This window comes from Streptomyces sp. NPDC020742 (assembly GCF_040641675.1).
GTDB lineage: Bacteria > Actinomycetota > Actinomycetes > Streptomycetales > Streptomycetaceae > Streptomyces.
This window is the reverse complement of sequence record NZ_JBFAEA010000009.1, coordinates 228,851-276,654: the sequence shown is the minus strand read 5'-3', so window position 1 is coordinate 276,654 and position 47,804 is coordinate 228,851. Positions and strand designations below refer to the sequence as shown.

Here is a 47,804-nt window from a genome sequence, read left to right as displayed (position 1 = left end):
TACCATAAAGACTACTTAAAACTGTGGTTTTTTGTTTTAGTGCGGTTGGGGGGGCGGGGGGGGGGGGGGGGCCGCCCCCCCCCCCCGCGCCCCGGCCCCCCCCACCACCGACCTTACCCGCCGGTCATTTATGGGGTCACCACCTGCTCGCCGGCCGGCGTGAGGTGTGCGTCACGCCGTACCAGCGCCGCATAGCGGCCGTCGGCGGCCAGCAGCTCGTCGTGGGTACCGCGTTCGGCGATCCGGCCGCCGTCCAGGACGACGATCTGGTCGGCGTCGCGGACGGTGGAGAGGCGGTGAGCGATGGTGAGGGTGGTGCGCCCCTCGGAGAGCGCGTCGATGGCCTGCTGCACGGCGTGCTCGGTACGGGTGTCCAGGGCACTGGTGGCCTCGTCCAGGACGAGCACCGGCGGGTCGCGCAGGATGGTGCGGGCGATGGCCAGGCGCTGCTTCTCGCCGCCGGAGAAGCGGTAGCCGCGCTCGCCGACGAGGGTGTCGTAGCCGTCCGGGAGGGCGGCGATGTGGTCGTGGATCTGGGCGGCCTTGGCGGCCCGTTCGATCTCGTCGTCGGTGGCGTCCGGCTTGGCGAAGCGGAGGTTGTCGGCGACCGAGGCGTGGAAGAGGTAGGTCTCCTGGGAGACCACCCCGACCGCCCGCGCCAGGGTGTCGAAGTCCAGGTCGCGGACGTCGGTGCCGTCGAGGGTGACCCGGCCCTCGGTCACGTCGTAGAGCCGCGGTACGAGGTAGCTCAGGGTGCTCTTGCCGCTGCCGGTCGGGCCGACGACGGCCAGACTGCTGCCCGCGGGGACGGTCAGGTCGACGCCGTGGAGGGTGGGCGCGGCCTCGGGGTCGTAGGCGAACGTGACGCCCTCGAAGCGGACGGCGCCGCGCGGGGAGGTCAGGTGGACCGGTTCGGCGGGCTCGGTGATGGCGACCGGCAGGTCGAGGTACTCGAAGATGCGCTGGAAGAGCGCGAGCGAGGTCTGCATCTGCACGCCGGTGGTCAGCAGCGAGACGGTGGGGCGCAGCAGGCCCTGCTGGAGCGAGACGAAGGCGACGAGGGTGCCGAGGGAGAAGGCCGGGCCGCCCAGTTCGAGGACCAGTCCGGCGGCCCAGTAGATCAGGGCGGGCATGGCGGCCATGACGATGCCGATGGTGGCCATCCGCCAGCGGCCGGCCATGTTGGCGCGCACCTCCAGGCCGACCAGCCGCTCGGACTCCCCGGCGAACCGCTCGGTCAGGGAGTCGGCGCGGCCCATCGTCCGGCCGAGCAGGATGCCGCTGACCGACAGCGATTCGGTGACCATCGCGGACATCGCGGCCATCTGCTTCTGCCGCTGCGAGGTGATCTTCTTGCGTTCGTTGCCGACCCGGCGGCTGATCCAGACGAAGAGCGGGAGCAGGAGGAGGGAGACGACGGTCAGCCGCCAGTCGAGCGCGACCATGGCGCAGACGGTGGCGGTCACCGAGGTGAGGTTGGAGACCAGGGAGGTGGCGGTGGAGGTGACCGTGGCCTGCATCCCGCCGATGTCGTTGGCGATCCGGGACTGGACCTCGCCGGTGCGGGTGCGGGTGAAGAAGGCCAGCGGCATCCGCTGGAGCTTGGCGTAGACCGCGGTGCGCAGGTCGTGCATCACCCGCTGGCCGACCGTGGTGGACACCAGGGTCTGCAACACGCCGAAGACGCTGGTGGTGACGGCGGTGGCGATCATGCCGAGCGCGAGCAGGGTGAGCAGTCCGGTGCGCCGGCCGGGGATCGCCACGTCGAGGATCTCGCGGAGCAGGAACGGCGAGGCGACCGAGACCAGCGAGGAGGCGCCGACGAGCAGGCCGACGAGGGCCAGCCGGCCACGGTAGGGGCGGAAGAGGGCGAGGATCCGCCGCAAGGGGACCGGGGCTTCCGGGTCCTTGGGCGGTGGGGTCCAGTCGATGTCGGTGCTGCGCATGGGCTCCTTCGGGAGTGCGGAAGAGTGCGGAAGAGCACGATCTTACGGAGCTTAGCTCACTGTTACCTATACTCACAATGAACCAGGTCTTGATACCCTTCGGGCATGCCCACCCCCGAGCCGACGGTCAGCACCTCCCACGTCGCCGAACAGCTGGTTCGGCTGACCCGGCGGATGCACCGTGCGCAGAAGCACCACCTGGCGCACCTGGACATCGCCTTCACCCCGGCACAGTCCCAGCTGCTGCGGATCGTCGCCCACTACCGCGGCACCCCGCCCCGGATGGCCGACCTCGCCGAGCGGCTGGAGGTCGTGCCGCGGGCGGTGACGACGCTGGTGGACGGGCTGGAGGCACACGGCGCGGTGCGCCGGGTGCCGGACCCGGCCAACCGCCGGGTGGTGCGGATCGAGCTGACCGACACCGGACGTTCCGCACTGCGCGCGTTGCGCAGCGCCCGACGGGCCGCGGCGGAGGAGATCCTGGCCCCCCTGACCGCGGAGCAGCGCGAGGTGCTGGGCGGTCTGCTGTCCACCCTGGTCGACGGGCCGGGTGAACGGCACTGACCTGACACCCGGTCGACCGGAGGAGTGCCGCCATGCCCCTGCTGGAGCCGAACCCGCAGTCCCTGCGGCCCACCGACGCCGGGCCCGCCGCACCCGACCGGGTGGCCGACGCGCGGGCGTCCGGCACCCCCGGACCGCTGCGCCGCGACCTGGTCGCGCTGCTCGGCCCGGACAAGGTGCTCCACCGGCTCTCCGACCTGGTCGCCTACGCCTCCGACGCCAGCCCCTACCGCTTCGTGCCACAGGTCGTGGTGGTCGCCGAGGACCTCGACGACCTCTCCGCGGTCCTCTCCTACGCCCACGGCAACGGCCGCAGCGTGGTCTTCCGGGCCGCCGGGACCTCGCTCAACGGCCAGGCGCAGGGCGAGGACATCCTCGTCGACGTCCGCCGGCACTGGACCGGGATCGAGGTCCTCGACGGCGGTGCCCGGGCCCGGATCCGGCCGGGCACGACCGTGCTGCGCGCCAATGCCGCGCTCGCCCGGTACGGCCGGGTGCTGGGCCCCGACCCGGCCAGCGCCCTGGCCTGCACGCTGGGCGGAGTGGTCGCCAACAACGCCTCCGGGATGACCGCCGGCACCACCCGCAACTCCTACCGGACGCTGGCCTCGGCCACCGTCGTACTGCCGTCCGGCACGGTCGTCGACACCGCCGGCCCGGCCGCCGACGAGGAGCTGGCACGGGCCGAACCGGCGCTCTGTGCGGGGCTGCTCGCGCTCAAGGCGGAGATCGAGGCGGATCCGGAGTTGGTCGCCAGGATCCGCGCCAAGTACGAGATCAAGAACACCAACGGCTACCGCCTGGACGCCTTCCTCGACGCGGCGACACCGGTGGGGATCCTGCGCGGCCTGATGGTCGGCTCCGAGGGCACCCTCGGCTTCCTCGCCGAGACCGTCTTCGACACCCTGCCGCTGGACCGGCACGCCGTGGGCGCGCTGCTGTTCTTCCCGTCGCTGAGCGCCGCGGCGGCGGCCGTACCGCGGTTCACCGCGGCGGGCGCGCGGGCCGTGGAACTGATGGACGGCCATACGCTGCGCGCCTCGGTGCGCGTGGCCGGGGTGCCGGCGGACTGGGCGGCGCTGCCGCCGGGGACCGCCGCGCTGCTGGTGGAGTTCCGGGCCCCCGACGAAGCCGGCCGGCAGGCCCACGAGCGGGCCGCGGCACGGCTGCTGCCGGAGCTGGAACTGGTCGCGCCGGTGGCGTCGGTCAGCAACGCCTTCACTCGTGACCCGGCGGTGCTCGACGGCTACTGGCGGGCCCGCAAGGCCTTCGTCACCGCGGTCGGCGGCTCCCGCCCGTCCGGTACGACGCTGATCACCGAGGACTTCGCGGTGCCGCCGGCCCGGCTGGCCGAGGCGTGTACGGCCCTGCTGGAGCTCCAGGCCCGGCACGGCTTCGACGCCGCGGTCGCCGGGCACGCCGCCCACGGCAACCTGCACTTCCTGCTCGCCTTCGACGCGGCGAAGCCGGGCGACGTGGCGCGCTACGCCGCCTTCATGGACGCCTTCTGCCGGATGACCGTCGAACGGTTCGACGGCTCTCTGAAGGCCGAGCACGCCACCGGCCGGAACATCGCGCCGTTCCTGGAGCTCGAATGGGGGCCGCGGGCCACGGAGTTGATGTGGCGGATCAAGGAACTGATCGATCCGCACGGGATCCTGGCCCCGGGCGTCCTGCTGGACCGTGACCCCGAGGCGCACCTGCGCGGACTGAAGACCCTCCCCGCGGTCGAGCCGGTCGCCGACCCCTGCATCGAGTGCGGCTTCTGCGAACCGGCCTGCCCCAGCCAGGACCTGACCACCACACCCCGTCAGCGGATCGTGCTGCGCCGCGAGATGATCCGCCAGCCGCCGGGCTCCCCAGTCACCGCCGCACTGCTGGACGCGTACGGCCATGACGCGGTGGACACCTGCGCCGGCGACTCGCTGTGCCGGCTGGCCTGCCCGGTGGGGATCGACACCGGTGCGCTGATGCGGGACTTCCGGCACCGGCGGCACTCCCCGCGCGAGGAGCGGCTCGCGGAGTGGTCGGCGCGGCACTTCGGGCTGGTGGAGCGATCGGCGCGGTTGGCGGTGGCCGCCGCGGACCGGATCCGCAACCGGGCCGGGGACCGGCCCCTGACCGTGCTGACCCGGGCCGCACGGCGATCCGTACGCCCCGACCTGGTGCCGGAGTGGCTGCCGCAGCTGCCCGGACCGGCGCCCCGGACACTGCCGCCGACGGACCAGGCGGGCGCGGCCGCGGTCTACTACCCGGCGTGTGTGAACCGGATCTTCGGCCCGCCCGCCGGGCAGCGGGGACCCTCGCTGCCGGAGGCGGTCGTCGCGGTGTCGCAGCGGGCGGGGCGCCCGGTGTGGATCCCGCCGGAGGTGACTGGCACCTGCTGCGCCACGATCTGGCACTCCAAGGGCTATCCGGGCGGCAACCGGGTGATGGCCCACCGCATCGTCGAGGCCGCCTGGCGCTGGACGGACGGCGGTCGCCTCCCCCTGGTCGTGGACGCCTCCTCCTGCACGCTGGGCCTGGCCCACGAGGTCGTGCCGTATCTGACGCCCGGCCAGCGGGCCCGGCACGCCCGCATGACCCTCGTCGACTCCCCCGTCTGGGCCGCCGGGGAGCTCCTGCCGCGGCTCACCGTGCGGCGTACGCTCGACTCGGCCGTGCTCCATCCCACCTGTTCCATGCGGCACTTGGGCGAGGAGGAGGGCTTGCGGAGGGTCGCGGCGGCCTGCGCACGGGAGGTGGTGGTCCCGGACGACGCGGGCTGCTGCGCCTTCGCCGGTGACCGCGGGATGCTGCACCGGGAGCTGACGGAGTCGGCGACCGCGAAGGAGGCGGCGGAGGTGACCGCGCGGCACTTCGACGCGTATCTGTCGGCGAACCGGATGTGCGAGATCGGCATGGACCACGCGACGGAGGGCCGCGGGTACCGCTCGGCCCTCCTGGCGCTGGAGTGGGCGACCCGGCCGGAGTGAACGGCCGGAGCGCCCGGCAGGTGCGGGCGCCCGGCAGGTGCGGGCGGCCGGACGGTGCGGGCGGCGGCGCCGCCCCGTGGGTGTGGGGTCCTCCGGCGGCGCGCGCCGGACCGCCCGCAGCGGGGCTCAGCGGGTGAGGTGCAGGGCCACCGCGCTCTTGGCCGGGACGCTCATCCGGGCCGTGCCGTCGTCGCCGACGGTGACGGTGTCGCCGGCGCAGTCCTTGGGGGCGGCCTTGACCACATTGCAGTAGGTCCCGGCCGGCAGCGGGGTGGTGAACGTCCGGTCCAGCGCGCCGTCACCGTTGTTGATCACGACGAAGCCGGCCTTGCCCCGCCCGAAGGCCAGCGCGTTCCCGCCGTTGTCCCACCAGTCGGTCAGCTCCGCGGAGCCCACGGCGTTCCGGAAGCCGACCATCCCGGTGATCTCCGGCTTGGCGTGCTCGTTCGTCCAGCCGTCGCCGCCGCTCGGCGGCCCGGCGTCCTTGTCGGTCCACTCGTAGCCGGAGTAGACGTTCGGCGAGCCGTACGGCGAGGCCAGCATGAAGACGTTGGCGAGGGTGTAGGCCGCGCCGTCCTTGTACGTGAGGGTCGAGCCATTGCGCTCGGTGTCCCAGTTGTCGACGAAGGTACGGGCCCGGTCGCCACCGAGCTTGCCGTCCGCGACGGACTTGAGCTGGGCGAGGGCGCCGCCCTGGAAGGCGCTCTTGAGGTGGCTGCCGTAGCGGAACTCGTCGACGTCGCCGATACCGGTGTACTCGTCGGGCCGGACCGCCTCGCCGGCGCCGTAGATGACCTCCTGCACCCAGTAACCGGGGTCCTTCATCTTGGCCTTGATGGCGGCGACGTCGGTGGCGGAGACGTGCTTGGCGGCGTCGATCCGGAAGCCGTCCACGCCCAGCGCGCGCAGGTCGTCGAGGTAGCCGGCGATGGTGCTGCGGACGTGGTCGCTGCCGGTGTCGAGGTCGGCGAGGTTGACGAGTTCGCAGTTCTGGACGTCGTCGCGGTTGGTGTAGTCGGAGATGCTCTTGCGGCAGCCGTGGAAGTCGCGGTCCTGATAGGTGCCGGGGTAGCCGTACTTGGTGTACTGGGTGCCGCCGGTGCCGGTGCCGGATCCGGCGGCCATGTGGTTGATGACGGCGTCCGCGATGACCTTGACGCCCGCACCGTGGCAGGCCCGGATCATCGAGGCGAAGGCGTCCCGGTCCCCCAGCCGCCCGGCGATCTTGTAGCTGACGGGCTGGTACGAGGTCCACCACTGGTCGCCCTGGATGTGCTCGGACGCCGGTGAGACCTCCACATAGCCGTAGCCGGCCGGGCCCAGCTGATCGGTGCAGGCCTGGGCGACATCGGTGTACTTCCGCTCGAACATCGTGGCCGTGACGGTCTTCTCACCCGGCGGGGTGGCCTCGGAGGGCCACGGCGCGAAGGTGGCGAGGCCGACCGCGGCCAGCACTCCGGCCACCGCCCCGCCGAGCACACGGGAACGTTGCTGCATCTTGCGGCTCCTTCGTCAACAGGCGCGGTGGTACCGCACCGCGCCCACGGGAGCAGCCACGCGCCAGGCCGCCGTGGGGGGATTCCGTACGGAGCCTGCCGTTCACCTCGTGGACACGTCAACCCTTTCCGCAAGTCTTTTCAGTGACTTGCGAAAGATGCTGCCGGATGCGCGAGCGATGTTGCAGCAACACATTGCCGGTACCGGCAGTTATGACGGCAAAGAGTCCAAGTCCGCCGGTACGGGGATCCATCGGCCCTCTTGTGCCGCCGGCCGCCGCCCGACAGGGTCCTGACCGAGGTTCACCCATGCCCCGGCGCACCACTGCTCCTGGAGGATCGATGAACGAGGCACCATCGCAGAACCACGACCACAACGAGCCTGGGCCCAGCCGCCGTTCGGTGCTGTGGACCGCCGGCGCCGCGGGTGCCGGCCTGTCCCTCGGCGGCCTGACGGCGCATCAGGCCGCAGCGGCCGGCACCGGAACCGGCACCGGAACCGGCACCGGCGCGGCAGACTCCGCCCCGGCCGCCGCCTCGGCCCCCGAGGCCCGGGGCAAGACCATGATCGGGGTGCCCTTCGAGTCGCGCTCCACCGTGCGGGTGGGCATCGTCGGCCTGGGCAACCGCGGTGGCACCATGATCGACCTCTTTCTCGCGGTCCCGGGCGTACGCGTGGTCGCGCTCTGCGACCCGGTCAAGGAGAAGACCGCCAAGGCCGCCAAGAAGGTCACCACCGCCGGGCAGCCCGCGCCCGCCGTCTACACCAACGGCGAGCAGGACTTCGAGAACCTCTGCAAGCGCGGCGATGTCGACTTCGTCTATGTGGCCACGCCCTGGGACCGGCACTTCGAGATGGCCAGGGCGGCGATGCTGAACGGCAAGCATGTGGGCGTGGAATGCCCGATCGCACTGCGCCTGGACCAGCTGTGGGAGCTGGTCGACCTCTCCGAGCGGACCCGCAGACACTGCATGCAGCTGGAGAACTGCTGTTACGGCAGGAATGAGATGCGGGTGCTGCGGATGGCGCACGCCGGGCTGTTCGGCGAGCTGTTGCACGGCGCCGGCGCGTACCTCCACGACCTGCGCGGGCTGATGTTCGACCCCACGTACTACGAGGGGCCGTGGCGCCGGCTGTGGCACACCCGGCTCCGCGGCGACCTCTACCCCAACCACGGGTTCGGCCCGGTCGCCAACTACATGGACATCAACCGCGGCGACCGCGCCGTACGCATCTCCAGCTTCGGCACCCAGGCGTTGGGGCTGGCCGCCTACCGCAAGGAGCACATGCCGGCCGGCGACCCCAGCTGGAAGGAGTCGTACATCGAGAGCGACCGGACGGTCAGCCTGGTGCAGACCGCCAAGGGCCGGGTGATCCGGCTGGAGCACGACGTCTCCACCCCGCACCCCTACAGCCGGATCAACAGCCTCGGCGGCACCAAGGGCGTCTTCGAGGACTACCCCGAGCGGATCTACATCGAGCCGGACCAGAGCAACGACGAGTGGGGCGACTTCAGCAGGTACGCGGAGTGGGACCACTGGCTGTGGAAGGAGCACGCCAACCCGCCCGGCGGGCACGGCGGAATGGACTACATGCTGGTCTTCCGGCTGATGCAGTGCATGCGACTGGGCCTGGTACCAGACTTCGACGTCTACGACGCGGCGACGTGGACCGCGCCGGTGCCGCTGAGCGACCGCTCCATCAAGGCGGGGGGCACCCCGCAGGAGATCCCCGACTTCACCCGCGGACTGTGGAAGAAGACCCGCCCCGGGATGGACTCGCCGAAGCCGCAGGGGTAGGTCGACAGGGCCGGTGGGGTGTAGTGCACGTGCTGGTCACAGCTACGCGTTGAAGACTGTGACCAGCACGGTCGCCTCTGGGGCGGCAAGCGGCCGGTCAGTGCACCAGCAGGTCGATCACGCCCGTCAAGTCTTCCTCTCCGCTGCCCTCGGCCAGGCGGCGGCGCACCAGCTCGAAGTACGGGCTGAGCAATTCCGGGCTGGCACCCTGCTGCTCGGCGGTGCTCAGGAAGGTCGGCGTGCCGGCCATGCCGATTAGGCTGGTCACGGGCCCAGAGGTGATCAAGTACGCACTTACGAGTGGGTGGTTACCCCGGGGTGAGCGAGCACGTCAGAAGGGTGGGGCATGACGACGCCGAACCGGCCGAGCGCACCAGACGGACACGCTTGTGGGATCGACACCGCGATGGAGGTGATCGGCGGCAAGTGGAAGGGGCTGATCCGCTGGGCGCTGTACGAGCCTCCCTGCCGCCGCTTCGGTGAGCTGCGTCGACTGCTTCCGGGGATCACCGAGAAGGTGCTGGCCTCTCACCTACGTGAGAGGCCAGCGGACGGCGTCGTACACCGCGTCTCCTACGACGAGGTGCCCCCCCGCGTCGAGTACTCACTGACCGAGGACGGCATGCGCCTCAACGACGCACTCCAGCCGCTGGCCGCCTGGGGACGTGAGCGGCCGGTTGCTCGAGGGCGTCGAGGTCAACGAGCAGCGCGGTGGCGAAGGAGGCCAAGCCGCACTGCTCGTCGACGCAGACATCAGCGATCCATCCGTTCAGCCGCTCCCCTCACGGTTGCTCGTGAGGGTCGGAACGGATCCGATCCGAACGGAACGTTGCGCACGGCGGGAAAGCGGAGGGCCGTGCGCTACCGCCGGGCGGAGCAGGTCACCGGCTGGCCCGCTGCGCCCTTCTTCTGGTCCAGAACGCGGTTGTTGCCCTCCATCAGGAGGCAGTGCGCCACGCCCTTGCCCGTAGGCACGGCCTTGAGGCGAGGAGCGTGCCCGCCGTCCTCCCGTGCGCTCCATTTGGCTCCGCTCACCTTGGCCGGCATGCTTACCGCCCCGTCAAGGCCATCGGTGTAGTCGTGCCTGACGGATTGCAGGTTGCCCCCTTCAGTCCAGGCCTTGTACGTAACGTCGGAACTCTCGGTAGCGCAGCCCGACAGGAGTCCACCGGTAACAACCAGCCCCGCCATCATGGTGATGAGCTTCGTGGCTGCTGGTATGGGAAATGAAGGCATGACTTGGCCTCTCGCTCGGTGATTTCACTTGGGGGTGGGGTCGGGGAAGGATCTGTCGCCGAAGAGGACTCGGCTTGCCGCGGCCCGGCCGAATGGTGTGCGTAGCAGGGTGAATGCCGCTGCTGCTGTGGTAGGCGTCCGCACGTGGGCCAATGCCCGGCGCAGCATGAGTCGTCCGCGGAAGTGGGGGCGGAGTGCGGCTCCGTCGTAGTTGGTCATCGTGTCCGGTTTTCCGGTGCGCAGTGCGTCGTTGAGGACCTCGGCTGCGAGTTTCGACTGCCGTAGACACGGGTCCAGGCCACCGGCGGTGAGTGGGGAGACCGCGCCTGCTGCATCCCCCACGAGAAGCCCGTCGGCGCAGCTGATCCGGCGCAGCAGGCCGCCGACGGGTATGGGGCCTGCGCGCCGCTCCACTTTTTCGGGACGTTCGATGCCGGTCAGTCCGGGCGCTGAGGCGCTGAACTGCTCCATCGCACGGCGAAGCCCGTCTGGATAGCGGTCGGCATAGCCTGCGACTCCGACGTGGGCGTGTTGCCCGTCGTTGATTACCCAGGCCAGGTAGCCGGGGGCGAGTGAGGGGTCGAGTACGCAGTGGAATGTCGGCGGCTGGTCGCTTCCGGGTAGTTCGAAGACCTCTTCGGCGCCGACGATCAGGTGGTGGTTACGGTCGAGAGCGAGGTCGCGGGCGACTCTTGAGCGGGCCCCGTCGGCGCCGACGATGAAGCGGGCCCGGACTGCGGTCGGTCCGTCGCGACCGGCCAGGTGGAAGATGTTGCCCTGTCGGCCCACGTAGCGCGTGCCCAGTGCCATGCGTACGCCGGCGTCAACCGCGGTGGCGGCCGATGCTTCGTAGAGCGGTGCCATGTCGCCCACCCGGTACTCGTCGCGGTGGCTGGTGAGGCTGACCGGGCGGCGCAGGTCAGGGGGGTAGAGGACCACGCGTCGGATCGGTGGTCCGAGGCAGTCTGGGGGCAGCGGGAAGTCGTCGAGTGTCTTCCGTACGAAGATTCCTGTGGTGCGGATCGCGCCGGCAAGACTGGTTCGGCGTTCGACCAGAAGCACGTCGTGGCCTTGTCGGGCGAGGAGTGTGGCGGTGTTCAGTCCGGCCAGTCCGGCCCCGACCACCAGCACGTCGGTACTTTCTGTGGCCCCGAGACGGCAAGAGAGGCGTGCTGTCGTCATGGTCTCGTCTGTTCCTTGTGGAGTCCGTCATTGGTGCGTTCGGCGCGCGGCAGGCGCCGACCGGCGGCGGGCGGTACGGGCGGCCTGCGCCGCGAGGGTGAGGTGTGCGGACGTCGCGGTCAGGTCGTCACCTGGGAGCTTGCCGAAGATCAGGCGGAGCGGGTCGCGCCGCAGGGATGATCGAGGGCGCCATGCCTGGTGATCGTGTGCAGGAGGCCAGCCAGCGCGGCTGCGGGCGTCACGGCGAGGAACTGGCCGGGACGGATGCGCCAGACTCGTGCGCAGCGCTGTCCTCGTCCCCGGGGTCATCGGACTCCCAGTGCAGCAGGTCTCCGGGCTGGCACTCGAGCACCTCGCACAGCGCGGCGAGCGTGGTGAAGCGCACCGCCTTGGCGCGGCCGTTCTTGAGCACCGCCAGGTTGGCGGGTGTGATCCCCACCCGGTCCGCCAGTTCGCCCACGGACATCTTCCGCCTGGCCAGCATCACGTCGATGTCGACGACGATCGGCATCAGATCACCTCGGCCAACTCGGCCCCCAGCTGCGACGCCTCGACGTCGCGTGCGACGGCCTGGGCGAGCAGCATCCGCAGCACGAGCACGATGAGCGCGACACCGAAGACCGCCAGGCAAACCCCGCCCAGCAGGGCCACAACGCCCGGGGGCACGACCTCGCTCGACGCCAGGACCGCTCCGAGCGCGAACACCAGGAGCGCGGCCGCCACGAACGCACCGATCACGAGATGGACGTAGCGGAATGCGGCGTGGGAGAACACGGTTCCGCGTTGCGCCATCGTCACCAGCCGCCACACGCAGACCAGGACGACCTGGACCGTCACGACGCCCAGGACTGTGATCACGAGGACCGGAGTGCCGCGGTCCGCAAAGAGGTTCTCCTCCATAGCGCCCGTCAGCATCGCCACCATCACCGCCTGGGCGAGCACCGCCCCGGCGTGCAGCGCCACCATCACGGCGCGCAGCGCGAGCACTGTCAGCTTTCCCACTGCCACTCCCCTGATCGAATCGCGATGGAAATCTATCGAATATCGATAGGGATGACAAATGGGCCCCCCTGTGGGACGGCCTGCGTGACGCCGACCTGTCCGGCGTCGAGTGACTCACCGAGAAGATCGGCCGCCGCCTTCACGCGGTGGCCGCGGTTGGTGCGGACAGCACATCTCGCGGCCCCGCCCGAAGACCGCGGCCGGCAGCTGCAGCGGGTCCACGTCGGGGATCAGGGAAGCCATCGCGCGGGGGCCGGCGACGGGCGGGATGCGGGTGCAGACCCTGGGCGCCAGGGAGGCCCGAACTCCGCGGTGTCCGGCGGGCGATGCCGTCCGCCGGGCCCCGCGGCCGCTGCGTGCGTCAGCTCTCGGAGGTCGTCATCGGCGCGGCGTCCGGCGTCCTCGGCCGCTCCTCGGCCGGCGCCGTCCGCTCCGCCGGCCCCGGCGCCGGCCCACCGCCGAGGACCCGCTTCGCGGTGACCCGGTCGAGGGCGCCCTCCCAGCGGGAGACCGCGAAGACCGCCACGCAGTTGCCGAGCAGATTGGTCGCCACCCGCATCGAGTCCATGATCCGGTCCACGCCCAGCAGCAGGGCCACCGCCGCGGCGGGGATCACGCCCAGGGCGGACGCGGTCGCGGACAGCGCCAGGAACGCCGAACCCGGCACCCCGGCCATGCCCTTGCTGGTCAGCATCAGCACCAGGACGACGGTGATCTGCTGGCCCAGCGAGAGATCGACGCCGATGGCCTGGGCGATGAAGAGCGTCCCGATGGAGAGGTAGATCGAGGCACCGTCGAGGTTGAACGAGTAGCCGGTCGGCAGCACCAGGCCCACCGCGTCGTCCCGGCAGCCGGCGGCCCGCAACTTCTGCATCATCCGGGGCAGCACGGTCTCGCTGGAGCCGGTGCCCAGCGCCAGCAGCAGCTCCTCGCGGGTGTAGCGGACGAACTTCCACAGGCTCAGCCCGGTGACGGCCTTGAGGGCGACGCCGAGCAGGGCCAGGAAGACCAGGGCGACGCCGTAACAGACCGCGATCAGCTTGCCGTACGTCGACATCGCGCCCAGTCCGTACTCCCCGACGAGGTGCGCGGTGGCGCCCAGGACCGCGAGCGGGGCGAGCTTCATGAGGTAGCCGACCACGGTGAACACCACCTGCTGGGCCTGCTCGATCAGCGGCAGGAGCTGTGGCACCTTCTCCTGGCCGAGGTGCAGCAGCGCCGCGCCCACCAGACAGGCCAGCACCAGGACCTGCAGCAGCGCGTTCTCGGCGAACGCGCCGACGGCGCTGTCCGGCAGCGCCTCAAGGACGAACTGGGCGGCTGAGGGGAGGTGCGCGCCACCGGTCTTCGCGTCGACGGCGCCCTTGTCCAGCGAGGCCGGATCGATGTGCATCCCGGCACCGGGGGCGAAGACATTGGCGGCCACCAGGCCGATGACCAGCGCGAGGCCGCTCGCCACCTCGAACCACACCAGGGCCTTGAGCCCGATGCGCCCGAAGGCCTTGAGGTCGCCCGCCTTGCTGATACCGGCGACCACGACACAGAACACGAGCGGGGCGATCACCGCCTTGATCAGACGGACGAAGCCGTCGCCGAGCGGCTGCAGCGACGATCCCGCCTGCGGCCACAGGCGTCCGACGAGGACACCGAGGACCAGCGCGAGCAGTACCTGGGCGAACAGGCTGGTGCGCAGGACATGTCCCGCGCGGCGAATGAGCGTTCCGGTGGCGTGCGGCACGGACACCCCTCCATGGACGGAATTCTGTGATGCGGAAGTGGACTTCCGAGATCCGTCACTATGGCCGCTTGGTATTCACCACGAAAGAGCCAGGACAACCCCCGGGAAAACCTTGGAGCTTGATCCAAGGCGAACTGCGCGGAACCTGCGGATGTGCCCGCAGAAGACCGCAAGGCCCCGCTTCCTCCCCTCGTACCACCCCGCCCCGGAGGCCCGTCAGGCCGAGAGGTGCGCCCGGTCCCCCATCACCACGACGGGGTGCCGCGCCGGATCGAGGGCGCGCAGCAGCGTTTGCATCGCGGACCTGGAGACGCTCACACAGGCCGAGGTCCCGCTGCCGTGATCCATGTGCAGCCAGACGCCGCCGCCCTTGGACTGACCCTGCGGACGCGTCGGGTCGAGCGGCGAAGTCCCGGCGACCCGGTTGTAGTTGATCGCCACGACATAGTCGAAGTCATGCCGGGTGTTCCGGGACCAGTACGACGGCGGGGTGAACGCCGAGGAGTGCGCATAGGGCAGCTTGGCGCCGGGGTCCGCGAGCACGCCGCCCGCGTCGGTCAGCGGGAAGACCCCCACGGGGCTGCGCTTGTCGCCCTCGTGATGGTCCGGCGTCCAGCCCCGGCGGCCGTTGTGCGCCGGCCAACTCCCCTTGCGGTCCCAGCCCTTGGCGTTCTTCTCATAGAGGACGACGGTGGCGTCCGGGGAGTCCACGCCCTTGCCGTAGACCGCCACGACCTGGCGGGACCCGGCGGGGATGCGCGACCGCAGGGCCGTACCGACCTCGGGGATGTTCTTCAGGTGGGTGGTCGCCGACGCCCCGCGGGCCGGGCCGCCGGGGCGCTCCCCCTTGCCCGCACCGTCGTCCTTGCCCGCGCCCCGGCCACCGGTGCCGCCGCCGCAGCCCGCCAGGAGGACCAGTCCCGCCGCGGCCACCGCCGCCATCCGCACGCCCGCTGTTCGCATGCCCCCCATGGTCGCACCACGGGCCTGACGGCGGTTCAGCACCCGTCCGCTGCCCACCGCTCCGCGCCCGGTTGTCCGAAACCTACGGGCGCAGCGGAAAAACCGTTTGAAATCAGGTCACTCCGCGGGCCAGGCTTCCAGCACCTCCGCCACCGACGAGACCGGGCGAGAGGGCATTCCGCCTGCCGGGACGGCGCGCCGCCGACCGCCCACCACGACTCCGCATGGGACATCATGCACATTCGCGATCTTCCGTACCCCGACCCCGGCGTCCCGGACGTCCGCTCCGGAGGTGCCTTCCTGCGGTGGCTCTGCCGAAGCCAGCTCGGCGGGCAGCTCAAGGCCCTGTTCTGGGGGCTGGTCAACTTCGGTGCCATCGCCTCCTTCCCGCTGCCGATGGGCCTCGCCGTGCAGGCCGTGGTGGACCGCGACGGCGGGCGGCTCGCGCTCGCCGGCGGCCTGGTGCTGATGCTGGGCGCGCTGATCGCGCTCGGCGGCACGATGCTGCACCGCACCGCCGTCACCAACTGGATCACCGCCGTCGCCCGGATGCAGCAACTGCTCGCCCGCAAGACCACCGAGCTGGGCTCGGCCATGACCCGACGGGTGGCGGCCGGAGAACTGGTGACCGTGAGCACCGGCGACCTGGAGAAGATCGGCTGGTTCGTGGAGGCGGTCTCCCGGTTCGGTGCGGCGGCGGTCGCCGCGGTCGCCGTCTCCCTCGTCCTGGTCGTCCGCCAGCCGCAGCTCGGTGTCCTGGTCACCCTCGGTGTGCCCGTCCTGGCGCTGGCCGTGCTGCCGCTGCTGCCGCCGGCCATCCGGCGCGCCGACGCCCAGCGCGAGAAGGCCGGCCGAGCCACCGAGCTGGCGTCCGACACCGTGGCCGGACTGCGCGTACTGCGCGGGATCGGTGGCGAGGAGCTCTTCCTCGGCCGCTACCGCAGCGCCTCCCAGGAGGTGCGCAGGGCCGCGGTCCGCAGCGCACGGATGTGGTCGTTGATCTCGGCCGTCCAGGTCGTGCTGCCGGGCCTGCTGCTCATCGCGGTGGTCTGGTACGGCACCGAGCTCGCCCTCGCCGGCCAGGTGACGGTCGGTGAACTGGTCGCCATCTACAGCGCGGTCACCTTCCTGCTCTTCCCGCTCCGCCACTTCGAAGAGATCGCCCAGGCCTTCTCCTTCGCCCGGCCGTCGGCCACCCGCACGGCCCGGGTCCTGGCGCAGCACCGGCCGGCCGGTGGCCTCGGCAGCGCCCCGGAGGCGGACCCGTCCGGTGCTCTGCACGACCCGCTCAGCGGCCTGACCGCTTCGGCCGGTCGGCTGACCGCGGTGGTCTGTGGTGACCCCGACGCCGCCGGCCGGCTCGCCGAACGCCTCGGCGGCCACCCGCCGCGCGGCGACGAGGACGGCGGCGCGGCGGGCCCGCTGCCGGTCACCCTCGGCGGCACGTCGCTGGACGACCTGCCCCGCGACACCGCCCGGCGGGCCGTACTGGTGCAGGACAAGGACCCCATGCTGCTCTCCGGAACCCTCGGCGAGCTGTTGGACATCCCGTCCTCCGGGCGGGTACCGGCCACCGAGGCGCTCTCCGCGGCGCAGTGCGCCGATGTCCTCACCGCACTCGCCCAGGCGTCCGTGGACGACTCCGGCGACCCGATGCGCACCCACATCACCGAACGCGGCCGGTCGCTCTCCGGCGGCCAGCGCCAACGGCTGGCGCTGGCCCGGTCCCTGGTCACCGACCCGGAGGTGCTGGTCCTCGACGAACCGACCAGCGCCGTCGACGCACACACCGAAACCCGGATCGCCGCCGGACTCCGCCGGATCAGGACGGGTCGTACGACGGTGGTGCTCACCTCCAGCCCGCTACTGCTGGAAGTGGCGGACCAGGTGGCCTTCCTGCACGAGGGCAAGGTCGTCGCCGAGGCTCCGCACCGGGAACTGCTGGACCGCCAGCCCGCCTACCGGGCCGTGGTCACCCGGGCCTCGGAGGGGGAGACGGAACCGCCCCGCCTCCCGGCCGACGGGGCGGAGCTCATCGACGCCGCCCAGCAGGCCGGTTGGGCGGACACGGGCCAGGAGCGGCGGGCGGGGCGTGCGGCAGGGACGGCTTCGGTGGACCGGAAGCTCCTCACGAGCGAGCAGGACCAGCGGAAGCAGAAGCAGCAGGGCCAGCAGAACGAAGAGGATCAGATCGAGGAGAGCGCATGATCGGCCTGGCGCCACCGGAGCACGATCCGGACGCCCCCCAGACCCGCACCACCCTGCCCGTCGGCTCACCGGCCACCGTACGCCGCTACGTCGCCGGACTGATCCGCCGCCACCGCACCGCCTTCACGGTGCTCATCACCGTCAACGCGGCCGCGGTCATCGCCTCCATGGTCGGTCCGTACCTGCTCGGCGGCGTGGTGGAGGACCTGGCCGCGGGTGCGCGCACCCTCCACCTCGGGCGCACCCTCGCGCTGTTCACCCTGGCTCTGGCCCTCCAGACGGTCTTCGTCCGGATGGTGCGGCTCCGTGGTGCGATGCTCGGCGAGCGCATGCTGGCGGACCTCCGCGAGGACTTCCTCGTACGGTCCGTCGCCCTGCCGCCCGGTGTCCTGGAGCGGGCCGGCACGGGTGATCTGCTGTCCCGGATCACCACGGACATCGACCGACTCTCCAACGCGATGCGCGAGGCCGTACCACAGCTGTCCATCGGAGTGGTGTGGGTGGCCCTGCTGCTCGGCGGGCTCACGGCCACCGCGCCCCCGCTCGCGCTCTCGGTCCTGGTCGCGCTGCCGTTGTTGGTCGTCGGCTGTCGCTGGTACTTCAAGCGGGCACCGAGCGCCTACCGTTCGGAGGCCGCCGGATACGCGGCGGTGTCCGCCGTACTCGCCGAATCGGTCGACGCCGGGCGCGCCATCGAGGCCCACCGGCTCGGCGCCCGCCGGATCGCGCTCTCCGAACAGCGCATCCGCGCCTGGACCCAGTGGGAGCGCTACACGCTCTACCTGCGCTCGGTCCTCTTCCCCGTCGTCGATCTGACGCATGTGGTGCTGCTCGGTGCCGTCCTGATGCTGGGCGGAGCGTTCGTCATCCAGGGCTGGATCACGCCGGGACAGCTGACGACGGGTGCGCTGCTCGCGCACATGATGGTCGAGCCGGTCGGCATGATCCTGCGCTGGTACGACGAGCTACAGGTGGCGCAGGTGTCCATCGCCCGGCTCGTCGGCGTCCGGGAGATCGAACCGGAGCCCGCCGGTCCGGCGCAGTCGCCCCAGGGTCGTGCCGTCCACGCCGAGGAGGTGACCTTCGGCTACCACGCCGACGTCGATGTACTGCGCGAGGTCTCGCTGCGGATCCGGCCGGGCAGCCGGCTGGCACTCGTGGGGCCGTCCGGTGCCGGCAAGTCCACCCTGGGCCGGCTGCTGGCCGGCGTCTACGGCCCCCGCACGGGCACCGTCACCCTGGGCGGCGCCGAGCTCGCGGCGATGTCGGCCGAGCGGGTGCGCGAGCAGGTGGCGCTGGTCAACCAGGAGCACCACGTCTTCGTGGGATCGCTCCGCGACAACCTCCGGCTCGCCCGGCAGGGCGCCACGGACGGCGAACTGTGGGCGGCGCTGGGCTCGGTGGACGCCGACGAGTGGGCCCGGGCGCTGGACGCCGGCCTGGACACCGAGGTCGGCTCGGGCGGCCACCCGCTGACTCCGGCCCAGGCCCAGCAGATCGCCCTGGCACGCCTGGTACTCGCCGATCCCCACACCCTGGTCCTGGACGAGGCGACGTCCCTGCTCGACCCGCGCGCGGCCCGTCACCTGGAGCGCTCCCTGGGCAAGGTCCTGGACGGCCGCACGGTGGTGGCCATCGCCCACCGTCTGCACACCGCCCATGACGCCGATGTCATCGCGGTCGTCGAGGGCGGCCGCATCACGGAACTGGGCAGCCACGACGAACTCGTGGCGGCGGACGGTCCGTATGCGGCGCTGTGGAATTCATGGCACGGGTGAGGACAACCGGGCGAGCGGGGCCGCTGGGCCGCTGGGCGGCTGGGCGGCCGGGCGGCTGCCCGCTGGATGCTCATGCAGCGGGGCCACGGGGCGGCAGTGCCCCGTGGCCCCGATCTCGTGCTCCGATCCCGTGCCCCGGTCCTGTCGATGGCGCGGAACCTGGGCGACGGACACGCTGCGCACGCGCCATGGGGCTTCCGCCCCGTCGCCGGGCGGTGGCGGCGTGGCCGGTTTCAGAGGTGGCCGAGCGCGCCCAGGCCCCCCAGACCGCCCAGCAACATGAACACCGGCATCAGCACCTTCATCTCCACCCAGCTGCCGGCCTTGAAGCGCATGCCCTTGGGCGGACCGACCGGGTACCAGCGCTTACGGCCGATCGGGATGGGCCACAGGATGGGGCAGCCGGAGACCGTCAGCGCATCACCGATGTCATGGACCAGCGCGCCGAGCACTATGGGCAGGCCCAGCCAGAGGTACTGCTGCCCCGGATCGCCGAACAGCCAGCTCGCGCCGTTGCCCGGCTGGTCGAGGACGCCGGCCAGGATCCAGGCCGAGGCCGCGCCCAGCAGCCAGACCAGCACATCGCTGGAGACCCGGGCCGCCCTCCAGAGCAGGCCCTCGATGGCGAGCACCATGTGCACGAAGAGGATGCCCAGCACCGCCCAACGACCGCCCTGCATCGCCACCCAGGACGCCCCGCCGCCGACCAGCACCGCCCACACCCAGGTGTGGGTGAGCGTGCGGTGGCCCCCGGAACGGTTGCTGTCACCGCGCATTTTGGTCGCCTTGTAGACCGCGTGCGAGATGTTGTCGACCACTTCGCACAGCCCGCGTGAGAGCGGCCCGAACGCCCTCGAAATGGTGGCGGACTTGTGGTCGAGGTCCGGGGCGAGTGCCGCCCCGGCACAGATCAGGGCACCGGAGACGAGCACCGGCCAGGGCATGGGGTACCCGGCGGCAGCGGCCGCCGCGCCCACCCCCAGCCAAGCCGCGGCCCCGGACAGCGAGTGCGCCGGTCCCATCATGGTCGTTCCCACCCCTTGCTCTTGTGCTTCGCTCGCTCACCGCCGCGCCTCTGACGCCCGGTCGGCGACACAGCGTACGTCAGATGATCTCCACACGAGCAGCGGGCAGCAGCGGGCAAGGGGTGCGGGTGGGGCCTTGGCACCGATCACGGCGACGAGTTCGGCCCTGCGGTGTGCAGCGGCTCCGTTGAAAGTCCTTGCGGTCTCCTGGCGGCCTGCTTGCGGTCTTCGTTCGCTCTTCTTGCGGCGTCTTTGCGGTGCGTGGCGGTCGGCACCCGTACGGCACCTTCGCCTGGTCCGGATCCCTGCGAAGGCACCGGACGGGTTGCCGCCTGGGCCCTACAACGATCTTCGTGGCCCCGAACTCCCTAGTCAATCCTGGGAATTGCTCGCCCAACCCAAGGTATAGCTTGGGTCCTGTGACTCTGGATGATCTACGGGTGTTCGTGGCCGTGTGCCGGGCCGGGAGCCTCAGTGCCGTGGCCCGGGATCTGGCCTGTACGCAGTCGGCGGTGAGCCAGCATGTGAAGCGGCTGGAGCGGGAGACCGGTATGAGCCTGCTGGAGCGACAGCCTCGCGGGGTCGCGCCCACGGCCGCCGGGCACATCCTGTGCGACGCCGCCGCCGATGGGATAGCAGGGCTCGATCGTGCGTTGCACCGCCTCGGGGACCTGGCGAACGGGGAGAGCGGCACCGTGCGGATCACGACCGGAGGAACGACCGTGCGGCACTTCATGGCCGAGGCGGTCGTCTCCTTCCGCCGGCGCTACCCCAAGGTGAACCTGGAGTTCCGGACCGAGACCTCCAGTCGTAGCTGCTTCGACGCGCTCCTGGCCAGCAACCTGGACCTGGCGTGGATCACTATCGGCGGCCCGGTCCGCGGCATCGAGCAGCGGCCGGTGGTCGACCTGCCCTGGGTGCTCGCGGTACGGGCCGACGACCGGCTCGCGGCCCACTCGCACATCGACTCCTCGGACCTCGACCGCATTCGCCTCGTACGGCTTCCGCCGAACTCCACCTCAGGCACCCAACTGGATGCGGCCTTCGCCGAGTTGGGCATCCGAAGCGGCTCGGACACCAGCGTGGCCGACTGGGACACGGCTCTGCTGCTGGCCGAACTCGGCCTGGGGCACGCCGTCGTCCCCGCCGTACCGGGGCTTCCGGTACCGAGCGACGGCGACGGGCTGCGCCTCGTCCCCATCCCGGCGTTGCCGCCGCTTTCCGTCGGCTGGGCCGTACGCCGCTGGGACGCGCTCCCCCCGCTCGCCCGCACGTTCGCCGACACCGTCGCCGATAGCTGCGCGAGGCCCCCTCTTCGAGCCCCCGGGCCGGACATAGCCCCCTGACCATCGGCAGCGAACACCCACCCTTCCCCTCCCCTCCCCTCCCCTCCCCCCGCACCCGCACCCGCACCCGCACCCGCACCCGCACCCGCACCCGCACCCGGGGAGGCTCCTCCGGCTGTCCCGCCCGGCCGCCCTGTCCGGCCGCCCCGGCGGGTCGCCGCTGCCTGGTAGGCCAGCCGGCTCACGTGCGGATCGACGGCCTCGCCGGCCTCCGCAATCACACCCACCCCGGGACACAGGCGATCATGGTGATCTCCGCCACGTCCCGCCCTCGGCGTCACCCACAGAGCACCCGACAACCACACCCGCACTCCCCACGCAACGCACTCCCCCCATCGCAATCCGTAGCAAATGCCGACAGAGGGACGTACGACTCGGGGACACTCGGGCCGGCACAAGGCCGCGATGAAGTGTCGGCCGTCCCTGCCCAGGTCGCCCGGCGGGGCCCTGTTCTCCCGAAGCTGCCGCGAAGTGACAAGTAACTCAGCGTGTCGTTAGGGCCTTGGCTTCTGTGCGAGGTTCAGGAACTTCGCTGCCGGTGAGGGCGGGGAAATCAGCGTGGGCTTGTTCGACGGCTTCGGGGTAGGCCTCGCGCTTGGCGGGCTCGGCGAGCGCCCGGTAGATGCTGGCGACGGAGGGGTTCTGCCCCTTGCGCTTGCCGGTGGGGATGAACAGGTCGGGCTGGATCTGCTCGACGGACTCACTCAGTGCCCGCCTGCGGAGCACGGTGTGCAGCATATCGTCGGTGATGACAGGTGGCTGGCCGCCGTGCTTGCCCTTGCGGGCCGCGGTGTCGAGCCCCTCCACGAGCTGGGAGTCGAGTTCCTGGCCGAGGGTCGAGCATCTCGCGTAGCCGATGCGGATGTCGGCGCTCGGCAGGTCCGGGTCGATCGGCGCCGGGGCGCGGTGCCAGGCCGCCACGGCCGGCCCGGGCCGCGGTCGGCCGGGGTCGGCACGCGCAGTGCCTTCTTCAGCCGGGGGACCATGGTGAAGCGGCGGGTGTGGTAGGCGGAGGCGACCGCACCGCCGCGCGAGCGGCAGGGCGAGCCGGGCTGTGCGTCGCACTTCGGACAGGCGTGCTGTTCGACGTCGTCCGCGTCCGACCGGTCGGCTTTGGGGAAGAGTGCTGAGGGGCCGTCATGGGCCCGGATTTTCGCACAATGCAAGTCTCAGAAGGGGGTCCGAGCCAGTTTTGAGTGAGAACGGGTTCTGAGAACCGATCGGGGATCGGCGGGGGTTCGGCAGCCTGTTATCGATCTTGCTCGGGCAAAGGACCGTTTATGAGAATCACCGCGCGCGGCGGTCACCACGCACAGCTACACGTCGGCCGGGCGGCAGTGAGCGATCTTCCCCGAGCTCGCGCATCAGCGCGCCCTGCTCGTCCGGGGGGATCGCGACGCGGAGCGGCCGACGGGGCCAGGATGGTGACAGCAAAGGCGGAAGTCCCCGATCGCGCGGATCGGGGACTTCACCAAGCGAGCCGGCCGGAGAGATCGGGGCGGGCCCTGTTGCGGTCCTGGGGGCCGGGTGCCCGTTTACGCGGCCGGGGTGAGTTCGGCTTGGCCGAACAGCAGGGCCCAGCCGGTGGGGAGCTGGTGGAGGATGCGGGTGATCAGTTCGGGGCCGGCGTGGGCGGCGACGGCCGCGAAGACGGAGCCCGTGTCCCAGCGGGTGGTGGCCAGGGAGGCGCCGGAGCGGGCGGCGAGGTCCTTGACGAAGGCCCATCCGGTCAGCGGCTGAGTGTCGGGGATCTGCGCGGTCAGGACACGTGCGGCCTCCAGGGGCAGGCAGGCGGCCAGGTCGACGCGCTCGTCGCCGGTCAACTGGCGTCCCAGCCCGGAAAGGACCAGGCGGACGGCTTCGTCGGCTCGCTCGCGGGTGGGGTACGCGCCTTCGTAGCGGACCTTATCCAGCATCTGCCCGTACGCCGCCCTGTACGGCTGTTGGTGCTCAAGCGGTACGCGCACGTCGGTGATCACTGCGGTGGATGCCTTTCGTGGAGCGGTGGTGCCGGTGCGCGGCACCGATGGTCAGGTGGGTTGGGGGTGGCCGAAGAGCAAGTCGTAGCCGGCGGGGAGCTGGAGCAGGATCTGGCCCAGCAGGTCGTCGCCGGCGGTGTCGGCGACCGTGGATAGCACGGCGCTGACGTCCCAGGTCGCGGTCTGCTCGGTGGCGCCCTCGATCCAGGCCGCGGTCGCCCGCACGAACCGCTCCGTCGACAGCGGTTCGGCGCTCTGCAGCGGGTTGAGCAGGATCAGGGCGAAGCCCTCCGGCAGGCGGGCTGCCAGCTGGGCGCGGACCTCGCCGACCAGGTGCGCGCCGAGCAGGGCGAGCACCACACGGGCCGCGCGCTCGGCTTCCTCCACGGTGCCGTACTCGCCGCGCTCCTTGACGTGGTCGAGGAACGCTTCGCGTCGCAGAGTCATCTCGGCCGCCACCCCTTCGTGTCTCTTCGGATGCCCGTAGAGGCGCGGAGGGCGGGTGAGGGGGGAGATCAGGTGCCCGTCCTCCGCACCTGGCCGGCCGGTGTCAGCCGGAGATCTCCTTGTGGCCGGTCCCGACGCCGATGGAGATCTTGCGGGGCTTGGCGCGCTCGGCGATCGGGATGCGCAGGGTGAGCACGCCCGCGTCGTAGTCGGCCTTGATGTGCTCGGTGTCGAGGGTGTCGGCGAGCACGATCTGGCGGGAGAAGACGCCCAGCGGCCGCTCGGACAGCTCCATCTGCACGTCGTCGGTCTTCGCCACCGGCCGACGCTCGGCCTTGACCGTCAGCATGTTCCGCTCGACGTCGATGTCGATCGCGTCCGCGGTGACACCGGGGAGATCGAAGGCCACCACGTACTCGTCGCCCTCGCGGTAGGCGTCCATCGGCATCACCGACGGCTTCGACCAGGTGCCCGGGCCCATCAGCTGCTGTGCCAGCCGGTCCAGCTCACGGAAGGGGTCAGTGCGCATCAACATCGTGAAAACACCTCCAGCAGGTTCAGGCAGTTACTGCCAATGCGCCTCACTGACACCGTTGTAACATGTCATCCAATGGATGACAAACATGATGTCGTCTACCTGATGACAACCCGAGGGAGGTGCCCGTGACCCCGGCCGACCAGCCGTCCTCGCCCAGCACCGACGCCCACAGCCCGGCGTCGTTCCTCGCCGCCGCGGCGGCCCTTGATGCCATAGACGACGCCCTGCGCGCCGCCCAGCACAAGACCCCCCACGGCACCGAGGCCGGCCCGGGCCCGGAGCAGGCCCTGGCCTCCCTGCTGCTGCTGCGACAGGTCCGCGAGCAGCTGGCCGGATGGGAGACCGGCCTGATCGAAACCGCCCGCGACGCGGGCGCCAGCTGGGCCGACCTCGCCTCCCCCCTGGGCGTCGCCAGCCGCCAGGCCGCCGAGCGCCGCTACCTGCGCGGCCGCCCCGGCCCGGCCGGGACTACTGGCGAGCAGCGCGTGACGGCCACCCGCCAGGCCCGCGCCGCCAACCGCACCACCGCCGCCTGGGCCCGCCGCAACGCGGCCGACCTGCGCCGCCTCGCCGGCCAGATCACAGCACTCACCGACCTTCCCCCAGCTGCCCGCCGCCCGGTCACCGAACTGCACGCGGCCCTCGCACACGACGATCCCGCCGACCTCATCGCCCCGCTGACCGCCACCCGCCCCCACCTGGCCGCCGCCTACCCCGACCTCGCCGCCCGGCTCGACACCCTCACCACCCCGTAGTACGAGTCAACGATCCAGCCGCCCGCCGGCGACGCCGGCCTGGGGTCTTCAGGATGCCGACCCGGCCGCCGCGGACCGTGCGGTTTCCGCCTCGGGCGGAGTGCGGGGGCCGGGCAGCGTGGCCGCCGCGGCGGCGAGGGCGAGGTGGGAGTTCATGTCCAGCTCGAACCGGCCGTAGGGGTTCACGTGCGTCCAGAACAACGGGGACAGGGCCCGCCGGTCGGCGTCGTTGAGCCGCTTCTGCCACTTCTCCTCGCTCAGGATGTCCTGGAGGAGCAGGGTGTTGACGTGCACCAGCGCGGACTGGAGCAGGTGCAGCGCGAGCATGGACACCTCCTGGGACTCCTTGTCGGAGCCGGTCAGGTCGCCGTCCTTGCCATAGAACAGGTCGTGGTTGGCGCTGTTCCAGTTCTCCACGACCTGGAGCCCGTCGTTGATCTCCCGGCGCAGGTCGGCGTCCGCGAGGTAGTCGCAGATGAACGCCGTACGCACCGCCCGCCCCAGTTCCTCGATCGCCCGGTACGTGGGGTGCTTCGGCCCGCCGCGGGTGAAGCGGCGCAGGACCTGCTCGGCCTCAGCGGTGCCCAGGCGCAGTGCGGTGGTGTACTTCACGATCTGGTCGTACTGTTGGCGGATCAGGTCCCAGTCGATCGTCTTGGTCGACAGCACCGGCGCCAGGTGCGGCCACTTCTCGTCCTCCCCGGCCGTCGGCCGGTACAGCCGCGCCGAGCCGACGTTCTTCAGCCTGGGGAGCAGGTTGAAGCCGAGCATGTGGGCGAAGGCGAACCCGACGATGGAAGCGCCGTGCGTGTCGGTGTACTGCCGGTCGATCTCCACGTCCGTGCAGTGCCGCAGCACGCCCTCGATCATCGCGGCGACCTCGGAGGCCGAGCAGGACTTGAGCTGGCTGTAGACGCACAGCGACTTCTTCTCGACGTGCCAGTAGATCATCACCCCGGGCCCGCGGTAGCGCTGGTGCCATTCCGAGGGGTACTCCTTCGACGCCCGTGCCCGCCAGGCGGCCACCAGCTTCTCCGACACGTCCCCGAACAGCTCCGGCGGCAGCTCCAGCGCACGGACCCGCTGGAGCTTGTTCACCTCCGCCAGCAGGCTGTCCAGCCCCAGCGCGCCCGGGTCGGCCTTCAGCTCGGTGAAGAACATGCCCCCGCCGCCCGTGCTGTCCTCGCTCGCGTCGGCGTCCTCGGCGATCAGGTCATCCAGCCGGGACCGGGTAGCCGCGGACAGCCGGCCCACCGTGGTCGCGCAGAACCGTTCCTCGAAGGTGTTGACCGCCGACCCCACCAGGCGGGCGATACGCCCCGGCGTTGGCGGCTCCAGCCTGTCCTTGCGGCAGCGGGCCACCACAGCCTCCGCCAGCCGGTCCCTCGACAGCTCCACCCCGCACAGCTCCACCGCCAGCCACTCGGCGAGTTGGGCCTGGTCCTCCTCCGTGCACTCGCGGAAGCCGAACGCGCCTCGGATCTCCATCCGGTGCCGCTTGATCGCCCGCCCCGCCCAGTCGTACGCGGCCCACTCCTCGGCGGGCACCTTCACCTGCTGGGCGACGTACGCCACCGCCGGCACCGGCATCTCCTCGGCGTTCTCCGGGAACCGGGCCTCCACCTCGAAGAACTTCAGCAACAGCGCGAACCCCAACCGGTTCGCCCCCGACTTGTTCCGCAGCCGCTCCTGATCCTCCTCCAGCAGCGTCCAGACCTCGATCAGGTCCTCCGGGCTCCCACTCCTGCCGCACCTCGGGCTCCTCGTCATGACCGGACCAACGTCGCCGAGCACGGCCCCCGATGGACCCAGAAGATCGAAAACGCTGACAAGCCCACCCCCAATTCGCTACAGAGAGCTAGTTGTCACTTCGCGGCAGCTTCGGGAGAACAGGGCCGGCGGGGGCGGGTACGGTGGGGGGGGACCGCGGGTCCGTTGATCTTGGGTTGTGGGGCGCCCTGGTCGCCGGTTCACTGATCCGGGCCGAAGACAGGCAGTATGGGGGGCGTGACCCTCATCGATCATCTGCCGAACGACGCCGACCCCGATGCCCTCTTCGAAGCCTTCTCGGGCTGGGCCGAGCAGCAGGGCATCTCGCTCTATCCCGCCCAGGAAGAGGCGTTGATCGAGGTGGTCTCGGGGGCCAACGTCATCCTGTCCACCCCCACCGGCTCCGGCAAGAGCATGGTGGCCGCCGGCGCACACTTCACCGCGCTCGCCAATGACCAGGTCACCTTCTACACCGCACCGATCAAGGCACTGGTGTCGGAGAAGTTCTTCGACCTCTGCAAGCTGTTCGGCACCGAGAACGTGGGCATGCTCACCGGCGACGCCTCAGTGAATGCCGATGCGCCGGTCATCTGCTGCACCGCCGAGGTCCTGGCCTCGATCGCGCTCCGGGACGGCAAGGACGCCGACATCGGCCAGGTCGTGATGGACGAGTTCCATTTCTACGCCGAGCCGGACCGCGGCTGGGCCTGGCAGATCCCGCTGCTGGAGCTGCCACAGGCGCAGTTCATCCTGATGTCGGCGACGCTCGGCGATATGTCGCGCTTCGAGGAGGACCTGACCCGGCGCACCGGAAAGCCGACGTCGGTGGTGCGTTCGGCGACCCGGCCGGTGCCGTTGTCGTACGAGTACCGGACCACGGGGCTGACGGAGACGCTCACCGAGCTGCTGGAAACCCGCCAGTCCCCCGTCTACATCGTGCACTTCACCCAGGCCGCCGCCGTGGAGCGGGCTCAGGCGCTGATGAGCATCAATATGTGCACGCGGGCCGAGAAGGACGAGATCGCCCAGCTGATCGGGAACTTCCGGTTCACCACGAAGTTCGGCAGGAATCTGTCGCGGTACGTCCGCCACGGCATCGGGGTGCACCACGCCGGCATGCTGCCGAAGTACCGCAGGCTGGTGGAGAAGCTGGCGCAGGCCGGCCTGTTGAAGGTGATCTGCGGAACGGACACCCTGGGCGTGGGCGTCAATGTGCCCATCCGCACGGTGTTGTTCACCGCGCTGACCAAGTACGACGGGTCGCGGGTGCGGACGCTGCGGGCACGGGAGTTCCATCAGATCGCAGGGCGGGCCGGCCGGGCGGGCTTCGACACGGCGGGCTTCGTGGTGGCGCAGGCTCCCGAGCATGTCGTGGAGAACGAGAAGGCGCTGGCCAAGGCGGGCGACGACCCGAAGAAGCGGCGGAAGGTGGTCCGCAAGAAGGCCCCCGAGGGCTTTGTCAATTGGACCGAGAACACCTTCGAGAAGCTGATCGCCTCCGATCCGGAGCCACTGACCTCGCGCTTCCGGGTGACGCACACGATGCTGCTGTCGGTGATCGCCCGGCCCGGCAATGCCTTCGATGCGATGCGCACGCTCCTTGAGGACAATCACGAGCCGCGCAAGAACCAGCTGAAGCACATCCGGCGCGCCATCGCGATCTATCGGTCGCTGGTGGACGGCGGGATCGTGGAGCGGCTGGCCGAGCCGGACGCGGAGGGCCGGATCGTCCGACTGACGGTCGACCTGCAGCAGGACTTCGCGCTCAACCAGCCGCTGTCGACGTTCGCGCTGGCCGCGTTCGATCTGCTCGACCCCGAGTCGCCTTCCTACGCCCTGGACATGGTGTCGGTGGTGGAGTCCACGCTGGACGACCCCCGGCAGATCCTCGCGGCGCAGCAGAACAAGGCGCGCGGCGAGGCGGTGGCCCAGATGAAGGCCGACGGCGTCGAGTACGAAGAGCGCATGGAACGGCTCATGGACGTCGAGTACCCCAAGCCGCTGGAAGAAGTGCTCTCCCATGCGTACGGGTTGTACCGCAAGAGCCACCCATGGGTCGGTGACCATCCGCTGTCGCCGAAGTCGGTCATCCGCGATATGTACGAGCGCGCGATGACCTTCACGGAGTTCACGTCCCACTACGAGCTGGCGCGCACCGAGGGCATCGTGCTGCGCTACCTGGCGAGCGCGTTCAAGGCGCTGGACCACACCGTGCCGGACGATCTGAAGTCCGAGGACTTCGAGGACATCATCGCCTGGTTGGGCGAGATGGTGCGGCAGGTCGACTCCAGTCTGCTGGACGAGTGGGAGCAGCTCGCCAACCCCGAGGAGGAGACGGCGGAGCAGGCGCAGGAGCGCGCGGATCAGGTCCGGCCGGTCACCGCCAATGCGCGGGCGTTCCGGGTGCTGGTGCGCAATGCGATGTTCCGGCGGGTGGAGCTGGCGGCGCTGGACAAGGTCGAGGAGCTCGGCGAGCTGGACGCCGATTCCGGCTGGGACGCGGATGCCTGGGGTGAGGCACTGGATGCCTACTGGGACGAGTACGAGGAGCTGGGCACCGGGCCGGATGCGCGGGGACCGAAGCTGCTGCAGATCCAGGAGGACGCCGAGCACGGGCTGTGGAAGGTGCGGCAGACTTTCGCCGACCCGAACGGCGATCACGACTGGGGCATCTCCGCGGAGGTGGATCTCGCCGCCTCCGACGAGGAGGGGCGCGCAGTGGTGCGGGTGACGGACGTGGGTCAGATGTAAGGCGGCGGCTTCGCCCGAGGCCGCCGAGGGATGTGACGGAGGGCCACCGGTCATGACGAATCCTGCGGAGAAGCTGGTCGACCTGCTGGATCTTGAGCAGATCGAGGTGAACATCTTCCGGGGCCGCAGTCCGCAGGAGAGTCTCCAGCGGGTCTTCGGCGGACAGGTCGCGGGGCAGGCGCTGGTCGCTGCCGGGCGGACCACGGAGGGGGACCGCCCGGTGCATTCGCTCCATGCGTACTTCCTGCGGCCGGGCCGGCCGGGCGTGCCGATCGTGTACCTGGTGGAGCGGGTGCGCGATGGGCGTTCCTTCACCACACGCCGTGTGGTGGCCGTCCAGGAGGGGCGCACGATTTTCAATCTGACCGCTTCCTTTCACAAGCCGGAGCCCGGCTTCGATCATCAGTTGCCGATGCGTCGGGTGGTGCCCGATCCGGAGGAGCTGCCGAGGGTCACGGAGGAGATCCGGGAGCACCTGGGCGGGCTGCCCGAGGCGCTGGAGAACATGGCACGCCGGCAGCCGTTCGACATCCGGTACGTCGACCGGCTGCGGTGGACGCCCGAAGAGGTCGAGGGAGCGGAGCCGCGCAGCGCGGTGTGGATGCGGGCGGTCGGGCCGCTGGGCGACGATCCGCTCGTCCACACCTGCGCGCTGACGTATGCCAGCGATATGACGCTGCTGGATGCGGTGCGCATCCCGGTCGAGCCGCTCTGGGGCCCGCGTGGCTTCGACATGGCGTCGCTGGACCATGCGATGTGGTTCCACCGGCCGTTCCGTGCGGACGAGTGGTTCCTCTACGACCAGGAGTCGCCGATCGCCACCGGAGGGCGAGGGCTGGCCCGTGGCCGGATCTACGACCGGGAGGGCAGGATGCTGTCTCGGTCGTCCAGGAGGGACTCTTCCGGGCGCTGTAGGGAGGCGTCCGGCCGCCCCAGGAGGGCCTGTTCGGGAAGCCGGGTGGTAGGCCCGGGCGGTCGCCGGAGCGGGCGGCGGTCGGTGTCCGCAGACGCCCGGGCTCATCCCTGCGGGCCCTTTCGAGGGTCCGGGTGAGGTGGACGCGGTACCAGAGCACCTCGTCGAACTCGTCGGCCGTCACCACCCGTTCGAAGGCGTCGCGGGCCGCCGGGGTGGCGGTGATGACCGTGGCGAAGGCGGGCCGCAGCCGGCGCAGCAGGGCCCTCTCTACCGGGTTTCCGGCGACCGAGGCGAGCTCCTCGGGCGGGAGGACGGCGGCGAGCACCGCCGCCGTTTCCCAGGGGTCTTCGGTCTGCCCCATGAGCTGGGCGACTCTACGGCTGCGCCATTGGCGTGCCCGCCAGTCCTGTCCGCCGGCGAGCATCACCCGCATCGCGGCGGGGGTGTTGCCCCGCAGCAGGGCGGGCTCGCGGTCGGCGAAGTCGGTGACCTCGGCCGCGAGGTAGAGCCAGACCACGGCTCCGTAGCGGTTCACATAGAACCGGACGGGGGCGAAGCAGCCTGCCCGGGTGAGTCGTAGGACGCGGCCGGGACCGATGCCCATCAGCTCGGCGGCCTCATTGGTGCTGACCGTGCGGATGCGTTCGCGGAGGGCCTCCGGGAAGCCGGGCTCGGCTCGCAACCGGGCGATCTCCGCCACCGGGACGCGGCGTCGGCCGGGCGGTCCGCCGGTGCCCGGCCGGTCCTCGTCACCGGCCGGGAGGGTTCGTACTTCGCCGAGCTGAGTGGCGAGCTCGAACTCACCGCTCCTGAGCTCCAGTTCGCGGGCCGCTCGGCCCATCGTGAGCGTCTGCTGCCCGTCGCACATCACTGTCATGCCGGTTCCCCCACCACTCGGTCGATCACTGACAGTGACGACCATAGCGGCGGTCAGGCACAGTGCGTCAACCTCGACCGCCGACCTGTGGATAACTCTCCGGCTGGCGGACCGCGACACCCAGATGCTCGCCCACGCGGTTGACCAACAGGGTCATTTCGTAGGCGATCTGGCCCATGTCGGCGTCGGCGCGGGCCAGCACGCACAGGCAGCTGCCGTCGCCCGCCGCCGTCACGAACAGCATCCCGTCGTCGAACTCGATCATGGTCTGGCGCACCCGCCCGACCTGGAAGTGGAGCGCCGAGCCCTTCGCGAGGCTGTGCAGCCCCGAGGCGACCGCGGCGAGGTGCTCGGAGTCCTCCCGCCCCAGCCCCTCGCTGGCGCCGGTCACCAGCCCGTCGTTGGAGAGCACCAGCGCGTGCCGGACCTTCTCCACCCGCTTGGTCAGATCGTCCAGCAGCCAGTCGAGTCCGCTGCTCAGTGCCATTGCCGCTTCCTCCCCGTGTTCCCGTCGGCGCGCCCGGCCGGACGGCAGTTGACGGTCCGTCCGCAGACCGCCGTGCCAGCCTGTCCCACCTCCGCCGTCTCGGCAAGCGGCCCGGCGGCCCGGCGTGCCGGCCGGCACGGGTCCGCGCCCCGCGGGGAGGATGTCCTGCATGGCACACAAGATGACGAAGGACGAGTGGCAGAGGTTCCTTTCCGAGGGCACCCGCACCGGCAAACTGGCGACGGTACGGGCCGACGGCAGTCCGCACCTGGCCCCGGTGTGGTTCCTGCTGGACGGCGACCAGCTGGTGTTCAACACGGGGGCGGAGACGGTCAAGGGCCGCAATCTGGCCCGTGACGGCAGGATGGCGCTGTGCGTCGACGACGAGCGGCCGCCGTTCGCCTTCGTGACCGTGCAGGGTACGGCGGAGGTCAGCGACGACCTTGCCGAGGTACGTCACTGGGCGACCAGGATCGCGGCCCGCTACATGGGCGAGGACCGCGCGGAGGAGTACGGCGCCCGCAACGGCGTGCCGGGCGAGGTGGTGGTCCGGGTGAGGGTCGAGAAGGTGGTGGCCCTCGCCGCGGTCGCGGACTGACGTGCGCGTGGCGCGGCGGCGGGCACGGCCCGGGCGGCGCGCGTGACGCGAGCGGCGGGCGGGGCGCCGGCGGCGTACGGGACACGGGCGCGGGGCGCGGGGCGCGGGCAGCGTACGGGACACGGGGCACAGTTCTTCCGGTGTCCACGGACCCTCCGGCGTCCGCGCCACACCCAGCACAGCCCCGTCCCGCCCCGCCCCGCCCCTGCGACGGTCAGCCCACCGAATCCAGGATCCGGGCCGCCCTCCGGCGCCCCGCGTGTTCGACGAGCCGGACCAGCACTTCCTTGCCGGAGTCGCGGTCCCTTGCGTCGCAGAGCACAACCGGGGTGCCGCGGTCGAGGTCGAGCGCGCGGGCGACCTCGTCGGCCCCGTAAGAACCGGCATCGGCAAAGCAGTTGACGGCCACCAGGAAGGGGATGGCGCGGCGCTCGAAGTAGTCGACCGCCGGGAAGCAGTCCTGCAGCCGCCGGGTGTCGGCCAGTACCACGGCCCCCAGAGCGCCCTCGGAGAGGTCGTCCCACAGAAACCAGAAACGATCCTGCCCCGGGGTGCCGAAGAGGTAGAGGGAGAGTCCCTGTCGGATGGTGATGCGGCCGAAGTCCATCGCCACGGTGGTGGTGGCCTTCCGGTCCACTCCCCCGGTGTCGTCCACGGCCTCGCCCGCCTCGGTGAGCCCTTCCTCGGTGTGCAGCGGGCGGATCTCACTGACCGAGCCCACCAGGGTCGTCTTGCCCACACCGAATCCGCCCGCGACTAAGATCTTCAGGGCGAGGTCGGGGTCGAGGTCCGGGGCGGTGCCGTCCTGGGCCCCTGATGCGGCATTCATCGGCCGTCTCCTTCAGGATGCGGGTCCTGCGCGTCACGGGGTGTGCGGATGCATGGCTCGGCGGAAGGAGCCTTCGGCGGCAGAGCGCCGTCCGAAATCCATGGCGAGGACCGTACCGCCCGATCATCCGGATTTCCTCGGATTCGACAAAGCCGCTAGCCGATCCGATCAAGAACCCCACGGACCTTGCCCTTCGTGATATTCGGTCAGCAGTACGGGGATCCCCTCCCGTATGGCAGCCGGTACGGGATCATGTGCGGATGACGCAGCAGCAGTCGCGGGAGCGGAGCGAACCGTCCGCGGTGCCCCCTGCCCCGGCGCGCGCCGTGGAACGCCACGGTCTCGACGCGGTGCCCGAGGACGAGCGGCACGGCACCGCCCGGTCCCTGTTCTGGCCCTGGGCCGCATCGGGGCTGTCGCTGCTGGGCATCGCCTACGGGATCTACCTGATGGGCCTCGGTCTGTCCCCCGTGCAGGCCCTCGTCACCGGGACCGTCGGCTATAGCTCTCCTTCCTGCTGGTCGGTCTGATCGCGACGGCGGGGGCGCGCACGGGTGCGCCGACCATGGCCCTCAGCCGGGTGCCGTTCGGGGCGCAGGGCAACAAGCTGCCGACCCTGTTCAGTTATGTGTCCAATGTCGGCTGGGAGACCGTGCTGGTCGCGCTCTCCTCACTGGGCGGCGCCGCGGTGCTGGCGCGCGTGGCGCCCGGGGCCTTCGCCCGGTCCGACGGGCGAACGGCGACCACGGCGGCGCAGGCGCTGTGCTTCGCGGTGACCGCCGTCGCCGTCGTGGTCGTCGGGATCTTCGGGCATGCGCTGATCATGACGGTGCAGAAGTACCTGACCTGGACGATCGCCGTACTGACCGTGGTGTACATGGCCCTGATGGCGGACCGTGTCGAGCTGTCCGCCCTCGGGGGCGGAACCTGGGGCGGCCCGGGCGCCATGGTCGGCGGTGTGGTGTTCGCGATGACGCTGTTGGGGCTGGGCTGGGTCAACTGCGGCGCCGACTACAGCCGTTACCTGCCGAGGACGACCAGCGGCCGGGCGATCACCGGGTGGACGACGCTGGGCGGGGTGCTGCCCCCGCTGGTGCTGCTGGCCTTCGGGGTGCTGCTGAACGCCGGCGCCCCCGAGCTGGCCGGGGCGGCCGCCGCCGATCCCGTGAGCGCCCTCGCGGCGCAGCTGCCGACCTGGTTCCTGGTGCCGTACCTCCTCACCGCCGTCGGAGGTTTCGCCTCCGGGGCGATCATGGACATCTACAGTTCGGGGATGGCGCTGCTGGCGCTGGGCGTCCCGGTGCGCCGGCATCTGGCGGTCCTGGTGGACGGTGCACTGATGGCCGTCGGCGGCTGGTACCTGCTGTTCGTCTCGCCGGGCTTCTTCGCGACCTTCCAGGCGTTCCTCTCCGTCATCGGGGTGGCGATGGCCGCCTGGACGGCGGTGTTCCTGGTGGAGCAGTGGCGCCGCCGGCGCACCGGCTTCGCCCCGCAGGGCCCGCGGGCCCTGGGGTGGCCGGCCGTGTTCTCACTGGTCGTCGCCACCGTCGTCGGACTCGGCCTGATCACCTCCGCCGATCCGCACCTGGCGAAGGCGGTGGGGTTCCTGCTCACCGACAGCGCGGCACGGGGCACACTGGGCGCCATGAACCTCGGTGTCGTGGTGGCGCTGGTGGTCGCGGGCGCCCTCTACGCCGGCACCGCCGCCCTCGCGGACCGTACCGCCCCCGAAGGAGCCCGATGACCGACCGCCATGGCAACCGGCCGCACGAGGTCCGGGAGTTCTTCGGGGCGCGCGCCGCCCACTGGGACGCGAAGTTCCCCGACGACGGTCCCGCCTACGCCGCGGGCGTCGCCGCGCTGGGGCTCCGGCAGGGCGAGCGGGTCCTGGACGCCGGCTGTGGCACCGGGCGTGCGCTGCCCGCGCTGCGCGAGGCCGTGGGGCCGCGCGGGACGGTGCTGGGCGCCGATCTGACGCCCGAGATGCTGCGGGCCGCCGTCCGGGCCGGGCGGGACGCCCTCGGGACGCTGCTGCTGGCCGATGTGACCCGGCTGCCGCTGCCCGGCGCGGCGCTGGACACCGTCTTCGCCGCGGGACTGCTGTCCCACCTGCCGGACCCGGCGGGCGGTATGGCCGAACTGGCCAGGGTCGTGCGCCCCGGTGGCCAGCTGGCGCTCTTCCACCCCATCGGGCGGGCGGCCCTCGCCGCGCGCAAGGGCCATCCGCTCACCCCGGACGACCTGAGGGCGGAGCCGCAGCTACGGCCGCTGCTGGCCGGCAGCGGCTGGGAGTTGATCCGTTACGAGGACCGGGACTCCCGCTATCTGGCGCTGGCCGTCCGCCGGGGGTGACGCCGGGTGCCGCGTCCTGCCGTCAGGACGCCGCCGGGCCCTCTGGGTGGAGGACCGGGCAACTGCCGGTGCGGCGGGCGGTGGGGAAAGTGCCCAGCTCCGCCACCCGGAAGCCGTCCGGGTAGCCCTTGATCTCGGGGTTCTGCCGGGCGTAGTGCGGGGTGCGGCGGGGCGGCAGGAGCCGTACGGCCCTGGCGCGCAGCTTGAGCGCACCGCGTACGGCCATGCGGACCGCCGGCTTCGGCCGGTCGTAGCGGAAGGCGTCGAGCAGCGTGTCGTCCAGGAGGGCCTTGCTCGCGCCGCGCACCACCGGGGCGAGGGGGCCGTACCAGCCGGCCATCAGGTCCAAGGTGGCGTCCGACACCCGCCGGGCGCCCTCGTCCCAGGCGAAGTGCGCGGCCTCGTAGGAGTCCAGGCACTGCTCGAACTCCTCGTAGGTCTGCGGGAGTTCGCTGATGCCCAGATGGCGCCCGAGGGTGCGGTAGTACGCGGCGACCGCCGCCCGCTCGGGTGCGGTCAGCCGCCGCCAGCCGTACTCGTCGAGCCAGCGCTTGGGCGTCACCACGAAGGTGCACAGGACATAGCGCATGTCGTCGTTGCTGATGTCGTAGCTGCGGTGCATCTGGTTGATGCGGCGGATCGCCGTGCGGCCGTCCTCACCGTCGAAGCCGTGCTCCAGTACGGCGTCCAGGAGGAGGGCGGTGTCGTCGTAGCGCTTCTGCGTACGGTCGGTCAGCTCGGCCGTCCCGGCGAGCAGACGGCCGATGCTGGGCACGGCATAGGTGCGGTAGAGCGCGAGCTCCAGGGCCCGGGTGATGTCCCAGGGGAATTCGTGGGTGGCGATGATGCGGTAGATCGTCAAGAAGTCGCGCTCGGGGTCGAGCCGCCGGATCTCCTTCAACCAGTCGTAGCGCCGCACCTGACACCTGTCCCTTCGCTCGTTGGAGCCGCAATTTTACGCGCGGGGGCAGCACTTGAGAGACGGCGACGGGCGCCAAGTCGGCCAGCGCACGGCCGAGCAAGGCCGGATCCGGACGGTGGGACCGCACCACGGCGGGGCCTGCTGCTCGGCGGGGCAGGCCGGGCGCCCGCCCGACGCGACGCAGCGGGCGGTGCCTCGGGCCCAGGTGGCCGGCGGCGACCTCCGGTCGGCCGTCCCGGGCGGGCATACCCCCGGGTCCGGCGGCGGTGGAAACCCGGAGGTGCAGCGTACGGCTGATGACAAGGCCCTGCCTGGCCAATTAAGGTGCGCCGACGTACACCGCGACGGATGGATGGGGAGGCCTGCGTGCCCACGACCGAGAGCGCCGACAACGACCAGTTGTTCGTGCTGACGGCGGTGCTGCTGACACCCGCGCAGTTCCCGAGCGTGCTCGGCGACGACTACCCGGAGGTGTGCGCGGGCCTCGGCCTGGAACCGTACGCGGAGGGCTACGGGCTGGTCCTCGGCCAGGACGGGTCGGGGGCGCGCTGGACCGTGGCCACGGAGGACGTGTCGCTGGTGGCCTGCGCGATCGCCGCCTGGGACTGCGGGATGGAGTACGACCTCTCGCCCGGCGAGGACAGCATCGTCGGGGCGCTCCCCGGGTGGCCACTGGCGCTGGCGGTCGCCGCGCCGGGGGTGCCGCAGCCGCACGACCCCGCCCCGCAGGAGGGCGATCCGATGCCGCTGGCCCCGCCGGACGCCACCACGTGGGGACCCGCCCAACGGCGGCTGGGGGCGGACGAGATCGCCCTGCAGTGGGCGGCGTGGCGCGAACAGGTGGAGGACGGGGACGTCAGCTTCGCGGAGCCGGGGGACGCGGCGCACCAGGGGGTGCGGCGGGTGCTGGCGGAGGCCCGCGGCTACCTGGCCGAACCGCCGCCGCCGGGCCGGGTGCGGTCATCGTTCGCGGCCGGTGAGGCGCGCACGCTGCGGGTCGACGGGCCCGGCTGGAGCATGGTCGCGCGCACCGACGACATCGCGTTCGTGCTGCTGGACGAGGAGCCCGGCGAGGTGCATCCGGTGGGGCGCGGGCCGGAACTGCCCGGTCTGCTAGCGTCGCTCGACGAGCTGGCGGCCCGGCCGGTCTGACGGCTGAACCGGGGCCCGGCGACGGCACCGGACCCCGCGCCACGGCGGGGTCCGGGTTACAGCGGGGCCGGGTTACAGGGGCCCGGTCGTAACGGAACCCGGTCCCAGCGGGGCCCGGTCGCAACAGGGTCCGCGCGCGGCGGGCCCGTCGGTTCAGCGGCCGAGCTCCTTGCGGCCGACCCGGCGCAGCCGGCGCCGCTGGGAGGGGTCGAGGGTCAGATATGCGACGGCCGGGATCCCGACCATGACCAGTAGGGCCGCCCAGAAGGGCAGCAGCCACAGCAGGATCACTCCCACCGCGACGCCGCCGATCGCGACCTTCGCCTGAGTGGACATCCTTCACACCCCTTCCGCGGCGCACTCCGCCGCTGTGTACTCCATTGAACGCCGTTTTCCCGTCGCAGGTTCCCTGCGGCGTTCCGTCGTCGGGTACTCTCGGGCGCTCCGGACTCAGTAATCAAACTTGAGGAGTCTTGGCCCGTGACGCTCGCCCCCGCGGCTCCACCCCCTCACCCCTCCTCGGTCACCCCCACGCAAGGCGCCGCGCTCGCCCGCTGCGCGGCGGTCTTCCTTCCGTCGGATCCACCGCGTAGCGGGCGGATCGCCTTCTGGCGCCCCAGTGGTGACAGCCTGGCGGACCTCCCCGGCGGCCCCTCGACGGTGACCGGGATCGAGGTGGTCCTGCCGGACGAGGAGGGCGGCGTCAGCGGGTACGAGGTACCGGCTCTGGTGCTGTCGGTCGCCGACGCGGTGCCACTACTGACCCGCGCGCGGGCCACCCGGGGCACGCATCCGGCCGCGGCCTTCTGGGGAGCCGCCACCGTCCTCGCCCTCCAGCTGGCCGCGCGCGGCCGGCTGCTGCCCGGGGTGAGCCCCGACGGGCACGACGCCTATCGGGTGGGGCCGCTGGACCCGGCCGACATCGAGCGGTGTCGCCGGCTCGCCGCCACCATGCCGCCGTACGCCCACGCCGTCGCACTGCCGGGGCCCGGCCCGCTGCGGCTGCCCGACCCCGAACGGCACACCCGGGCCTTCCTCGACGCGGTGGCGGACGGGCTGCCGCGCTCCCCCGCCGCGGCGCTGGTCACCGGCGCACCGGCGTTCGCGGCACCGAACCCGCAGCACATCCCCGAACAGCGCGCCTGGGCCGCGGACATCGCCGCGGGACACGACGCGGGCGTAGGGATCTCGCTGCGGGTGACGGTGCACGGGGCGCACGGGCCGGTCGGGCACGACGGGGCGCCGGTGACCGAGGTCGAGGGGGCGCTGTCCTTCACCGCGGTCCTCCAGGTGCACAGCCTCACCGACCCGGCGCTGGTGGCCGACGCCGCCGAGCTCTGGGCCGGGTCGTCGCCCGCGGGGCAGGCGTTCGGGCCGCGGGCGCGGAGGGACACCCTGCTCGCCCTGCGGCGGGCGGCCGGTGCCTGGCCACCGCTTGCCCCCTTGTTGTCCGCGGCGGTGCCCGATGCGCTGGAACTCGCCGACGAGGAGGTCGCCGAACTGCTCGGGCCGGCCGGCCGTGCGCTGGCCGCCGCGGGGGTGCGGATCCACTGGCCGAAGGCGCTGGCGCGCACGCTGACCGGCCGGGCCGTGGTCGGGCCGCCCGACGGCGCGGACGGCGGCGGCCCGGACGGGGCGGAGTCGGGACTGCCGTCCCTGTTGTCGGCCGAGGCGATGCTGTCGTTCAGCTGGCGGTTCGCGGTGGGCGACCAGGAGGTCGACCGGGCGGAGCTGGACCGGCTGGCCGAGGCGGGGCGCCCGCTGGTCCGGCTGCGCGACCAGTGGGTGCTGATCGACCCGGAGGCGCTGCGGGTGGCCCGGGAGCGCCGGGACCGCATGATCACACCGCTCGCCGCGCTGGGTGCCGCGCTCACCGGGAGCGCGGAGGTCGGGCGCGGTGAGCGGGTGGAGGTCACCGCCTCCGGGTGGCTCGCCCGGCTGCGCGAGCGCCTCGCCGACCCCGAGGGCGGGGACGCCGCGCCCGTCGGGCCGCCCGCGGCGCTCGCCGCGACGCTCCGCGACTACCAACTGCGCGGACTGGCCTGGCTGCACCGGATGACCTCCCTGGGCCTGGGGGCCTGTCTCGCCGATGACATGGGACTGGGCAAGACGATCACGCTGATCGCGCTCCATCTGCACCGGCAGGCCATTCCCGGAGCGGCCGGTCCCACCCTCGTGGTCTGCCCCGCCTCCCTGCTGGGCAACTGGCAGCGGGAGATCGAGAAGTTCGCGCCGGGCACGCCGGTGCACCGCTTCCACGCCGGGCGGCGCAGCCTGGCCCGGCCGGCGGACGGCGGGTTCGTGCTCACCACGTACGGGACGATGCGGCTGGACGCCGGCAAGCTGGCGGAGGTGGACTGGGGCCTGGTCGTCGCGGACGAGGCACAGCACGTCAAGAACCCCTCCTCGGCGACCGCCAGGGCGCTGCGGACCCTGCCCGCGCGGGCCCGGGTGGCGCTCACCGGCACCCCGGTGGAGAACAACCTCTCCGAGCTCTGGGCGATCCTGGACTGGACCACGCCCGGGCTGCTGGGGCCGCTGGGGCGGTTCCGCAGCCACTACGCCCAGGTGGTCGAGGGCGGTACGGGGGCCTCCCCGGAGGCCGGGGCGGCGGCCGACCGACTGTCCCGGCTGGTACGGCCGTTCCTGCTGCGCCGCCGCAAGTCCGATCCGGGCATCGCGCCGGAGCTGCCGCCCAAGACCGAGACCGACCGGGCGGTGTCGCTGACCCGCGAACAGGCCGGGCTGTACGAGGCGGTGGTGCGCGAGGGACTTTCGGAGATCGCCGGGACGGACGGGTTCGCCCGCCGTGGCCTGGTAGTCAAGCTGCTCACCTCGCTCAAGCAGATCTGCAACCACCCCGCCCAGTTCCTCAAGGAGGCCGATCCGCACATCCCGGGCCGCTCGGGCAAAGTGGAACTGCTCGACGAGCTGCTGGAGACCCTGCTCGCCGAGGGGGCGAGCGTGCTGGTCTTCACGCAGTACGTACAGATGGCGCGGTTGCTGGAGGCGCATCTGGGGGCGCGCGGGGTACCCACCCAGCTGCTGCACGGCGGCACGCCGGTGGCCCGGCGCGAGGAGATGGTGCACCGCTTCCAGGAGGGCGCGGCGCCGGTGTTCCTGCTGTCGCTGAAGGCGGCGGGGACCGGGCTGAACCTCACCCGGGCCACGCACGTCGTGCACTTCGACCGCTGGTGGAACCCGGCCGTCGAGGCCCAGGCCACCGACCGGGCCCACCGCATCGGGCAGACCCGGCCGGTGCAGGTCCACCGGATCGTCACGGAGGGCACGGTGGAGGACCGGATCGCCGAACTGCTCTGCCGCAAGCAGCAGTTGGCGGATGCGGTGCTGGGATCGGGCGAGGCCGGGCTGACCGGGCTCACCGACTCCGAGCTGGCGGACCTGGTCGCACTGGGAGGGAGCGAGCGATGACCGGACACCACGATGACACCGCCGGCGGGAGCGAGCGGACCTTCGCCGCGCTGCCCCCGGCCCGCGGCGGCGCCCTCGTACGGAGCTGGTGGGGGCATGCCTGGCTCAAGGCCCTGGCGGACACGGCGCTGGACAGGGAGCAGGTGAAGCGGGGACGGCGGCATGCGCGGGCCGGTGCGGTGGGCGCGGTGTCGGTGCGTCCGGGGCGGATCACCGCGGTCGTCCAGGACCGCGACGGCACCCGGCACCGCGCCGATGTGCTGTGGCAGCAGCTGGACGCCTCGGCGTGGGACCGCCTGCTGGACCTGGTCGCGGACCGGGCCGGGCACCTCGCGGCGCTGCTGGACGGAGACCTGCCGCCGGTGCTGGTCGAGGACGCGTCCACCGCCGGGGTCGAACTGCTGCCGGGCATCGGGGATGTGGAGCCCGAGTGCGACTGTGGTGCGTGGGACCACTGTGCGCACTCGCTCGCGCTGTGCCATCAGGTGGCGCGGCTGCTGGACCAGGACCCGTTCGTGCTGCTGCTGTTGCGGGGGCGCGGGGAGCGGGAGCTGCTCGACGCACTGCAGGAGCGCAGCGCGGCGTGGGCGGCGGCCCCACCGGGACGGGAGGCGGACCCGGAGCGGGTCGATGCCGGGGTGCCGGCGGCCGAGGCGTATGCGGCGCGGGACGTCCTGCCGCCGCTGCCCGCGCCACCGCCGCCGGTCGAGGTGCCGGGCACGGCACCGGCGCTGGGCGGCGGTGCTCCGCCCGCGCCCGGGGTGTCGGTGCCCGCGCTGGAGTTCCTGATCGGGGACGCGGCGGCGCGTGCCCGGCGACTGCTGGCGGAGGCGCTCTCGCCCCGGCACCCGGACACTCCGCCGCCCCCGGAGCTGACGCCCGATCAGGATGCCGTACGACTGGCCGCGGCCGGCCCCGGGGAGGCGCTCTCGGCACGGCTGGCGGCCGGTACCCGGCGGGACCCGCAGGACCTGGCACTGGCCGTACGCGCCTGGCGGCTGGGGGGTGCGGCGGGGCTGGCGGTACTGGCGGAGGAATGGACTCCGGATCCTGCGGAGTTGGCCCGGGCGGCCGGCCGGCTCGCCGCCGCCCAGGAGGACGGCGAGGCCGACGGGGCCGGGGCGTGGCGGTGGGCGTCCGGGAACCGCTGGACGACGGCCGACGGCGAGGCCCAGCTGCGCTACGGGCGGGACGGCCGCTGGTGGCCGTACCGCGACGAGGACGGCCGGTGGGCACCGGCCGGGCCACCGGCGGACGACCCGGCGGGCGCGCTGGCGGCGCTGGCGCCCGACGGCTGAGGCCGGACGGGCGGCGGGGGGGCGGGGCGGGCCGGACACCGCCCCACCGGACACCGCCCCACCGAGCTCCGCCCTTCCGGGCGCCGCCCCCACCGAGCTCCGTCCCACCGGAGGCCACCTCGCCCGAGGCCACCCCGCCGGAGGCCGCCCCCACCGGAGGCCGGCCGCCGAGCGCCGGGCGGTCCGCTCCGGGCGCCCCGATTGGCCCGGTCCAATCCTCGCCATCCGGCTGCGCGGGGTCTCCGGTCGTGGTTCGCTGAACCGGATCCCCCACGCCAGGCACGTCGCCCGCAGCAGGAGGACCCGTGACCGGTACGTCACCGCACGCGCCCACACCCATGCCGTACGACCAGCCGCAACCGACCGCCGACGGGACGGAGGGCGCCGCCCGCCACTCCGGCCGCCAGGGCCCCGACCACGCCCGGTACTTCGAGGACCGCTCACCCGGCAGCGGGGTGCTGCCACCGCGCGCCTGGTACCCGACATCGGACGCCGCCCGGCTCTCGTTGCAGGGCACCTGGCGGTTCCGACTGTCGGTGAGCGCCGAAGCGGAGGACGACGGCTTCGCACGGCCGGACTACGACGACGGCCCGTGGCCGGAGATCCGGGTGCCCGGCACCTGGGCGCTCCAGGGATTCGGTGCTCCCTGGTACACCAACACCGCCTACCCCTTTCCGGTCGACCCACCGCGGGTGCCGGACGAGAACCCGACCGGCGACCACCGCCATGTCTTCGACCTGCCCGGCGGCTGGGGCGAGGGGCCCGCCGTGCTGCACTTCGCCGGGGTGGAGTCCTGCGCCCGGGTGTGGCTCAACGGCCGGGAGCTGGGGCACTTCAAAGGCAGCCGGCTGCCGCACGAGTTCGAGGTGGGGCCTCTGCTGCGGCCGCGGCGCAATGTGCTGGCGGTGCGGGTCCACCAGTGGTCGTCGGGCAGCTACCTGGAGGACCAGGACCAGTGGTGGCTGCCGGGCGTCTTCCGGGACGTATGGCTACAGCGCCGTCCCGAGGGAGCGGTCACTGATCACTTCGTCCATGCGGGGTTCGACCACCGCACCGGGCAGGGCACGCTGCGGGTGGAGTGCGCCCCGGCCGGGCGGGTGTCCGTACCGGAGCTGGGGCTCGATCTGGCGACCGGGGAGAGCGCGACGGTGCCGGTGCGCCCCTGGACCGCCGAGCAGCCGCACCTCTACGAAGGAGAGCTGGTCACCGTAGGAGAAACGATCCCGCTGCGGATCGGCTTCCGTACCGTGTGCGTCGAGGACGGGCTGCTGAAGGTCAACGGCCGCCGGATCCTGCTGCGCGGCGTCAACCGGCACGAGTTCCATCCGCGCACCGGTCGCACCGTCGACCCCGAGACCAGGCGCCGCGATCTGCTGCTGATGAAGCGGCACAACATCAACGCGGTGCGCACCAGCCACTATCCGCCCGACCCGGCGTTCCTCGACCTCTGCGACGAGCTGGGGCTGTGGGTGATCGACGAGTGCGATCTGGAGACGCACGGATTCGCCCAACAGGGCTGGCGGGACAACCCCGTCGACGACGAACGCTGGGAGCCGGCCCTGCTCGACCGGGCCCGGCGGATGGTCGAGCGGGACAAGAACCACCCCAGCGTGGTGCTGTGGTCGCTGGGCAACGAGTGCGGCACCGGCCGCGGACTGTCCGCGATGGCCGCCTGGATGCGCGAGCGCGACCCGTCCCGCCCGCTGCATTACGAGGGCGACCGCAGCTGCGCGGACACCGACGTCTACTCCCGGATGTACGCCGACCACACCGAGGTGGAGCGGATCGGACGGCGCACCGAGGCACCGCTGTCCGACCCCGAGCTCGACCGCAGACGGCGCCGCCTCCCCTTCCTGCTGTGCGAGTACGCGCATGCGATGGGCAACGGGCCGGGCGGACTGAGCGAGTACCAGCGGCTGTTCGAGCGGTACGAGCGGTGCCAGGGCGGGTTCGTGTGGGAGTGGATCGACCATGGGCTGCGGCAGCGGACACCGGACGGGGCGGTGTTCCACGCGTACGGCGGCGACTTCGGCGAGGAGCTGCACGACGGGAACTTCGTCTGTGACGGGCTGGTCTTCCCCGACCGGGTGCCCTCCCCGGGGCTCACCGAGTTCAAGAAGGTCATCGAGCCGGTGCGGATCGAGGGCGGGACCGGCGCCGGTGGGTGCGGCACGGTCCGGATCACCAACCGGTACGACTTCGCCGGCCTGGAGCACCTGGAATTCCGCTGGCGGTACGAGGTGGAGGGCGAGGGGCGCGGCCACGGCTGGCTGACGGTGCCTCCGTTGGCCCCCGGGGAGTCGGCCGAGGTGGCGCTGCCGTCGGTGCCGGACGGGACGGACGAGGGGCGGGAGGCGGTGTGGACGGTGTGCGCCGTGCTGGCCGCCGACTGTGCGTGGGCGCCCGCGGGGCACGAGGTCGCCTGGGGGCAGCTGCCGGCCGGCCCGCGCCCGGCCCGCGCCGTCCCGGTGGCCACCGCCACTCCGCGCCGGGGCGAGGGCAATGTGATCGTCCTCGGGCCGGGGACGTTCGACGCCACCACCGGCGTGCTGGGCTATCTGGACGGCGTGCAGATCGGCGGTCCCCGGCTGGACGTGTGGCGGGCGCCGACCGACAACGACGAGGCCGCGCCCTGGCAGCCGGAGCCGCGGCCGGCCACCGAGTGGCGGCGGTTGGGCCTGCACCGGATGCGGCACCGCACCCTGTCCGTCGCACCCGGGCCGGGCGGCCTGGTGGTGCGTACCCGGGTCGCGCCGGCCGGCTCCCCGCTGGCGCTGCACGCGGTCCACCGCTGGACGGCCCGGCGTGATCTGCTGCGGCTGGACCTGAGCGTCGATCCCGAGGGCGACTGGCCGGTGCCGCTGCCCCGGCTCGGGGTCCGGATGGCGGTGAGCGGCAGCCTCGGGTTCGTGGAGTGGTTCGGCGGCGGGCCCGGCGAGGGCTATCCGGACACCCGGGCGGCGGCCCGGCTCGGCCGCTGGTCGATGCCGGTGGAGGCGCTGCAGACCCCGTACGTCCGGCCGCAGGAGAACGGTGCCCGGCCCGGGGTGCGCTGGGCGGAGCTGACCCGCGCGGACGGCTCTGGCCTGCGGATCGAGGGGGACCCGGACTTCTTCCTCACCGTCCGCCGCTGGTCCGACGAGGAGTTGACCGCGGCCCGGCACACCACGGACCTGTGGCCCGGCGAGGACCTGTGGCTGCACCTGGACCATGCGCAGCACGGCATGGGCAGCCAGTCGTGCGGGCCGGGGGTGCTGCCGCAGCACCGGCTGGAGGTGGCGCCGGCCCGGTTCTCGTTCGTCTTCTGCTCGCTGCGCTGAGCGTGGGGGTCCTCCTCGCGGTGCTGGCGTTGGTCTCCTCCTCGCTGCGCCGGGTGGCCGCCGCCTCGGACGTGCGGCGGGCGGCCAGGGCGCTGTCAGCGGCCGGTGCGCTGTCAGCGGCCGGCGCTACGCTCGGGAAGCGGGCTCGTCCCCGCCGTTCCGTTCGCAGCACCGAAAGGCCCCCGCACCATGGTCAGCACCTCCCCGCCGCTCGCCGACGCCCTCGCCGCGGGGCCGGTGGTCCTCGACGGCGGGCTGTCCAACGAGCTGGAGGCGGCCGGGCACGACCTGAGCGATGCGCTGTGGTCGGCCCGGCTGCTGGCCGAGGAGCCGGAGGCGGTGGTGCGGGCCCATCGGACGTACTACGCCGCGGGAGCGCAGGTCGCGATCACCTCCAGCTATCAGGCGACGTTCGAGGGCTTCGCACGGCACGGCATCGGCCCGGCGGAGACCGCGGAACTGCTGGCGCGGAGTGTGGAGCTGGCCCGGGCGGCGGCCGGACGGGCGGCGGCGGAGGACGGGGTCGCCGGGCCGCTGTATGTGGCTGCGTCCGCCGGGCCCTACGGCGCGATGCTGGCGGACGGCTCCGAGTACCGCGGCCGCTACGGCCTGTCGGTGGCGGAGCTGGAGCGGTTCCATCGGCCGCGCCTGGAGGCGCTGGCCGCCGCGCGGCCCGATGTGCTGGCGCTGGAGACGGTGCCGGACAGCGACGAGGCCCGGGCGCTGCTGCGGGCGGTGCGCGGGCTGGGGGTGCCGGCGTACCTGTCGTACAGCGTCGCGGGGGACCGTACGCGGGCCGGGCAGCCGCTGGCGGAGGCGTTCGCGCTCGCCGCGGAGGCGGACGAGATCATCGCGGTGGGGGTGAACTGCTGCGCGCCGGACGACGCGGACCGGGCGGTGGCCCTGGCGTCGAGGATCACGGGCAAACCAGTGGTGGTCTACCCCAACAGCGGGGAGAGCTGGGACGCCGGGGCGCGGGCCTGGCGGGGCCGGCCGGAGTTCGGTGCGGAGCGGGTGGTGCGGTGGGCCGCGGACGGCGCCCGGCTGATCGGCGGCTGCTGCCGGGTGGGCCCCGGGACCATTGCCGAGCTGGCGGCCGTCCTCGGCCGCTGACCGGCGGGGACGCAACAGGACCGGCGGTCGGTTCGGGCCGGTGTGCGGGCCGAAGGCGTTACACAGACGCAACCGACGCGGACGGGGTCAACGCTCGTGGCCGGTGGCAGGATGCAGCCAACCCGCAGGATGCACGGTTGGGTTGCTGATCACCTGCCCTGGAGGCCCCGTGTCCGCTCGCTCCGCGTTGCCCGTCATAGCCGTTGCCGCGACCCTCACCGTCCTCGCGGGGTGCACCAGCACCGCGTCCAGCGGGAAGCAGGGTTCCGGTGGGCTGCAGCTGCTCTCCCCCGGGACCCTCAAGACCTGCACGCACCTTCCCTACGCCCCGTTCCAGGTGAAGAAGGACGGCAAGGTCGTCGGGTTCGATGTGGACCTGGTGGATCTGGTCGCCAAGGATCTCGGCGTCCAGCAGGAGATCGTCAACACGCCGTTCGAAGGCATCGAGACCGGCGAGGACTTCACCATCCGCAAATGCGACCTGGCCGCGGCCGGCATGACCATCACGCCGGCCCGGGAAAAGGTGATGGACTTCTCCGATCCGTACTTCAACGCCACCCAGGCACTGCTGACGAAGAAGGGAAAGCCCTACAAGAAGGTCGAGGACCTCAAGGGCAAGAAACTCGGATACCAGAAGGCCACCACCGGCGGGATCTACGCCAAGGACCACGGCAAGGGCGTCCAGCTGGTGGAGTTCGAGGATCTGGGACTGCTGCTGACCGCCGTGAAGTCCGGCCGGGTCGATGCCGGCATCAATGACAACGGTGTGCTCTTCGACTATGTGAAGCAGAATCCCGACACCGCCGTCACCGCGGAGTTCAACACCGGGGAGCACTACGGCATCGGTGTGCGCACCGGCAATGACGCACTGCGCAAGAAGATCAACGCGGTGCTGAAGAAGGCGAAATCCGACGGGACCTACAACCGCCTCTACAAGAAGTGGTTCGGCACCACTCCGCAGAGCTGAGGGGGGATCTCGATGCCCCTGTCCCGACGACGGCGCGCGCGG

37 protein-coding genes and 4 pseudogenes (1 of these 41 cut by a window edge) are annotated in these 47,804 nt (G+C 72.0%); 21 read left to right on the top strand and 20 right to left on the bottom strand.

The features are described 5' to 3' along the window. Positions 1-128: 128 nt before the first annotated feature. On the bottom strand, positions 129-1,946 hold the full coding sequence (locus AB0G84_RS18775; RefSeq protein ID WP_361321480.1) for an ABC transporter ATP-binding protein: 1,818 nt from the start codon (positions 1,944-1,946) through the stop codon (positions 129-131). A 105-nt stretch (positions 1,947-2,051) separates the two neighbouring features. Between AB0G84_RS18775 and AB0G84_RS18770 the strand changes: the two genes are divergently transcribed. Both AB0G84_RS18770 and AB0G84_RS18765 read left to right on the top strand, forming a co-directional pair. Then, positions 2,052-2,510, top strand: a complete 459-nt coding sequence (locus tag AB0G84_RS18770) for a MarR family transcriptional regulator (RefSeq protein WP_361321478.1) — start codon at positions 2,052-2,054, stop codon at positions 2,508-2,510. Positions 2,511-2,542: 32 nt separating this feature from the next. Further along, positions 2,543-5,485 carry an FAD-binding and (Fe-S)-binding domain-containing protein gene (locus tag AB0G84_RS18765; protein WP_361321476.1) on the top strand — a complete coding sequence of 981 codons (2,943 nt, stop codon included), beginning with the start codon at positions 2,543-2,545 and terminating at the stop codon, positions 5,483-5,485. Between the two features lie 126 nt (positions 5,486-5,611). On the opposite strand, the gene AB0G84_RS18760 is transcribed toward AB0G84_RS18765, so the two are convergent. Beyond that, on the bottom strand, positions 5,612-6,982 hold the full coding sequence (locus tag AB0G84_RS18760; protein ID WP_361321474.1) for an alpha-amylase family protein: 1,371 nt from the start codon (positions 6,980-6,982) through the stop codon (positions 5,612-5,614). Between the two features lie 341 nt (positions 6,983-7,323). Between AB0G84_RS18760 and AB0G84_RS18755 the strand changes: the two genes are divergently transcribed. Then, positions 7,324-8,781 carry a Gfo/Idh/MocA family oxidoreductase gene (locus tag AB0G84_RS18755; protein WP_361321472.1) on the top strand — a complete coding sequence of 486 codons (1,458 nt, stop codon included), beginning with the start codon at positions 7,324-7,326 and terminating at the stop codon, positions 8,779-8,781. 97 nt (positions 8,782-8,878) lie between these two features. Here AB0G84_RS18755 and AB0G84_RS18750 read toward each other — a convergent pair. Further along, positions 8,879-9,049, bottom strand: a pseudogene (locus AB0G84_RS18750) (NAD(P)-dependent oxidoreductase); the annotation flags it as partial. Between the two features lie 78 nt (positions 9,050-9,127). Here AB0G84_RS18750 and AB0G84_RS18745 point away from each other — a divergent pair. Continuing rightward, positions 9,128-9,457, top strand: a pseudogene (locus AB0G84_RS18745) (helix-turn-helix domain-containing protein); the annotation flags it as partial. Between the two features lie 185 nt (positions 9,458-9,642). Here the strand turns inward: AB0G84_RS18745 and AB0G84_RS18740 are convergent. From AB0G84_RS18740 to AB0G84_RS18715, 6 genes are all read right to left on the bottom strand, one after another. Then, positions 9,643-9,828 carry a hypothetical protein gene (locus AB0G84_RS18740; RefSeq protein ID WP_361321509.1) on the bottom strand — a complete coding sequence of 62 codons (186 nt, stop codon included), beginning with the start codon at positions 9,826-9,828 and terminating at the stop codon, positions 9,643-9,645. 213 nt (positions 9,829-10,041) lie between these two features. Further along, positions 10,042-11,199 carry an NAD(P)/FAD-dependent oxidoreductase gene (locus AB0G84_RS18735; RefSeq protein WP_361321470.1) on the bottom strand — a complete coding sequence of 386 codons (1,158 nt, stop codon included), beginning with the start codon at positions 11,197-11,199 and terminating at the stop codon, positions 10,042-10,044. 238 nt (positions 11,200-11,437) lie between these two features. Beyond that, positions 11,438-11,710 carry a helix-turn-helix transcriptional regulator gene (locus AB0G84_RS18730; protein ID WP_361321468.1) on the bottom strand — a complete coding sequence of 91 codons (273 nt, stop codon included), beginning with the start codon at positions 11,708-11,710 and terminating at the stop codon, positions 11,438-11,440. Continuing rightward, positions 11,710-12,201 (bottom strand): DUF2975 domain-containing protein, encoded by a 492-nt coding sequence (locus AB0G84_RS18725; RefSeq protein WP_361321466.1) that lies wholly within the window; start codon positions 12,199-12,201, stop codon positions 11,710-11,712. Before AB0G84_RS18725 ends, AB0G84_RS18730 begins: the two co-directional genes overlap by 1 nt. A 361-nt stretch (positions 12,202-12,562) precedes the next feature. Further along, positions 12,563-13,939, bottom strand: a complete 1,377-nt coding sequence (locus tag AB0G84_RS18720; RefSeq protein WP_361321464.1) for a cation:dicarboxylase symporter family transporter — start codon at positions 13,937-13,939, stop codon at positions 12,563-12,565. Positions 13,940-14,155: 216 nt separating this feature from the next. Further along, positions 14,156-14,911: a hypothetical protein gene (locus AB0G84_RS18715; RefSeq protein ID WP_361321462.1), complete on the bottom strand. Its 756-nt coding sequence runs from the start codon at positions 14,909-14,911 to the stop codon at positions 14,156-14,158. 225 nt (positions 14,912-15,136) lie between these two features. Between AB0G84_RS18715 and AB0G84_RS18710 the strand changes: the two genes are divergently transcribed. Next, positions 15,137-17,110, top strand: a complete 1,974-nt coding sequence (locus AB0G84_RS18710; RefSeq protein WP_361321460.1) for an ABC transporter ATP-binding protein — start codon at positions 15,137-15,139, stop codon at positions 17,108-17,110. Beyond that, a complete protein-coding gene (locus AB0G84_RS18705) occupies positions 17,107-18,888 on the top strand; it encodes an ABC transporter ATP-binding protein (protein WP_361321458.1) in 1,782 nt (593 codons plus the stop codon). Before AB0G84_RS18710 ends, AB0G84_RS18705 begins: the two co-directional genes overlap by 4 nt. A 233-nt stretch (positions 18,889-19,121) precedes the next feature. Here the strand turns inward: AB0G84_RS18705 and AB0G84_RS18700 are convergent, their stop codons facing one another. Beyond that, positions 19,122-19,913, bottom strand: coding sequence for a metal-dependent hydrolase (locus AB0G84_RS18700; protein ID WP_361321503.1), 792 nt, complete (start codon positions 19,911-19,913; stop codon positions 19,122-19,124). Positions 19,914-20,332: 419 nt separating this feature from the next. On the opposite strand from AB0G84_RS18700, the gene AB0G84_RS18695 reads away from it, so the two are divergent. Next, positions 20,333-21,259, top strand: coding sequence for a LysR family transcriptional regulator (locus tag AB0G84_RS18695; RefSeq protein ID WP_361321456.1), 927 nt, complete (start codon positions 20,333-20,335; stop codon positions 21,257-21,259). Positions 21,260-21,742: 483 nt separating this feature from the next. Here the strand turns inward: AB0G84_RS18695 and AB0G84_RS18690 are convergent, their stop codons facing one another. The 4 genes from AB0G84_RS18690 to AB0G84_RS18675 form a co-directional block, all read right to left on the bottom strand. After that, on the bottom strand, positions 21,743-22,180 hold the full coding sequence (locus AB0G84_RS18690) for a hypothetical protein (protein ID WP_361321454.1): 438 nt from the start codon (positions 22,178-22,180) through the stop codon (positions 21,743-21,745). Positions 22,181-22,794: 614 nt separating this feature from the next. Then, positions 22,795-23,238, bottom strand: a complete 444-nt coding sequence (locus AB0G84_RS18685; protein ID WP_361321452.1) for a DUF2267 domain-containing protein — start codon at positions 23,236-23,238, stop codon at positions 22,795-22,797. A gap of 51 nt (positions 23,239-23,289) precedes the next feature. Then, positions 23,290-23,685: a DUF2267 domain-containing protein gene (locus AB0G84_RS18680; RefSeq protein WP_361321450.1), complete on the bottom strand. Its 396-nt coding sequence runs from the start codon at positions 23,683-23,685 to the stop codon at positions 23,290-23,292. 103 nt (positions 23,686-23,788) lie between these two features. Beyond that, entirely contained in the window at positions 23,789-24,220 is a 432-nt protein-coding gene (locus AB0G84_RS18675; RefSeq protein WP_361321448.1) for an Hsp20/alpha crystallin family protein, read from the bottom strand. Positions 24,221-24,348: 128 nt separating this feature from the next. On the opposite strand from AB0G84_RS18675, the gene AB0G84_RS18670 reads away from it, so the two are divergent. Next, positions 24,349-24,978, top strand: a complete 630-nt coding sequence (locus AB0G84_RS18670) for a type III effector protein (protein WP_361321446.1) — start codon at positions 24,349-24,351, stop codon at positions 24,976-24,978. A 48-nt stretch (positions 24,979-25,026) separates the two neighbouring features. Here AB0G84_RS18670 and AB0G84_RS18665 read toward each other — a convergent pair whose 3' ends face one another. After that, a complete protein-coding gene (locus AB0G84_RS18665; protein ID WP_361321444.1) occupies positions 25,027-26,748 on the bottom strand; it encodes a Tn3 family transposase in 1,722 nt (573 codons plus the stop codon). 237 nt (positions 26,749-26,985) lie between these two features. Between AB0G84_RS18665 and AB0G84_RS18660 the strand changes: the two genes are divergently transcribed. Then, a complete protein-coding gene (locus tag AB0G84_RS18660) occupies positions 26,986-29,499 on the top strand; it encodes a DUF3516 domain-containing protein (RefSeq protein ID WP_361321442.1) in 2,514 nt (837 codons plus the stop codon). A 52-nt stretch (positions 29,500-29,551) separates the two neighbouring features. Then, positions 29,552-30,414 (top strand): annotated as a pseudogene (locus AB0G84_RS18655) (acyl-CoA thioesterase II). 155 nt (positions 30,415-30,569) lie between these two features. Here the strand turns inward: AB0G84_RS18655 and AB0G84_RS18650 are convergent. Together AB0G84_RS18650 and AB0G84_RS18645 are read right to left on the bottom strand one after the other, a co-directional pair. After that, a pseudogene (locus AB0G84_RS18650) lies at positions 30,570-31,256 on the bottom strand (DUF6397 family protein); the annotation flags it as partial. A gap of 103 nt (positions 31,257-31,359) precedes the next feature. Then, entirely contained in the window at positions 31,360-31,779 is a 420-nt protein-coding gene (locus tag AB0G84_RS18645) for a roadblock/LC7 domain-containing protein (protein ID WP_361321440.1), read from the bottom strand. 169 nt (positions 31,780-31,948) lie between these two features. Between AB0G84_RS18645 and AB0G84_RS18640 the strand changes: the two genes are divergently transcribed. Continuing rightward, complete coding sequence (locus AB0G84_RS18640) at positions 31,949-32,377, top strand: PPOX class F420-dependent oxidoreductase (RefSeq protein ID WP_361321438.1); 429 nt, start codon at positions 31,949-31,951, stop codon at positions 32,375-32,377. A 214-nt stretch (positions 32,378-32,591) separates the two neighbouring features. Here the strand turns inward: AB0G84_RS18640 and AB0G84_RS18635 are convergent, their stop codons facing one another. Beyond that, on the bottom strand, positions 32,592-33,206 hold the full coding sequence (locus AB0G84_RS18635) for an ATP/GTP-binding protein (RefSeq protein WP_361321436.1): 615 nt from the start codon (positions 33,204-33,206) through the stop codon (positions 32,592-32,594). 260 nt (positions 33,207-33,466) lie between these two features. Between AB0G84_RS18635 and AB0G84_RS18630 the strand changes: the two genes are divergently transcribed. The 3 genes from AB0G84_RS18630 to AB0G84_RS18620 are packed head-to-tail and all read left to right on the top strand — an operon-like array spanning position 33,467 to position 35,558. Continuing rightward, on the top strand, positions 33,467-33,736 hold the full coding sequence (locus AB0G84_RS18630) for a hypothetical protein (protein WP_361321434.1): 270 nt from the start codon (positions 33,467-33,469) through the stop codon (positions 33,734-33,736). Positions 33,737-33,771: 35 nt separating this feature from the next. Then, entirely contained in the window at positions 33,772-34,950 is a 1,179-nt protein-coding gene (locus tag AB0G84_RS18625; RefSeq protein ID WP_361321432.1) for a cytosine permease, read from the top strand. Further along, positions 34,947-35,558: a methyltransferase domain-containing protein gene (locus AB0G84_RS18620; protein ID WP_361321430.1), complete on the top strand. Its 612-nt coding sequence runs from the start codon at positions 34,947-34,949 to the stop codon at positions 35,556-35,558. The genes AB0G84_RS18625 and AB0G84_RS18620 overlap by 4 nt, the downstream gene beginning before the upstream one ends. Positions 35,559-35,580: 22 nt before the next feature. On the opposite strand, the gene AB0G84_RS18615 is transcribed toward AB0G84_RS18620, so the two are convergent. Beyond that, positions 35,581-36,477 (bottom strand): oxygenase MpaB family protein, encoded by an 897-nt coding sequence (locus tag AB0G84_RS18615; RefSeq protein WP_361321428.1) that lies wholly within the window; start codon positions 36,475-36,477, stop codon positions 35,581-35,583. Between the two features lie 369 nt (positions 36,478-36,846). Here AB0G84_RS18615 and AB0G84_RS18610 point away from each other — a divergent pair, with 369 nt between their 5' ends. After that, entirely contained in the window at positions 36,847-37,632 is a 786-nt protein-coding gene (locus AB0G84_RS18610; protein WP_361321426.1) for a hypothetical protein, read from the top strand. A gap of 153 nt (positions 37,633-37,785) precedes the next feature. Here AB0G84_RS18610 and AB0G84_RS18605 read toward each other — a convergent pair whose 3' ends face one another. Then, positions 37,786-37,968 carry a hypothetical protein gene (locus AB0G84_RS18605; protein WP_361321424.1) on the bottom strand — a complete coding sequence of 61 codons (183 nt, stop codon included), beginning with the start codon at positions 37,966-37,968 and terminating at the stop codon, positions 37,786-37,788. Between the two features lie 144 nt (positions 37,969-38,112). On the opposite strand from AB0G84_RS18605, the gene AB0G84_RS18600 reads away from it, so the two are divergent. From AB0G84_RS18600 to AB0G84_RS18575, 6 genes are all read left to right on the top strand, one after another. Further along, the gene (locus AB0G84_RS18600; protein ID WP_361321422.1) at positions 38,113-41,064 is read left to right on the top strand and encodes a DEAD/DEAH box helicase; all 2,952 of its coding nucleotides are present in this window, start codon (positions 38,113-38,115) and stop codon (positions 41,062-41,064) included. Then, positions 41,061-42,362 (top strand): SWF or SNF family helicase, encoded by a 1,302-nt coding sequence (locus AB0G84_RS18595; protein WP_361321420.1) that lies wholly within the window; start codon positions 41,061-41,063, stop codon positions 42,360-42,362. The genes AB0G84_RS18600 and AB0G84_RS18595 overlap by 4 nt, the downstream gene beginning before the upstream one ends. 305 nt (positions 42,363-42,667) lie before the next feature. After that, positions 42,668-45,682: a glycoside hydrolase family 2 TIM barrel-domain containing protein gene (locus AB0G84_RS18590; protein WP_361321418.1), complete on the top strand. Its 3,015-nt coding sequence runs from the start codon at positions 42,668-42,670 to the stop codon at positions 45,680-45,682. 189 nt (positions 45,683-45,871) lie between these two features. Further along, positions 45,872-46,795, top strand: a complete 924-nt coding sequence (mmuM, locus tag AB0G84_RS18585; RefSeq protein WP_361321416.1) for a homocysteine S-methyltransferase — start codon at positions 45,872-45,874, stop codon at positions 46,793-46,795. Positions 46,796-46,964: 169 nt separating this feature from the next. Next, positions 46,965-47,762, top strand: a complete 798-nt coding sequence (locus AB0G84_RS18580; protein ID WP_361321414.1) for a basic amino acid ABC transporter substrate-binding protein — start codon at positions 46,965-46,967, stop codon at positions 47,760-47,762. 12 nt (positions 47,763-47,774) lie between these two features. Then, a protein-coding gene (locus tag AB0G84_RS18575) for an amino acid ABC transporter permease (RefSeq protein ID WP_361321412.1) crosses the window boundary here: on the top strand, positions 47,775-47,804 show its 5' end (the start). It continues 756 nt past the right edge of the window; the window shows 30 of its 786 coding nt (coding positions 1-30); its start codon is at positions 47,775-47,777; its stop codon lies beyond the right edge, outside the window.

Excerpts from the sequence above, each read along its gene's own strand:
- AB0G84_RS18595 (WP_361321420.1), top strand. The coding sequence starts at position 41,061 with ATGACCGGACACCACGATGACACCGCCGGCGGGAGCGAGCGGACCTTC.
- AB0G84_RS18710 (WP_361321460.1), top strand. The coding sequence starts at position 15,137 with ATGCACATTCGCGATCTTCCGTACCCCGACCCCGGCGTCCCGGACGTC.
- AB0G84_RS18605 (WP_361321424.1), bottom strand. The coding sequence starts at position 37,968 with ATGTCCACTCAGGCGAAGGTCGCGATCGGCGGCGTCGCGGTGGGAGTG.
- AB0G84_RS18620 (WP_361321430.1), top strand. The coding sequence starts at position 34,947 with ATGACCGACCGCCATGGCAACCGGCCGCACGAGGTCCGGGAGTTCTTC.
- AB0G84_RS18760 (WP_361321474.1), bottom strand. The coding sequence starts at position 6,982 with ATGCAGCAACGTTCCCGTGTGCTCGGCGGGGCGGTGGCCGGAGTGCTG.
- AB0G84_RS18625 (WP_361321432.1), top strand. The coding sequence starts at position 33,772 with ATGGCCCTCAGCCGGGTGCCGTTCGGGGCGCAGGGCAACAAGCTGCCG.
- AB0G84_RS18700 (WP_361321503.1), bottom strand. The coding sequence starts at position 19,913 with ATGATGGGACCGGCGCACTCGCTGTCCGGGGCCGCGGCTTGGCTGGGG.
- AB0G84_RS18665 (WP_361321444.1), bottom strand. The coding sequence starts at position 26,748 with ATGACGAGGAGCCCGAGGTGCGGCAGGAGTGGGAGCCCGGAGGACCTG.
- AB0G84_RS18645 (WP_361321440.1), bottom strand. The coding sequence starts at position 31,779 with ATGGCACTGAGCAGCGGACTCGACTGGCTGCTGGACGATCTGACCAAG.
- AB0G84_RS18735 (WP_361321470.1), bottom strand. The coding sequence starts at position 11,199 with ATGACGACAGCACGCCTCTCTTGCCGTCTCGGGGCCACAGAAAGTACC.
- AB0G84_RS18705 (WP_361321458.1), top strand. The coding sequence starts at position 17,107 with ATGATCGGCCTGGCGCCACCGGAGCACGATCCGGACGCCCCCCAGACC.
- AB0G84_RS18765 (WP_361321476.1), top strand. The coding sequence starts at position 2,543 with ATGCCCCTGCTGGAGCCGAACCCGCAGTCCCTGCGGCCCACCGACGCC.
- AB0G84_RS18680 (WP_361321450.1), bottom strand. The coding sequence starts at position 23,685 with ATGACTCTGCGACGCGAAGCGTTCCTCGACCACGTCAAGGAGCGCGGC.
- AB0G84_RS18775 (WP_361321480.1), bottom strand. The coding sequence starts at position 1,946 with ATGCGCAGCACCGACATCGACTGGACCCCACCGCCCAAGGACCCGGAA.
- AB0G84_RS18630 (WP_361321434.1), top strand. The coding sequence starts at position 33,467 with ATGACGCAGCAGCAGTCGCGGGAGCGGAGCGAACCGTCCGCGGTGCCC.
- AB0G84_RS18770 (WP_361321478.1), top strand. The coding sequence starts at position 2,052 with ATGCCCACCCCCGAGCCGACGGTCAGCACCTCCCACGTCGCCGAACAG.
- AB0G84_RS18675 (WP_361321448.1), bottom strand. The coding sequence starts at position 24,220 with ATGTTGATGCGCACTGACCCCTTCCGTGAGCTGGACCGGCTGGCACAG.
- mmuM (WP_361321416.1), top strand. The coding sequence starts at position 45,872 with ATGGTCAGCACCTCCCCGCCGCTCGCCGACGCCCTCGCCGCGGGGCCG.
- AB0G84_RS18755 (WP_361321472.1), top strand. The coding sequence starts at position 7,324 with ATGAACGAGGCACCATCGCAGAACCACGACCACAACGAGCCTGGGCCC.
- AB0G84_RS18730 (WP_361321468.1), bottom strand. The coding sequence starts at position 11,710 with ATGCCGATCGTCGTCGACATCGACGTGATGCTGGCCAGGCGGAAGATG.
- AB0G84_RS18740 (WP_361321509.1), bottom strand. The coding sequence starts at position 9,828 with ATGCCGGCCAAGGTGAGCGGAGCCAAATGGAGCGCACGGGAGGACGGC.
- AB0G84_RS18715 (WP_361321462.1), bottom strand. The coding sequence starts at position 14,911 with ATGGGGGGCATGCGAACAGCGGGCGTGCGGATGGCGGCGGTGGCCGCG.
- AB0G84_RS18640 (WP_361321438.1), top strand. The coding sequence starts at position 31,949 with ATGGCACACAAGATGACGAAGGACGAGTGGCAGAGGTTCCTTTCCGAG.
- AB0G84_RS18635 (WP_361321436.1), bottom strand. The coding sequence starts at position 33,206 with ATGAATGCCGCATCAGGGGCCCAGGACGGCACCGCCCCGGACCTCGAC.